Source organism: Xanthomonas sp. CFBP 7698 (assembly GCF_003600855.1).
GTDB classification, from domain to species: domain Bacteria; phylum Pseudomonadota; class Gammaproteobacteria; order Xanthomonadales; family Xanthomonadaceae; genus Xanthomonas; species Xanthomonas cannabis.
Map to the genome: position 1 here is coordinate 1 of NZ_PRDN01000011.1, position 40,669 is coordinate 40,669.

The window sequence follows — 40,669 nt, forward strand, 5'->3', positions numbered from 1 at the left end:
AGTTGCATGCATGCCTCCTCGCTCCCAACCGGTAGTGTCGCGCTTTTGTGGCCCGTTGTTCAGAGATTCCCTAGCGCGCTGCCGCAGCGCGCGCAGCTCGATGTGGCAACGGCCGCGGAAGCAGCAGAAGTAGAAGTAAAAGTGGGCTCGATGCGTGACGGTGCCGGCTGTGCTGCGACTTGTTGTTGCACCGCTTGAATCATTTTCAGCAGCTGTTCGCCACTAATTAGCTCAATCGGCTTACCTTCAGCGAATCGCTCCGCATCTTTCGTGTAGGTACCGATACAGGCGATCTTTACCGCGTGGGCTTGGTGATGAGCGAGCAGGCCGAACATTTCGCGCACGACGCTGACGCCAACCTGCTGGCGCTTCCACTGCTTGCATTGCACCAGCGTGCGGCGGCCGTCCTTGCGCAGGATCAGGTCGATGCCGCCGTCGGCGCCGCCCAGGCCGGTTTCTTCGACGCTGTAGCCCTGGCGGCGAAATGCTTCGCCCACCAATAGTTCGAACTGGCGCCAGCCGCCGGCGGCCAGGCTCTCCAGGCTTGTGCGTGTTTCCAGAAAGCGTCGCCGGCTGCGTGTGCGCAGATAGGAGAACAGCGCAGCAAGCCAGCAGACGCCGAGCAGCGTCCACGCCAATGGCGCGAACATTCCAGTCGATTGCTGGGCGAAGCCCTGCGACAGCATTCCGCTCTGGTGAGAGAACCACCAGGCGATGCCATAGCGCACCACCAGATATGCAGCGATTCCCATCACGAAGCCAACCGGCCACGGCAATGCGGCCAACGCTTCGAACCCGCTCTGCTTCTTTCTGCGTCCCATGCAAGAACCCCCGTTCCAGGTTCGAACATAACCGCTGGAACAAGGTTTGTCAGCAAACCAACCGGCGTTGCTATCTATCTCCCATTAACTGCGCTGCATTAAGTGCTCCGTTGCGGTAGAGCTCGCCGTTGTGCCAATGCTTGAGTTTGCTTGTGTCGCTATCAGCGCATCTTTGTAGGCCGCAGACGGGGAGCGCTTTAAATACTGAGCAATAAGATGGCAGTTCTATAGCCCACCATCATTCCCCAGGCTCACGACAGCGCTCAGCAACTTTCCGGTCCGCCACAAACTCAGCAACCGCACTCGCAAAACAAGCAGGGGCTGCAAACGCGAGCAGATGCGCGCCACGCTCAACGGTGCTGAGGGTCATCGGGCCTGCCGTTTTCAGCAGTGCGGCATGCGCCTGCGCGCCGGCGTACGGGGTGTTGGGGTCTAGCGTGCCGTGGATGATCAGCGTGCGTGGCAGGGTGGAGGGCCTGCGGCCGAACCAGGCATCGCGCGGGTAGGTGGGTAGGTTGGCGTCCACCAGCAGGCCGGGGATGGGGCTGACGAACAGGGCGTCCTTGGCTTCGGCCGCGACCGTTTCGCGGGTGAGGGTTGGCCGCGCATTGTTTTCGGACGCGGCAATCAGCATGACCAGCGGCAATGCGGGCTGGTTGTCGCCGCCTTGGCCCATGGCTGCAAGTGATGTCTGCAGGTCGGCGATAGTGGCAGTGAGCAACGTGGCGTCGTCACGGGCCAGGCCGTCGATGATCGCGGGGATCCGGTCGCGCAGCGTGGGGAAGTTGAGCAGCATGCCGAGAAAGCGCTTGGGGTCTTTGCCGGGGATTTGCGTGCGCCATGCGGCGCTGTCGCTGCGATCGAGCACGCTGCGATAGGTGGCGATGTGTGCGTCATCCAGCAGCGCGCGCCCAACGGCATCGACCACGGCAGTGCGGTGGCTCAAGTCCCATTGCGCGGCAGTCTCCGGTGGCACCAGGCCATCCAGCACCAGCCCATCCAACGGGATGGGCGCCACTTGCAGGGTGCGCAGTGCCAACTGCGTGCCATAGGACACGCCGTACAGCAGCACCTTGCCCTTGCGTCGTTGCTGGCGGATCAGCAGTGCAAGATCCTGCGCCGCTTCGGTGATGGTGAAGGCCTTGGTTCTTTGCGCATCTGCATACAGCGCGCCGATGCACGGGCCCCATTCGGCGCCGGCCAGGCCCACGCCGTCTGCGCTTTGCGGCGCTTCCTGCGCGGGGCACAGGCGGGCCGAGCGCCCAGTGCCGCGATGGTCCGGAATGATCAGGTCATAGCCGGGAAAGGCGCGCCGGTAAGTGCTGATCATCGGGTACAGCGATGCGCCGGCTTCGCCCGGCCCGCCCGCAATCAGCCAGACTTCGCCGCGTCGCTTGCTCTGGTCTGCTGCCGGAAAACGGCGGACGAACAGGTCGATGGTGCCGGCATCCGGCGCTTCATGCCGCAGCGGCACCTGGGCGAGCAGGCAGTCGCTACCGGCCAACGATGTCTGGGCCGCAGCGTCGGCACACGCGGTGAATGACGGCGGTGGCGCCTGCGCTGCGGTGGCAAACGGTGCAAGCAGCGCAGCAAGGCAGGCAAGGGCGGCATAGATCGCAGGACGACGCATCGAGTTCCATCTCTCGGCAAAGAGCCGCAGCATTGCCCAACGCGGCGTCGAGCGTATCGCCCGAAAGTCACTCTTGCCCGCTCAACCGCTTGCGTCCGCTATGCCACACGAACGGAGCAGGCAAACGCGGGCAGGGTACGATGCCACCCCTGTTCGTATGAGCGCGCCTTGTTGTGGCCATGCTTCCGGCACGCCCGATGCTCGATGGCATCCCCGCCAGCCAGTTCCAGTTGCCGCCCGGCCCCTGGTCCACGGTGTTGGAAGCGCTGTGCGCGTGCTTTGCGGGTGTGGATGCCGCCACCTGGCAGGACCGCTTCGCGCGCGGGCGTGTGCTGGATGCCGAAGGCAGCGCGCTCGATGCCTCTGCACCGTATCGCCTGGGCGCGGAGATTTTCTACTTCCGCGAGGTGGTGGATGAGCCGGTCATTCCGTTTGCCGAGACCGTGGTGCATGCGGATGCGCACGTGGTGGCGGCGTGCAAGCCGCACTTCTTGCCCGTGGTACCAGCTGGCGCGTACGTGCACGAGACGTTGCTGACGCGGTTGGTGCGGCGCTTGGATAACCCTGCGTTGGTGCCGTTGCACCGCATTGATCGCGATACTGCAGGGTTGGTGTTGTTCTCAGCCAACCCGGACACGCGCGGCATCTACCAGGCGCTGTTCCGCGAGCGGCGTATGCGCAAGCACTACCTGGCGGTGGCACCGCCGCTGCCGGGGCTGACGTTTCCGTATGTGCATCGCAGCCGGCTGGAGCCGGGCGAGCCGTTCTTCCGCATGCGCGAGGGCGTGGGCGAACCGAACAGCGAGACGGTGATCGATGTGGTCGCGCGCGGCGAGCACACGTGGACGTATCGGCTGGAGCCGATCACCGGGCGCAAGCACCAGTTGCGTGTGCATATGGCCGCGCTGGGCGCACCGATCCTGCACGACCGCTTTTATCCCGAACTGGAAGACCAGCGGCCCGATGATCCTGAGCGGCCGCTGCAGCTGTTCGCACACACGTTGGCGTTTGATGATCCGATAACCGGTGAGCCGAGATATTTCACTGCAACCGTCGGACCAATGCAGTCAACTTGAAACGATGGCACCACGACGGCTCGCATCGTTGAAAACCGTACGCATTATCTGATTTTCAGATATCCGAAATAATGCGCTAGCGTGAGCTCACGGACATCCCGTCCGCACACGTTGAGCGCGAGTGCCATGACGACATTGAAAAATCGCAAGACTGCCAGCCCGCCAGGTGTCGTGCTGGCGAACAACCGGCTGACGCAGCAAGAACACTTCAGCTTCGGCGTCACCATCGAGCAGATCGACCGGTTCCACACGCTGCTGCGCACGATCACTGCGCAAAGCGACATGGTGGCGGTGTGCAGTGGCCAGGCGCTGGATAACGGCAGCGTTTCGATTCTGGGCGAGAGCATCTTCAATGCCGCGCGTGCGCTGCGCGGCATCGTCGACGAGATCGATGCACAACCTCTGTGCGGCGAACACCAGCGCCTGCGGTAGACAAGCCGGCGATGGGCTGACCCCCGCTGCGCGCGCGGTCGCGTGTGGTTGCCACGCAGCCACCTTCTTGCACACACGGAAGACGGGCCGAAGCCCGATCCAGCGCCAGGCGCCGTGTTGACAGCAGAGAATGATCGTTCTAACTTACTGAGAACGATCATTCTCTACGCGCATGAAGCCCTCACTACCCGAACCTGAGCCCCACGCCGCGCTGCTCGATGCTACCGAGCGCCTGATCTACGCCGGCGGTATTCATGCCACCGGCATGGAGGCGATCGTCAAGGCGTCCGGGGTGGCGCGCAAGACGCTCTATCGCCTGTATCCGACCAAGGACGCGTTGGTGGAAGCGGCCTTGTTGCGCCGGGACGAGCGCTGGATGGCCTGGTTCGTGGCCGCCACCTCGCACAGCGATGATCCGGTGGCGCGCCTGCTGGCGTGCTTCGACGCGTTGCAGAGCTGGTTTGCCGATAACCGCTTCCATGGCTGCGCGTTTCTCAATGCGGCCGGTGAAATCGGCGACCCGGACCATGTCATCCGCAGGGCGGCACGCTTGCACAAGCAACGCTTGCACACGTATCTGCACGGCCTGGTGGTGGCCACCGGCCGGCCAGACCCGGATGCGCTGGCGCAGCAACTATTGGTGTTGATCGACGGCGCGATTGCCGTCGCGCTGGTCTTTGGCGGTACGGCGTCTGCAACCACCGCCCAACAGGCTGCCCGCAGGTTGCTTGGGTAGCGTCCTTTCCTTTCCTGTTCTGTCTTCTGTGAGGAGTGTTGCCATGTCATCGTCTGCATCGTCCCGCCCACCGCTGCCGCCCTTCACCCACGACACCGCGTTGCTGAAAGTGCGCCTGGCCGAAGACGGCTGGAACAGCCGCGACGCGGCCAAGGTGGCCCAGGCCTATAGCGTGGACACGCGTTGGCGCAACCGCGCCGAGTTCGTCGCCGGTCGCGATCAGGCGCAGGCCTTCCTCGAGCGCAAATGGGCCAGGGAACTGGAGTACCGGCTCATCAAGGAGCTGTGGGCGTTCAACGAAAATCGCATCGCGGTGCGCTACGCCTACGAATGGCGCGACGACTCCGGCAACTGGTTTCGCTCTTATGGCAACGAGAACTGGGAATACGATGCCGACGGCCTGATGCGCGCGCGCCACTCGTCCATCAACGACCTGCCCATCCAGGAATCCGAGCGCAAGTTCCACTGGCCGCTCGGGCGCAGGCCCGATGCGCATCCGAGCCTGTCCGATTTGGGTCTCTAGGCACGCCAGCGACCGGCGGCGGCATGAGCGCGCGGACGATTCCACCGCGCGCGCTCATGGACTCAACGCACCTTGTACAACACCGCCGCACCCGGCCTGGGCTCGAACATCGGCACGGTCTGCTGTTTGAGCGCGGTGCCCTTGGCATCCCACACCAGCGTTTCGACGGGGTAGTCGTCCTTGCGGGTCATCGTGCCGATCTGTTGGACGATCACGGTCTTGGCGGCCGGCACTTCCGGGTTCCAGGCGAACACGCCCAGGCGGCCGTAGAACACGGCCGGGGCGGCCGCGTCCAGGCGGCGGTCCGGGCACATGACCAGGCCGCGTTCCAGCATCACCCGCAACGCGCCGACGGGCACGGCCTTGACGGTGGGGCTGGTGCGCTCGGTGCTGTGGCCGGGGCAGACATTGGCCGAGCGGGTGATCATGTCTTCAGCGACCTGTCGGTCGGATTGGGCCAGCGCCGGCAGCGCGGCGGTGGACAGGGCAAGTACGGTGAGCGCGGATTTCCAGGGCATCTGACAACTCCTCATGAGGTGACACTCCAATACTGCAGCCCGTTGACGTGCAGGCTGCTGCCAGTGACGCGCCCGGAGCCTAGCAACCCCCTCGTTAAACACGGCGAAGGCCGGCGCCGCCTGGCCGCGGGTGCATGCACACCGCAACCAGACCGCCGCCGCCAGGGCATTAACGCCGCAGCGTCCAGCCGCTGCGTAACGCAACGGTTGCTGACGCTGAGAGCGCGTGTCAGGAGACTCCCGATTGAGCCGCAGTGATGACACGGATAGCGTGCGCGCAATCACACCGCTGGATTGCCCCATGGAACGCGCCGACCTCATTGCATCACTGCTCACCGGCATGCGGCGTGCCGAAGACTTCCGTGCGCAGGCGTCCATCTACAGCACCGCGCATAGCCAGCAGATGGAGGTCGACCACGGCAAGGCCGCCGACGCCGAGCTGGTGCTGTCGCTGTTCGCCTTTACGCCGGAGCACATCAAGCTACTGGGCAGCGCCGGCATCGAGGCCCTGGGCGAGATCGTCTGCCACGCCTGGGCCTTGAACGGCGGCAACAATGCCGCGCTGATCGGTTGGTTCCGCAAGCCCATGAACGCACTGGACGGGCAGACGCCGGCCGCCCTGGTGCGCAGCGGCCGCCTGCAGGTGCTGCTGCTGGTGCTCAGGCAGCAGCTGGAGTGGGAGCTGCCCAAGCGTTCGGCGTGATGTCACCGGCTTCGACAACGCGTCGCCGCCCGAGTGCTGCGACTTCGATACCCATAATCAGGATGATCCCAGTTGTCTAGAAAATCGTTGGCGGTCTATGCGGCGATGTTGATGATCGCCTCAAGCGGCCTTGCCAAAGCACAGGATGTGCAGCCATCAACTCAGGTCAATTCCCATGCGCGTGCTCCCGTCGCACTGCGTACGCCTGTCCCTCGCTACCCCATACGTCTTCTTCTGACAGGAGTGGGTGGCGAAGCGAAGGTGCGATTCTGGGTGGAACAGGATGGGACCGTGACTAATCCGTCCCTTCATGAGAGCAGTGGGAGCGCTGAGCTGGACAAGGTAGCGACCGATGGCGTGCTTGTGTGGCGATATGCACCTGCATTGAACAACGAGGGCCTGCCTGTCAGAAGCCAAATGCAGGCAACGATCGGTTTCGATCCGACCAACGACCTCAGCCCGGAGCAGGTCGAGGCAAGCTTGAAGCGCTTGAAGTCGAAATAGCTTGATGCAGCAGAGGCTGGCATCGAACACTTGGGGCGTGCGCGCACCAGGGCAGTTCCGCCGGCCAGGCGATCTGCGGCATGCAACACCGCAGTGACCGCCAGACCTGTCACTCCGGCCGCACGTGGCGGGTACGGCCGGCACGCCAGTCAGCGTGCGGGTACGTGCAGCGACGCGCTTACCGCTTCGGCCGCGCCACCGCGTACATCTCCCAGGCGATCTTCTTCATCAGGGCGTTGCTGTCGTCGCCCTCCTTGTACAGGTCGAAGTGGGTGCGGCCTTCCAGGTAGCGGAAGTCGCTCTTGGCGCCCAGGCCGTCCAGCACCGCCTGGAACTTGCGCGCCGCGCCATCCAGGTAGAACGTGTCGGCGGTGCCGACGATCAGGTGGATCTTGCCATCCAGATCCGGTTTGAGCGTGGGCCACTGCGCCGCCACCCGTGCGGCGATGTCGTAATGGTCGCGCCAGTAGGCCACTACGGCCGGGTCGACGGCGCCGGTGTCGCGGTCGAACATCGGCAGCGGCCGGCCGTCTGGCCCGCGCGGGGAGAACACCCAGTCGAACGAGGTGAACTGGCCGCCGTGCTGGCCCAGCACCGCTTCGAGCTTGGCGAAGGTTTCCAGATCGGCCACCACCTTGCCCTGGTCGCGGATCAGCGGGAACTGGCTGCCGTCTGCGCGGCGGTAGACGTTGGCATTGGGCGCGTACAGATCCGGCCCGGTGAAGTCATGGAAATCGCTGGAATCGGGCGAGGTGGACCAGGTACCGCCGAACAGCTTGGGGTAGCGCGTCTGCAGCCACAGCGTTGCCCAGCCACCGGACGAATGCCCGTTCAAGAACCGGCCCTTGGCCTTGCCGTCCATCTTGTACTGGCGTTCCAGCGCGGGGATCAGCTCTTCGGTCAGTGCGGTGCCCCAGGGTCCGTTGTTGACCGAGTCGGCGAATTCGTGGGTGCCGGTGGGCGTGGACTGGTCCAGGAACACCCAGATCATCGGCGGCATCTGCTTGGCGGCCATCGCCGCCCAGGTAGACGCGATGCTGCCGGCAAAGCGGTTGTAGTTGCCGCCGAAGCCATGGGTGACATACACGGTGGGATAGCGCGTTGCCGCCTTGGCGTCGTAGCCGGGCGGGGTGAGCACGCGCGCGCGCAGGGAAACCGGCCGGCCCCAGAACGCGCTCAGCGCGGGGCTGACTAGCGACGCATCGGCGCTATGCAGCCTGGCCTCGGGCACGGCATCGCGCACGGCCTGCGGCGCACGCGGCGAGACCTGCCACGGGTCGTCCGAGGCCGGCACCTGCGTGCTCAGCGTCAGCGCGGGCAGCGCGGCATTCTTGCCGCCCAGGGTGACCGGCGTGACGGCGCTCAGCAGGTCGCCGCCATCGCGGCCCATGTAGCCGTAGCTGTGGTTCGGATCCAGCACGGCCTGAAACAGATACTCGCCAGCCGGCAATGCCGAGAACCCACTGGGGAAGGCGATGTTGTCCAGATCGATCTGCACGCTAGCGCCTGGTTTGAGGCCACTGACCTCCTGCGCTGCCACCGCCGTGGCGCTGGGCCGGAACGGGTTGGTATCCACCGCCTCCACCTTGCCGGCCTTGCCGTCCTTGCTGGACTGCTTGGCCTGGGCTTGGGCATCCTTGGCCAGCGTGGCGAACACCAGCAGCCGGCCGGAGGTGGGCTGGTCGGTGGCACCGCCCAGGGTGACACGCAGCAAGCGATGGGCCGGCGCCGGCGCGGCGGCCTGCACGGTGCAGGCGCACAGCAGGCCAACGGCCAGGCCCACACGCGGAGCAAGACGATGTAGGGACATGCAGATCCTTTGAAACCCAGGTGGATGGAGTGGGCGCAGATGGCCCTGCGCAGACTGTAGCCAGTTCCGGTTGGTCGGGTGCGAAGTGCGACATATGGTCTCCGTAGCTGAGCTGCCTGTCCAGGAATCACCTCCTCAACCGGACCCGGCTCCAGCGGCATCGCGAGCAGCGAAAGCGCCAGCATGAAGCTGGGCCAGCCTCAAGTAAAAAAAGCCAGCGTTGGTTTCAAGCCGGTAAGTGCCTGACAGACAGCCAATCTAATGTTGGCGCTAGATTCCGCTTGTTCCCGGAGAGGCGCGCTTGCTACGGCAGATCGTGTTTGATCCCGTGACAGACGCATTGAAAGCGATCGCAACGTTGCGTTGAAGATGGCCGTCATCGGTTCTTACGTCGGTTTTCCCGGCCATGGGGTGCTTGGTTGGATTACTGGCTTTTGATGCAGACAGCGTCGATGTGCGTCACTTTGCCGCTGGAATCCAAGGAAAAAGTCATCACGATGGAGCGCGCATCGGGGTCCATGATCGCCTGACCCTTGTTGTCCCTGACGACCAGCTTGCCTGCAGTGTCTTCAATGATCCTTGAGGTTGGAGAATTGCCGAACATCTTCAGCACCGTTGCTCTTGCTGTAGACAGCTGTATGTATTTGCTGACGATGCTGCTCACGTCGATCTGCTGGAGTCGAAGGGGTTGTTGGGACGCATAAATTTCGTCGAGCATGGGTCTGGCTTCTGCTTTCGGGATGCCATCCTGCTTCGAAGCGGTGCGTGCCGTCTCTGCATTGATGCAGGACGAAGGTGAGAGCATCGCGATACCTATGAATGCGAAGGTTGCAGCCCAACGGTTTAGCATGATGTATGGCATGGCGATCTCCTGATGCAGCTGGTCATATGGATCAGATGTCTGCGAGCTATTCCAGGCAACCGTTCTATCTTGATGGATGTCTGATGTGAGCGATGGAGCACGGTGCTTGCTTCCGAACTCCAAACTGCATCACGCAACGAAGTCGTTGAGACGATTTGCCGGGTTTGCGAGGTGTTGGTCTTCAACGATGCACACACCAGCGGCGTGGCCAGCTGGGTGGCGTAGGTGTGGTGCTCCCACACACACGCACATGGTGTCATCGTACGCAATCGATCATCTGCCGCTTGGCGTTATGCACAGGTGCCGTTGCGACTTCCATTCAAGACGCAAGCGTTAGCCGCGCAAGAGCCGCTGCCGGCACCTTGCATCGCAGACCAAGGAGTGATCGAAATGAAACGTAAAACCAGTTATCGCGGTGCGCTTGCGGCATGTGGCCTTTCGCTCGTCGCCGCCGCGCTGTGCATGGACGCTGCCATTGCAGCACCGGTCACCGGAGCGGACAAGGTCACGCTGACCCATGTCTTTGCCACGCTGCAGACGGGCCAGCAGGATCAGAAGCCGGAAGATATTGCGGCCTGTCGCAAACAGGTGTCGGCACCAGATTCCAAGTATCTGGGGGTGACGGTCACCACCAAGTACTCCATCGACGTGCAGTCCAAGATCATGTCTGCTTCTTCCTCGCTGCCCTCTCCGGTTGCCACGCAGCCGCTGGTGCTCACGGTGCCGCTGTCGCCGTTGGGCTTGTCTGGCGAGTATGCCTTCGGGGCATTTCGACCGAGCGCGCTGCCCAACACGTATGTGCTGTTCTCGGTAGGGCTGGATTTCAAGGGACCGCAGTCGTCCGTGCTGGTGCTCAACAGCGACAAAGCCTACAACTGCCTGGTCACCAGCAATCCGGCGCCGTTCAAGGGGTCACTGGGTACAAAGCTCGGCAAAGACCAGGGGACGTGATGGCTGCAACCGCCGGCTAATTGACGAACGGGCTGAAGACATCTTCGGCTCGTTCGGTTGCTGCTTTCAAAACAGTGCGTTAGGAATCGGCGCCGAAATGCCGGTTTATCACCGCACGCGACAGCTCAATTCCACGGGTTGATGACCTCCAATGCCATCGCCGCGAACGGTGCCGTGTCGCGAGTGGCAACGGCCAATCCATGCGCGGCCGCCGTCGCAGCGATGTAGGCGTCGGCGCGCCCAAGCGTGAGCCCTGCAGTTTTGGCTTTCGATGCAAGCGCCGCAAATACGTGCGATGCGTCCAGGTCAAACGCCAACAGGCGCCCGTTGAACAGTGGCAACACATCGCGTTCCAGCCGTGCATGCAACGTGGATCGTTTTCTGCCCTCGGGCATCACGGCAATACCGAAGCGCAATTCGGCCACCGTCACGACCGACAGGAACAGCGTCTCAATGGCCTGCGCATCGATCCAGGCGAGGACGGACGGATTGGGCTTGGGCCGCCAAAGCTCTGAGACGACGTTAGTGTCGAGCAGGATCACTTCAGATGGATCGGCTTGATCGCGGCCTTGTCGCGCAATTTGTCGAAGGCGTCGGCTTCCCTGGCAGTCAGGCCGGCATCGCGACCGATCTCTACCAGCAGGGAACCGAGCTTGACCCGGTCGGCGGGTTTGGCCGCCAATTCAAGGATCGCGCGGATTTCTGCTTCAGTACTGCGGCCGTGGAGTGCAGCCCGCGCGCGGATCGCGCGATGCACGTCGTCTGGGATATTGCGGACGGTGAAAGAAGGCATATGGTCCTCCCGGTGACATCAGGTTGCTTGCACTTTAGAGAAGTGCAAGCACTCAGGCAACGTCAGCACGCCCGGTATCGAATGCAGTCATTCCCGCATTAGCAGGTAAGTGGAATCCGGGGCCAACCCAGCCCCACCCCTTACCGATACGGCCCCGGCCCACGCCACACCGGTTCGCCCTGCTTGTAGACCTCCATCATGTTGATGACCTCGCGGGCGTCGCCGATGGTCTTCAGCTCCGGCGAGTCCGGTGGCAGCAGGCGGCATTTGCTGGAGCCGCGTTTGAGGGCGACCTCCAGCGGGCAGACCATGCGCTGCTGGGTGCCGGGCAGGATGATGGCGATTTCCTGCATGCCCTGTTCCTTCCACACCCGCAGCTGGGTTTCGCTGCGCACGTCGTAATAGACCTGGAAGCCGCCGATATCCAGGCTGGGCTGGGCGTTGTTGCGGTCGCGGCGGCGGCCTTCGCTGATGGTGGGCGTGTAGGCGGTGCCGTCTTCGGCGGAGTCGGCGGGTTCGTCGAGCATGCCCGGTGGGCGCCCGGTCCAGGTCTCGGGGCGACGCTGCGGCGGCGACGACGGCTCGGCCGGCGGTTGCGGCGGGGTGGGGCGCTGCACGGGGCGGGTCTGGCGCTGTTCGGTCAGGCCACCACGGCGGGTGTCGCCCGCCGGCGGCACCGGGTTCCTGGCGTTCTGGACCAGGGTGGACTGCACCGGCGAGGCGGCCGGCGGCGGCTGCACCGGGGCCGGGGTCTGCGAGGGCGGCGTGGGAGTGGGCGAGGGCGTGGGTTGCTGCGGCTGGCTGGTGTCGCCGACAAAGTCCACCTTGGTGCGGCCACCGCTGGGCGAGCCCTGCGGCGGGGTGACGGTGGGGGTGGAGGCCGACAGCAGGATCAGCAGCATCAGCACGTGCAGCAGTGCGCTGATCAGCGCGGCGATCCACGGCTCGATACGTTCGATCAGCGGCTCGGTGCGCGGCAGCCAGTCGCTGGCGTCGAGGTGGACGTGCAGCAGTTGCAGCGCGTCGTCGCGCACGCGGTACACCAGCACGTACGGGGTTTGCCTGACCACCCACTCGCGAGTGCCAGGCACCCGGCCGGCACGGCCACGGCCGGGCTGCTCGGCCAGCGTGCGGGTGGCTTCCAGCACCTGCCGGCCCATCGCGGCGGCCGCGGCCGGGTTGAGCGCGTGGTAGTGATCCTGGGCGTGGGCAAGCTGCTTGACGGCCGGGACGGTCCAGTCACGCCGTAACATCAACGCCCCACCTGGCGAACAGTGCGCCGACCTGCGCCGGTGCGGCAAACGCGCCCTGCTCTGCGGCGGCAATGCCGTCCTGCACCGCAGCCTGGAAGCTGGCATCGCCCACGATGCGGACCACGTCGTCCCAGCCGGCCGTGTCGGGCAGCGTGTCGATCAGCGTGTGGGCGTCTTGCTTGATGGCGGACATGGCACTGCGGTGGGGAACACTGCGCGCAAGTCTACCTGTGCCGCTCCGGTTCGCGTGTGGCAACCGCCGACGCGCGTTTGCGGCGTTCACCGGCCGGGGCGGGAACGCACCCGCTGCGGTGGTCTACGTGCGTACAGCCCGGCGAGACGGCGGCTTGCCGGCGACCGGCCGCCACGCCGCCGCCTGCAGAAAGTGACACTTGGCACCTTGTTCGCGCCGATGGCTGGTTTCATTCTGCGTCGGTCGCTTCAACCCACCCGCAAAGGAACCGCCATGCCCGCCGCTGCCATCGCACCGCTGACGCCGTATCTCTCGATGGCCGCCATTGGCTACCTCTACTACCGGCGCATCCGGCGCAGCTTTGGCCGCCAGCAGTGGAAGCCGGCGAGCACGGCAGTGCGCAGCGTGGTGCTGATCGTCGCGGCCGCGGCGCTGGCGTATGCGGTCTACGGCTTGCCGCAGGTGCGGGCCGGCATTGCCGTGGGCACGTTGGTGGGCATGGGGCTGGGTGCGCTGTCGCTGCGCTATACGCATGCCGAGTGGGTGGACGGGCGCGGCTGGTATACGCCCAATCCCTGGATCGGCGCTGCCTTGATGCTGGTGTTGCTGGGCCGGCTGGCCTGGCGTTGGGCCTCGGGCGCCTTCAGCCAGGGCGCGACGGTGGCCGGTTCGCAGGCCAGCGCGCTGACCCTGGGCATCGCCGCGGCGCTGGTGCTGTATTCGCTGGTCCACGTGGGCGGGGTGTGGTGGCGCCTGCGCCAGTTGCGTCTGCAGGCCGGAACTACCGCGCCGCTGTGAGGTGGTGTTGCTGACCGCGGACGCCGTGCGCACTACACCTGCGAGCGGAACGGGAATACCAGCTTCTCGCCCAGCTTCTGCCGCAGTGGGCGTGCGCGCCACCGCTCCAGCGTGTAGCGCTCGGCGCGTTGTAGGTCGGCCTCGAACACCTCGGTCATACGCGCGGCCAGGGTGCGGTCGTAGACGTTCAGACTGGCCTCGTCGTTGAGGCGGAACGAGCGGATATCGAAGTTGGTGGAGCCCACCGACACCAGCAGGCCGTCGATGATCAGCAGCTTGGTGTGCAGCATGGTGGGCGTGTATTCGTGGATGGCGATGCCGGCCTGCAGCAGCGGCTCCCAACTGGCCTTGGAGGCCAGCCGCACCGAGATCGCATCGATATGCTTGCCGGGCAACAGCACGCGGATGTTGACGCCGCGGCTGCGCGCTTCCAGCAGCGAGCGGGTGATCAACGCATCCGGCACGAAATACGCTGCAGCCAGATCGATGGACGTGCGCGCCGCGGCAATGGCGATCAGGTACATCAGGTGCATGCTCTCGCTGCCGCCGGCGGGCGAGGCCACGAACAGCTGCGCATCGCTGTCGCCGGCCGGTGCCAGCTCAGGGTAATACTCGGCGCCGTTGAGCACGCGGCCGGTGCTCTTGATCCAGTTGTCGTTGAAGGCCGCCTGCACCTGCGCCACCACCGGCCCTTCGATCCGGTAGTGCGAGTCGCGCCAGTGGTCCGGGTCCTGCGCATCGCCCATCCACTGGTCGGCGACGCCCACGCCACCGGTGAAGCCGAGACGGCCATCGATCACCAGCAATTTGCGATGCGTGCGGTTGTTGACGCGATGCAGGTTGTACCAGGTCAGCGGACGGTAGCGATGCACTTCCACGCCGGCCTCGGTCATCTCCTCCACCAGCGACGGGTCCATCTTCAAGCTGCCGCCCCAGTCGATGGTGACGCGCACCTTGACCCCGGCGCGCGCGCGCGCGGACAGCGCCTCGCTGAACTCGCGACCGATCTCGCCCGACCAGTAGATATAGGTCTCGAAGGTGATGGTGTGCTGCGCGGCGCGGATGGCGGCCAGCATCGCCGGAAAGATCTCGCGCCCGTTTTGCAGCACATCGATCTTGTTGCCGGGCAGGATCGCCGGCCCCAGCAACACCGACATCTCGCGCTTGAACTGCGGGTCGGACACGTCATAGCAATGGCCGGGAATGTGCTGGAGCTTTTTCTCAGGCGTGGCGAAGTTGAGCGCCAGCAGCCCCATCACCAACGTGATGACGACCGTGGCCACGATGATCCATGTCATGCATCCAACTCCGGTTCCCCTGCCATTGCGGCCACAAGCGGCCGGCATTCTGGCAAGGCGGACGGCATGGGGGGTGTGAAGGGCGCGGCATGGATGAGGAAGACCAAGCGCATCGCGCCGGCGTAAAACGCGGCGCGTTGGGACCGCCGTGTCGCACTCAATCGTAGGGGCAAGGCACGCACCTGCACGACATGCGACCTCGACAAGGCTGCCGCGTCGCGCTGCATGTGGTCGGTTCTGCAGCGCTGCGTGTGGCGATCTTGCGGTGCTATGGTCCGCAGCATGGTCAACGCCGTTGCCACCATCCGCTTCAAGGCTACGTTGCTGGCACCGGCAGCGCCTGCTGGCGCGTCCTGGCTGTTTCTGGTGCTGCCTATGGCGGCCAGCGACAGGCTGCCCACGCGCAGCATGGTGACGGTGGCGGGCACCCTGGCCGGGCAGCGCTTGCAGGCGACCCTGCAGCCGGACGGGCAGGGTGGGCATTGGCTCAGGGTTGATCGCGCGCTGCAGCAGGCGACGGGCGTTGCGGCCGGGCAGACGGTGGCACTGGAGATCGCGCCGGTGGACGTGGAACCCGAGCCGGTCGTGCCGGACGATCTTCACGCCGCACTGGCCGCGCATCCGGCCGCACGTGCGACCTGGGACGACATCACCGCAGTGGCGCGGCGCGACTGGATCTTCTGGATCGTCTCGGGCAAGAAGGCCGACACGCGGGTCAGGCGCGTCGCCACCGCCTGCGACATGCTCGCGGCCGGCAAGCGGCGTGCGTGCTGCTTCGATCGCTCCGGGATGTACAGCAAATCGCTTGCGGCACCGACCCCGAAAGCGGACTGAAGCGAGCGGCCCCGGCGTGCACTTTGCCGCTGTATATGCGCCGAAATGCTTACATGCGTCACACAAGCGCGCACCTATACTCCGGGGCTGTCCCACCCAAGAGAATCCACCGCATGAGCGCACCCCCATCGTCTCCGATCGCCGCCGGTTCTGGCGCAGCACCCGGTAGCCTTCGCCGCTCGGTGTCCAATACGCTCAAGGGATCGGCCGGCAATCTGGTCGAGTGGTACGACGTCTACGTCTACTCGGTGTTTGCCACGTATTTCGAATCGCAGTTCTTTTCCAAGGAAGACAAGAACGCCACCATGTTCGTGTGGGCGATCTTTGCGATGACGTTCTTGATGCGCCCGATCGGCGCGTGGTACTTCGGCCGTTTCGCCGACCGTTACGGCCGCCGTTTGGCGCTGACAATTTCGGTGTCGTTGATGGCGGTGTGCTCGTTCGTCATCGCAATCACGCCGACCGTGTCCACGATCGGCATTGCCGCGCCGATCATTTTGCTGCTGGCGCGCCTGCTGCAGGGCTTTGCTACCGGTGGCGAGTACGGCACCAGCGCAACCTATATGTCCGAAGCGGCCATTCCGGGCCGGCGCGGGTTCCTGTCCTCGTTCCATTACGTCACCCTGGTCGGTGGGCATGTGCTGGCGCAGGCGACCTTGCTGGTGATGCTGCATTTCTTCGATGCGTCGCAGGTGTCGGCGTGGGGCTGGCGCGTGGCATTCGGCCTGGGCGGTATCGGTGCGCTGGTGGTGTTTTGGCTACGCCGGACCATGGACGAGTCGTTGAGCTCCGAATCCATCGCCGATTCGCGTACCGGCAAGGCCAGGGCCTCCGGTTCGATGCGCGAGCTGTTCGTCAATCAGTGGCGTCCGCTGCTGTTGTGCTTCCTGATCACCGCCGGCGGCACGATCGCGTTCTACACCTATTCGGTGACCGGCCCGAAGATGATCCAGACCGCGTTCGCCGGTGGCGACGTGATGGCCGGCACCATCATCAACCTGGTGGCGCTGACGGTGTTGATGCTGATGCAGCCGGTGGGCGGCTGGTTGTCGGACATCGTGGGGCGCAAGACCTTGCTGGTGTTCTTCGGCATCGGCGGCGTGCTCTATACCTGGTTCCTGGTGATGGAACTGCCCAAGCAGACCGATTGGCTGACCGCGTTTGCGATCCTTACCGTGGGCTTTGTGATCCTGACCGGCTACACCTCGATCAACGCGGTGGTGAAGGCGGAATTGTTCCCCACCCATGTGCGTGCGCTTGGCGTTGGCCTGGGCTATGCACTGGCCAATTCCGCGTTCGGCGGTACCGCGCCGTTGCTGTACCAGGCCTCGTTGAAGACCAACCATGTGAGCGAATTCGTGATCTACGCAACAGCGGTGATCGCGGTGTCGCTGGTGGTCTACATGTTCTTCCTGACCAACAAGGGCAGCAACTGGCTGGACGACGAAGCGGCGATGCATCAGCGCAAGCGGTGATGCGCGCGGGCTGACTGGGCTGCTTCTGCCTTCTCCCTTCGGGACATTGTCCTCCTTCATGGGGGAGAAGGTGCCCGAAGGGCGGATGAGGTACGGGCGAAGCCTCGCGTCATCCATTGCTGAGTGGCTTTGCCTCGTACCCTCACCCCAACCCCCGCTCCGCGCCCCGGCCCGCGCTGGCGGCGCGGGCGCTCCAAGGCACGCGCGCCAGTGGCGCGCAAGCAGTGCCTTATCGCCCCGAGGGGAGAGGGGCTAAAGCAGACGGCTCGTGCTTGATGTCTTCGCGTCGCTGTACTGTCTCTGCAAACAGGCTGTAACGCAGCCCGATCAACCCCAATAGCGCTTCATCGCGATACGTGCCTGCTGGCACCTTGTCCACACGCGTCAGCGATATATCCAGACGATCACGCAAAGAGTTGGGCCCCGGAAACGGCCGCTTGTGCGCCACCTGCTGCCGATAATGCGCCGCAACCTCGGCCAGAATCGCGTCCACTGCATCAATGCTTGGCTGCGGCAACCCATGCCGCGCGCTGCGTAGTTGCAGGATGTTCAAGCCCACGCGCACTTCGTTGAGCATATCCACCGAGGCCAGGTCGCTGCCTTCCGGGGTCAGTGCCAGCCGCGGTGCGAGCAGGCCGAGCAGGTCCAGCATGCGGGCGGCAAAGTGCTGCCGGTCCTGCGTGCCATGGCCCTCTGCCGCAGCGGCCAGCGTGCGCCAGCCCTGGCGCACCAGCCGGCGTGCGCTCCATTCGGCGCCGACCGAGCGGAACAGCCGCGTCAGCACCACGGCAAAACCAATACCGAGCACCATGGCCACCGCGGCGTTGACGAAGCTCTGGATATTGGCGTTGTAGGTGTTCTGCAGGCTGAGCAGGGCGGTGAGGTTCACCACCAGCGGCAGCGCGATCAGCATGCTGGCAGGGCGGTGCAGCAGCGCGCCCAAGGGCAGGAACACCACCGCCAGCAGCAGCACCAGCATCGGGAAATCGTGGATGGCCGGAAAGATGCCGAACAGGTAGATACCGGCCACTACGCTGGCCACCACCGCCCAGGTCAGGAACGACAGCATGCTGGGCGCGGGGTCGTCCTGCGCGGCGAAGAACGCGGCCGTCACCGCGGCCATCATGGCGCCGTTGCCGCCGCCCTCCCAGCCGATGCCGATCCACAGCACGCAATACGCCATCAACGCGAAGCCGGCACTGGCGGCGGAAAACGCGACCATGCCGAAATCGATGTGGCGCGTGGTGCCGCCGCGTGCAGGCACATCGGCGGTGTCGCTGGGTAATCCGCGCAGGCGTTGCAGCAGCGAGGTGCGCGTGTGCGGAGGTGTGCCGGGTTCGGGCGGTGCGCCTGCGACCGGTCCGGCCGAGGCAGCCGTCGCAGCGTCGTTGCGTGAACCTGCCAGGCGATGCAACGCGGCGCGTACGCGCCAAGCCGATCCGGTTGCGCTCCGCACCGTGGCGGCCCGCTCGGGTGAGGCGGCCGTCGCGGCCGGTATCGCGATCGCCGGTCTTGCCGCATTCGGCATTGCCCGCAGCGCTGCGGGCGCCGTGCCTTGTACCAGGGCCTGCTCCAGCGCGCGGCAGTCCTGCCAGAGGTCGAGCAGTTCTTCCAGGCGCAGCAACAGGCTGGCCAGCAGCAGATGCGCGATGTGCTGATCCACCGGGGGGCGCAGCGCGGCGATGCGGGCGCGCAAGGCATCGACGTCGACAGCATCAGCCGTGGCACCGTCGCCGGGATCCACCCAGGCCACAATATCGTGCAGCAGCGCAGCCAGCTCAGGCTGGGCGGTGGTGTCGTCGTGCAGCGCATCCAGCCGGTCGGTGATCGAGGACAGCACCGGCAGCAGCATCAGCATGCGCGCGCGTAGCTGCTCCAGCGCGGGGGCGGCACCGGCATGGCGCGGGTCGTCGTAGCGCACGAAGGCGATCAAGGCCTCGAACTGCACCAGGTCGGCCGCCAGGCGGTTGCGCGGTGCGTGCGCGGGGCCGCGCTGCAGCACCTGCCGGCACCACTGCGCCGCATCCTGCATCCAGTTGCCGATGCGTGCGGTGAGCATCGGCCGCACCGATGCAGGGAACACCAGCGCGGCAAACAGCACCGCCATCACCGTGCCCAGGACGATCTCTTCGCTGCGCGCCACCACGGTGTCGAAGATGCCTTCCGGTGCGGTGACCGCCGGGAAACCGATGAAGGCGGTGGTGTAGCCGGCCAGCAAAAACGCATAACCGCGCGGGCCGCGATTGAGTAGCGCCAGGAACAGGCAGGCCGAGAGCCACAACGCCATCGCCGCGCTCAGCAGCAGGGGCGTTTCCACCAGATTCGGCAGCATCACCAAGGTTGCCGCGCCGGCCAGCAGCGTGCCGAGCACGCGGTACACGCCCTTGGCGCGGGTGGGCCCGAGCAGCGGTTGCGAGACGATGTAGACAGTGGCCATCGCCCAGTACGGCCGCGACAGATTGCCGGCCAGCCCCACGTACAGCGCCGCGATCGAGGCGGCGAAGGTCTTGGCCGAAAACAGCCAGGCCTGGCGATCGCGCAGCAGGGGGATCATCGCGCAGCCGTGGTGTCGCTGCGCCCGGCAGCGGCATCCCAGCCGCCGCCCAGTGCCAGAAACAGCTGCAGTTGGTCCTGCGACACCTGCGCCTGCGCATTGGCCAGCGTCATGTCGGCGGTGGCCAGGGTGCGCTCGGCATCCAGGCTGGACAGATACGGCGTGCGCCCGCCCTGATACAGCCGCCGGTTCTGCGCCGAGGCGAGCTCGGCCTGTTGCTGCGCCTGTTCCAGCAGGTGCAGGCGGTCCAGATCCTGCGCATAGCGCGAGAGCGTGGTCTGCACTTCGCGCAGGGCCTGCAATACGGTGTTGTCGAATTGCGCCAGCGCCGCGTCGGCACCGGCTTCGGTGGCGCGCACCCGTGCACGCGCACCGCTGGACGGCAGCGTCCATGAGATCAGCGGGCCGAACGACCACGCCTGCGTGGCCGGCTCGCCGATGTCGGCCAGCAGGCCGGTGGCGCCGATCGAACCGCCCAGGCGGATGTCCGGATACAACGCGGCAGTGGCCACGCCGATGCGTGCGGTGGCGGCGGCGAGCCGGCGCTCGGCCTGGCGCACATCCGGGCGACGCGCCAGCAACGCGCGGCCATCGCCGATCGGGATGGGCCGTTGCAGGGCGGGCGCGTGGTCGCAGCTGTCCACGCCGGCCGGCACCTCGCTCGGTGTCTTGCCCAGCAGTGCGGCCAATTGGTAGCCGGCGGCCTGGCGGCGCGCGCGCAATGGCGGCAGCGAAGCTTCCAGCATCGCCACCTGGGCGGTGGCGCGCGCCAGGTCCGGCGGCGTGCCGCGGCCGGCAGCGATCAGGCGCTGGGTGATCTGGCGGCTGCGCTGCTGCAACTGCAGCGAATGCTCGGCCACGTGCAGCTCGTGGTTGGCGTGGCAGATCTCCACGTAACTGCCGGCCACCTGCGCGGCCACGTTGACGCGCGCCAGATCGATCGCCGCCTGGGCCACCTGCGTATCGGCGTGCGCCGCTTCGGCGCCGCGCTGCAGCTTGCCGAACAGATCGAACTGATACGACACCCCGACCTTGCCATCGGCCAGGTTGAACACCGGCAGCTTTTCCTGCTGCAGGAACGCCTCGGCCGAGACCTGCGCGCGGCTGACGCCGGCGTCCACCTCGTAATCGAAACCACCGGCATCCAGCGCCTGTTCGTACACCGCGGCGGCGCGGCGCAGGTTGGCGCCGGCCACCTTCAGCTCGACGTTGTCGCGCAGGGCCTGTTCGACCAGGGCATCGAGCATCGGGTCCTGGTACAGCGCCCACCAGCGCGCCGGCAGCGCGGCGCCGGGCTGCACCTGGTCGTTGCCGGTGTCGACAAAGGCGGCATTGGCCGCCGGCCGCTGGTAGGCCGCATTGTCCGGCAGCGCGTAGTTGGGGCCGACCGTGCTGCAGGCACTCACTGCAGTCAGCGCGGCCGCCAGACCGAGATGGCGAAACACGGCGCGTTTCATGGCGCCGCCTTGGCCTGCACGCGGGCAGGCGCGGCGGCCGGGGTTGCATTGGCTGTGGCTGTGTCGGGCAGGATGCTCACCGTGGCGGTGCGCCCGGCGATCAACTGTACGTGCGCAGGCACGCGGTCCAGCACGATGCGCACCGGGATGCGTTGCGCCAGCCGCACCCAGTCGAACGCAGGGGTGACGTTGGGCAATGCACCGGCGCTGCCGCTGCGGTAGCGGTCTTCGATGCCGGCGGCGATGCTCTGCACATGCCCATGCAGCGTGACCGGCTCGCCCATCAGGTGCACGTCCACGCGCTGGCCGGGGTGCACGCCCTGCAGGCGGGTTTCTTCGAAATAGCCATCCACGCGGAACGAGCCGGTGTCCAGCACCGCCACCACCGGGCGCCCGGCAGTGACGTAGTCGCCCACGCGCACGGTGCGGTCGCTGACGTGGCCATCGGCCGGGCTGCGCACCTGGGTGCGGTCCAGGTTGAGCTGGGCCAGGTCCACCGCCGATTGCGCGGTGGCGACTGCCGCCTGGGCCTTTTGCACATTGGAACGGCGCACCTCGGCGTCTTCGGCGGCGACCAGGTCCTGCAGGCTGCGGTCGCGCGCGATCTCGCGGCGCAACTGGCTCAGCGTGGCCTGGCGCTCGGCCAGCGCGGCGCGCGCCTGCTCCAGCGCGATCGCATAGCGCGCGCGGTCCACCACGAACAGCAGCTGCCCGCGCGTGACCGGTTGGTTGTCGGCCACGGCGACCGACTCCACCAGCCCGGACACATCCGGCGCCACCTGCACCACGTCGGCACCTACGTGGGCATCGCGCGTCCACGGCGCGTCCATGTAATAGCGCCACAGATGCTGCAGCACCAACGCAGCCACCACCACCATTGCCAGGGTCAGCAGCGCCGGCCCGGCGGTCTTGATCAGCTTTTTCACGATTGCATCCACCGCATGAGAGAAAACAGGCCGCCCAGCAGCGCGATGTACAGCGCCAGGTTGAACAGCGCCGGGTGCCAGATGTGGCGGTACGCGCCCGCGCGGGTCAGCAGCGCGCCGATCGCGCTGTTGAGCAGATACGCCAGCGTCATCAACGCCAGCAGGGTGGGAACGAACACACCGTAGAGACTGAACTCGCCGTACATCGGGCCTACCTGGAAAGGGAACAACGTTGCCCGGCAGCATCTGGCGTGCCGGCCAACTGCAAGCGCATACCGCCGTGCGCTAGTCGGACTGCCCCAGCCGCGCATGCGCCTGGGCGATCTGCTCCCACAGCGTCAGCACGGTCTGCACCTGCGCCTCGCTGAGCGCACCGAAGACCTCGGCGCGCAACGCGTCCAGGCGCACCTCGATCTGCCCGGCCAGCGCCTGGCCCGCAGCGGTGAGCCAGAGCTGGTTGGCACGGCGGTCGCTGCTGTCGGCTTCGCGCCGGACCAGGTCCTGGGCGGCCAGCTTGTCCAGGAGCCGCACCAGCGAGGGGCCTTCCATGCCCAGCTGCTGGGCCAGCGCCACCTGACGGATGCCGCCGCCGGAGCGGCCGATCATCAGCAACGGGCCGGTGCATGCACTGGACAGCCCGAAGCTCTCGAAGGCCTGGTCGGCCAGCCGTTGCCATTGGCGGGCGGCGACCAACAGGCCGGAACTGAGCTGGGCGCGCGGGGAGGCAGTGCTGATCGCCATAATAGTTAGGATGCTATCAATTCAACAATGAATCAATAGTCACTGAACCCGCGGCAGCGGCCGCAACCGGTGCTGGGGCCGTCGGCCCGTCCTCGGGTACCATGCTCGCCCCCTTTGGGTGCACCTGCGCATGAGCCAGTCCGACCAGCCCGATTCCTCCGTCACCCAGGCCCAGGCCGAAGAGGCCGTGCGCACCCTGCTGCGCTGGGCCGGCGAAGACCCCTCCCGAGAAGGTTTGCTGGACACCCCGCGCCGGGTGGCCGAAGCCTATGGCGACTGGTTCAGCGGCTACCGCGAAGAACCGCGTGCCTACCTGGAACGCACCTTCGAGGAAGTGGCCGGCTACGACGAGCTGATCGTGCTGCGCGACATCTCCTATGAAAGCCATTGCGAGCACCACATGGCGCCGATCATCGGCAAGGTGCACGTGGGCTACCTGCCGCGCGGCAAGGTGGTCGGCATCAGCAAGCTGGCCCGCGTGGTGGAAAGCTACGCGCGCCGCTTCCAGGTGCAGGAAAAGATGACCGCCCAGATCGCCCAGTGCATCCAGGACGTGCTGCAACCGCGCGGCGTGGGCGTGGTGGTGGAAGGCGCGCACGAGTGCATGACCACCCGCGGCATCCACAAGCGCGGCGTCAGCATGGTCACTTCCAAGATGCTGGGCAGCTTCCGCGAAGACGCGCGCACCCGCGCCGAATTCCTGCAGTTCATCGAAGTGGGCGGCAAGCGTTGAGGCAGCCGTTGCAGCGCGCATGAAGCACCAGGCACGTATCGCCGGGTATCGGCAACTGCGCGAGCAGCCGGTATGGAAACTGCTCGCCGCCGACCATGCCCCCGAACTGATCGGCCTGCTGCAGACCGTGCTGATGGACGGCGAACGGCGCCTGCCCTCGGCCGTGCTGCACGAGCGGTTGCAGCGCCAGCTCGATGCCTTGCGCGCCGACGAACTGTCGCGCGAATTGCCGCGTACCGCGCAGGCCTATCTGGCGCATTGGCTGGCACAGGGCTGGCTGGAACGCCGCCTGCCCGAAGGTGCAGCAGAAGAAGAATACGAGTTGTCGCGCGCGGCCACCCAGGCCATCCGCTTCATCGTCGGTCTGCGCGAAAGCAGCAGCAGCGCTACCGAAAGCCGCCTGTCGCTGGTGATCCAGCAACTGGTGCAGCTGGCCGGCCAGACCGAAGCCGATCCGGAGCTGCGCCTGGCTGCCCTGCGCGACGAACGTGCGCGCATCGATGCCGAAATCGAACGCGTGGCGTCGGGCCGCGTGGCGGCACTGGATGGCAAGCGCGCGCTGGAACGCGCCCGCGACCTGATCCATCTCTCCGACGAGCTGGCCGAAGATTTCCATCGCGTGCGCGATGATTTCGAGCAGCTCAACCGTCAGTTCCGCGAGCGCATCATCGACGACGAAGGCGCGCGCGGCGATGTGCTCGAACAATTGTTCAACGGCGTGGATGTGATCGCCGACAGCGAGGCCGGGCGCACCTTCGAGGCGTTCTGGAGCCTGCTCAACGACACCCAGCAGAGTAGCCAGCTCGATCAGGCGCTGGATGCGCTGCTCGCACGCGGCTTCGCGCGCAAGTTAGACCGCCGCGAACGCGCCTTCCTGCGCGGGCTCACCGGCACGCTGCTGGAGCGCGGCGGCGAGGTGCATACGGTGATGCAGCACTTCGCGCGCAGCCTGCGCGGTTTCGTGCAAAGCCGTGGCTATCTGGAACAGCGCCGGCTCAATCAATTGCTCAAGCAGGCGCAGGGCGAAGCCCTGCAATTGCGCGACAGCCTGCATGCCACCACCGCTACCGGGTATACGCAGGCGCTCAGCAGCAGCCGCCTGCGTTCGTTGTCGCAATGGCGGCTGCACGACCCGCGGCTTACCCAGGTGGATGGGCGTGTGCAAGCCGCCGATGCCGCCGAGATCTCGCTGGACAGCGTGGGCGACCTGGTCGCGCAATCGGAGATCGACGTGCGCAGCCTGCGCCGCGATCTGCATGAGTTGCTCGGCCAGCGCCCGCGGCTGACCATCGGCGATGCGTTGCAACAGCGCCCGGCCGTGCAAGGGCTGGGCAGCGTCATCGGTTACCTGTCGCTGGGCACACGCCACGGCCTGGTGATCGAGGGGCAAATGGAAACGGTGCAATGGGAAGGCAGCGACGGCGCCACGCGTCGCGCGCGCATTCCCTTGGTGTGGTTCACCCGGGAGAAACGCAATGAACTGGTCTGAGGACACGCGCCTGGACGCCGACGAGGACACCGGTGTCCCGGCCAATGACGGCCGCCCGCCGCTGACGGATGCCTCGAGCGCGCAACCGCGCGGCGAGCTGTTTCTGGGCGACACCGGCAGGTTGCCGTTCGACGCGCGCCGCGCGCTGTGCCAGTTGCTGGCCGGGCCCAGCATCGATGCGCAACGCCATGGCGCGTTGTGGCCGGCGCTGTTGCGCAACGAGGCGGCGATCCGTCAGCTGTTGTGCGAGCTGTTTCTGGAGCTGGTGCTCGACCGCGAGGGCGGGGTGGCCTTCACCCGTCAGGCCGACACCGCCGAGCTGGAATCGCCCACCTTGCTGCGCAGCGCGCCGCTGACCTTTATCGAATCGGTGTTGCTGCTGTTCCTGCGCCAGCAACTGGCCGAAGCCGATACCCGCGGCGCGCGTGCGGTGGTGGACGAGGCGCAGCTGGTGGAGGCGTTGTCGGTGTACGAGAAGAACGTGTCCACTGACCGCGCAGGGTTTGCGCGACGGGTGATGACGGCCATCGGCAAGATGCGCGACAACCAGTTGCTGTCGCGCCTGCGCGGCAGCGAGGAGCGTTACGAAGTCTCGCCGGTGTTGAAGCTGTTGTTCTCGGCCGAGGATGTGCAGACCCTGGTGGTGGCGTATCGGGAGTTGCGAGAGGGGGAGGTTGCGTTGGAGTGATGGCGTCTGCACCCCGGATCGCCATCCCTTCTCCCACCGGGAGAAGGTGCCCGAAGGGCGGATGAGGGGACGGCCGATCGCGATGCCTGGATGTGACGTCTGGAGTGTGTGTGTAGCCGTGCGTCATGCATTGCGCGATGAAAGTCAGCTCTCACGCCCCGTCAAGCGCAAGTGACTTTCCTCATGGCCGGCACTGAGCCATCAGCTTCCCGCGCATCGTCAGCACCCGCTCTCGTCACTCATCCGTGTCCATCCAGATCACCGCCCCGCGTAGGAGCGGCCCAGGCCGCGAAGGGACGTACCCGATCACCGTCAGCCACCGCACTACATGCTTGTCCAGCAACACCCCGCTTCAAACAGTCGTGATGTGATTCGTCTTCAGCGTGACCCGTCATCCGTTTTGGTGAGTGAGCCATGAATTCCCAGTCCAACCTGTCACCGGCGCAGCCGGGCGCTTCCTTGTTCGCCGATTCGCTTGCCGAACAGCGGGCGCAGCAGTTCCGCATGCGGCGCTTGCAGGTGCACAACTGGGGCACGTTCAACGGCTTGACCGAAGTGCCGATCGCGGAAAAGGGCTTTCTGTTCGTCGGCCGTTCCGGCTCCGGCAAATCGACCCTGCTGGATGCGATGTCGGCCTTGCTGACGCCACCGAGCATCGTCGACTTCAACGCCGCCGCACGCGAGGCCGAACGCAGCGGGCGCGATCGCAGCCTGGTGTCGTATGTACGCGGCGCCTGGGCCGATCAGCAGGACAGCGCGTCGGGCGAAATCGCCACGCAATACCTGCGCAAGGGCGCCACCTGGACCGCGCTGGTGCTGGAATACTGCAACGCGCATGGCGAGGCGGTGAGCCTGATCCGCTTGTTCTGGATCGCCGGCAGCGGCAATGCGGCTGCCGACGTCCGCCGCCATTACATGGTGGCGCCGCGCAGCTTCGATGTGGCCACCGAGCTGGACGGCTTCGATCTGGACCTGCGCAGGCTCAAGGCGCGGCTGGGTGAGGAGGTCGCCCACTTCGACGGATTCGCCGGCTATGCCGAACGTTTCCGGCATGCGCTGGGCATCAACAACGAGATGGCGTTGCGGCTGTTGCACAAGACCCAGTCGGCCAAGAATCTGGGCGATCTCAATGCCTTCCTGCGCGGCTTCATGCTGGACGAGCCGCGCACCTTCGAAGCCGCCGATCGGTTGGTGGAGGATTTTGCCGAACTCGATGGCGCGCACCATGCGGTGGTGACCGCACGCCGCCAGGTGGAAACGCTGACCCCTGCGCGCGAGCACCATGCGGCGTTGATGGCATTGCGCCACAGCGTGGGCGAGTTGCGCGAGCTGCAGTTGGGCGTGGACAGCTACCGCGAGCAGCAGCGGCTGGCCTTGCTGGATGAGCGGTTGCAGGAACTGGACAGTCAGGACCGTGGACTGGCCGGCGAAGAGGGACAGCGCCGCGAATCGCTGGATAACCACGAGCAGAAACTGGCCGGGCTGGAGCGCGAGCAGCGCGCCGCCGGCGGTGAGCAGATCGAAGAACTGGAACGCGAGCGTGCGCGCGTGGAACGCGAGCGCGACGAGCGCCTGCGCCGCCGTGCGCAGATCGAGCAGGCCTGCCGCCAGCTCGGCACCGCCCTGGCGGCAGGTGCCAGCGGCTTTGCCGCCCAGATCGCGCATGCGCAGACCGTGCTGGATAACGGCAAGCACGACGCCAGCGCGCTGGATGACGCCATTGCCGAGCGCATGGGCGCACGCCGCGACGATGAACGCCGCTTTGCCGAGATCCGCGCCGAGCTGGATGCACTGAAGAAGGCGCCGTCGAGCATGCCTGCACCGATGCAGGCCCTGCGCGCGCGGCTATGCGAAGACACCGGCATTGCCGAGGCCGCGCTGCCGTTCGTTGGCGAGCTGGTGCAGGTGCGCGAAGACCAGGTCGCCTGGCGCGGTGCGATCGAGCGCGTGCTGCACGGCTTTGCGCAGTCGCTGCTGGTAGACGAGCGGCATTACGCGCAGGTCAGCGAATGGGTCAACCGCACCCATATCGGCACGCGCCTGGTCTACTTCCGTGTGCGTCGTAACGACGAGTTGCACTCGCGGCGGGTCGATCCCGATGCACTGCCCGGCAAGCTGCAATTGCGCGAGCACGCCTTCACCGAATGGCTGCGCAACGAGCTGACCCGTCGCTTCGACTATGCCTGCGTGGACAACGCAACCGCGTTGCGCAACGCCGACCGCGCCATCACCCGCGAAGGGCAGGTCAAGCATCCCGGCGATCGCTACGAAAAGGACGACCGCCACGCGGTCAACGACCGCAAGCGGTGGCTGCTCGGTCACGACAACCGCGACAAGCTCAAGGTGTTCGAGCGCGAAGCGCAGGCGCTGGCCCAGCGCATCGCCAGCTGCGATGCAGATGTCGCAGCGCTGCGCAAGCAACGCGAGCAGGATCAGGAACGACAGCTGGCCGCGCACACCCTGGTGGAGCGCGACTGGGACGAGATCGACGTCGGTCCCAAACTGCAACGCCTGAGCGATATCGACGAGCAGCTGGTGCAGCTGCGCGAAGGCAACAGCGGCTTGCGCGCGCTCGGCCAGGCCATCGACACCGCACGCACCTTGCGCGACCAGGCCAAGCGCACCTACGACGATGTGCGGCTGGAACGTGCGCAACTGGCGCGCGAGCGCGTGCGTCTCGAACAGCAGCACGCTGCGTGTGCGGGCCGCGCCGGCACCGCCACGCTCACACCTACGCAGTTGCAGGGCTTGCGGGAACGGCTTGCCGCCTTGACGCCGTTGTCGCTGGACAACCTGGAAGCGCATTTCCGCGTGGTCGAGCGTGGCCTGGCCGAGCAGCTGGCCGACAGCCAGGGCCGCGACAGCCGGCTCAGCGCGCAATTGCTGGAATGCTTCCGCAAGTATTGCCAGCAGTGGCCCGAAGACAGCGGCGACTTCACCGTGAGTCTGGCCAGCGCCGACGATTTTCTTGCGCGCCTGGACCGGCTGGAAAGCGATGGCCTGCCGCGGCACGAGCATCGCTTCTTCGACCTGTTGCAGACCCAGAGCAAGAACAACCTGCTGGCCTTGCAGCGCCACACTGCCGAAGCCCACAAGGGCATCAAGCAGCGCATGGACGAGGTCAACGCCAGCCTGGAGCAGGTGCCGTTCAATCGCGACACCATCTTGACCATCGAAGTCAGCGACCGCCGCCTGGCCGAGGTGCAGGAATTCCAGCAGCAGTTGCGTGCGGTGCTGTCGCATCAACAGACCGAAGACCGCGCCCTGGCCGAGGCGCAGTTTTCCACCTTGCGCGCACTGGTCGCGCGCCTGGGCGCGCAGGAACCGGAGGCACGCCGCTGGCGCGAACAGGTGCTGGATGTGCGCCTGCATGTGGAATTCATCGGTGTGGAACTGGATGCGCAAACGCGCGCGCAGGTGGAGATCTACCGCAGCGGCGCCGGCAAATCCGGTGGCCAGCGCCAGAAGCTCGCCACCACCTGCCTTGCAGCGGCGCTGCGTTACCAGCTCGGCGGCGAAGACGGCGAACTGCCGCGCTACTGCGCGGTGGTGCTGGACGAAGCCTTCGACAAGGCCGACAACGAGTTCACCGCGCTGGCGATGAACATCTTCGAGAACTTCGGCTTCCAGATGGTGGTGGCCACGCCGTTGAAGTCGGTAATGACCTTGGAGCCCTTCATCGGCGGCGCGTGCTTTGTCGAGATCAGCGGCCGTCATAACTCCGGCGTGTTGTTGATCGAATACGACGAGCAGGCGCAGCGCTTGAAGCTGCCGGAGCGCTCGCGTGGCGATGAGCCGGCAGTTGCCGACACCACTGATGCTGCGCCTTCGATCGAGGCTGCGGGCGAGTCTGCAGGAGTGCAGGGCACTGCAAGCGCAGATGGCATGGCAATTGACGGTGCCCCAATGCACACGGCATCGCCTGCGGCGGCGGGGACCCCGCCCGCAACGCAGAAAACGCAGACGGGTAAGCGCAAGCCGGCAGTCGCGACGACGAACACGCAGAGCAAGCATGCCAGGACTGCCTCTTCCACGCGCGCTGCGGCGCAGCCTCGAGCAAAGCACACGAAGAAATCGCCTTCGCGCAATTCGGCTGAGGCTGGCAAGCCGGCAGCTGGCAAACGTACAGCGCGCGTGTCGGCGATGTCGTCAGGAGCTGCATCCACGTCCACTGTGGGCAAGACCACTCGGTCTTCAAAAACGCCGGCCAAGGCGACGGTGGCCACAAGCGCATCCAACGCCACGTCCAGGAAGGTCGCCGCCGCATCGGCGGCAGTGAAAACCGTCACCGCCAAGCCACGTGCAACAGCCGCATCGACCGGGCAGCCAGCGCGTGGCGCCGGCAAGAAGACCTCGACGCGCGCGGTGGCTAAACCGTCACCGGCCAAAACGCGCGGCGCCAAGCCAGGCACGGCGCAGACGCGCGGCAAGCGCTGACAACAGTGCACGGCGACACCATCTGCAGGGTGGTGTCACCGCGTCGAGCATGTCGCATCGCCAGCAAGTTGCACTTACTGCTGCAGCAGATCCCAGCCCATCTTGCCGATCAGCACGATCACCAGCACCAGGAATAATTTGCGGATCAACGGCGTGCCACCGCGTAACGCCATCCGCGTGCCGGCCACCGCGCCGGCCACGTTCGCTACCGCCATCGGGATACCAATCGCCAGCATCACCTGCCCGCTAGGCAAAAAGAACGACAGCGCTGCCAGATTGGTGGCCAGGTTCACCACCTTGGCCGCCGCCGAAGCACGCAGGAAATCCAGCCCGAAAAAGCGGATGAACAGGAAGATCAGAAAGCTGCCCGTGCCCGGGCCGAAGAACCCGTCGTAGAACCCGATTGCCGCGCCCATCGCCAACGCGGTGGCCAGTTCGCGCCGGCCGATCCGGCGTGGCCGATGCAGCGCACCGAAGTCCTTCTTGATCAGGGTGTAGATCAACATCGCGACCAGCAGCACCAGAATCAGCGGCCGCACCGCCTGCTTGGGCATCAGGCTGACGGCGGTCGCGCCCAGAAACGAAAACGTAAACGCCGCCACCGTTGCATACAGCACCGGCCGCCACGGAAAGCGCACAGTGCGCGCATACCGCCACGCCGACGCCGCGGTGCCGAACATTGCGCTGAACTTGTTGGTGCCCAGAATCAGCGACGGCGCCTGCTGCGGCAGCGTCGCAAACAGGCCCGGCAACTGGATCAACCCACCGCCACCCACCGCCGCATCCACCAGCCCGGCAACGAATGCGATGCACAGCAGCCAGGGCAATTCGGTGGGAATCAATTCCAGCAAGGCCACGCTCCACACAACGGGGGCGACAGCATAGCGAGTGCACCGAGCTCGCGCGCCGCAGTAAAAGCTACGCGGAATCGCGGCAGGTGTAGCCGCGTCGGGAGTTGCAGTATCAGCATCAGCAGTAGCAAGCCGATGCCTGCCCCGTGTCACCCACGCACACGCCAATGGAGACCGTGCCACATCAGATCACGGCATCCAAAGCCCCGCTCCCGCAGGAGAGGGGGTTGGGGTGAGGGTACGGGGCCAAGCCTCGTTGTTCGATCAGAGGCTGCTAAACAACGCCCCAATCCCCAATCCCATCCCGCACAATCCCCGCATGCCAACCTCCACACCCACCGACCCCTGTCCCTGCGGCCGCCCCGCCAACTACGCGCAGTGCTGCGGCCCGTACCACGCAGGCGCCGCCGCGCCCGACGCCGAGACCCTGATGCGCGCCCGCTACAGTGCCTATGTGCGCCGCGATACCGCTTACCTGCTGGCCAGCTGGCATCCGTCCACGCGCCCGCCGGAGCTGTCGCTGGACGAAGGCGGGCGCACCACCTGGCTCGGCCTGACCGTACAGCGCGCCCTCGCGACCGGCCCCGACACCGCCGAAGTGATCTTTCTGGCGCGCTATCGCATCGGTGGCGGCAGCGCGGTGCGCATGACCGAACACAGCCGTTTCGTGCGCGAAGCCGGCCACTGGTACTACCTCGACGCGCGCTGAGCAGGACCCGGGCCAGTCGCTACCGCAGCCCACGCAACCCCAACCACGTCTGCACACCCGCGCAGCCAACCGACCCGTCCGCACCCCAGCGCGCTGCCCAGAAGCCCGGTTCAGCCCGACGAACGGCATCCAGACCCGCCGTTTGTCGACGCCACGTTCGCAGCCGATCCCGGAAGCTTGCCGCGCTGGCGAACTCCGCCGCGGGGTGGGACTCGGATCATGGCAACCTTCAATCTCTGGCAATGGGTGCTCCTGGCGGCGGTCGTGTTCGCGGTTGTGTTGCCCGCCTGCGTGGCCACTGCACTGATTCGCTTCGGCCCGCGCCACGATGCCCCGCGCCGGGCCCGCACGCGCCGGGTGGCCGATGGCGCCGCATCGGCGTCGGCCCTGTCGCTGCTGACCGGGGTCACCGGGGACGGCAGCTAGGCCCGTCGGGCCGACGGCAATACCGGTGGCTTCGACTGCTGCGGGCTCCACCTCGCTACGCATACCCTCGCGACCACCTGCACGCCCGCAACCAGTCAGGTTGGCTATGCTCGGCGGCTCGACCAGCCGCGCAGGAGCCCTCCATCGCATGACGTCTGCCCATCCGCTGGCCACCGTGCCATGACGCTGCCCCGGCGCGCACTGCCGTTATTGATGGGACTGCTGCCGCTGGCTGCCTATGCCGACCCGGCATTCGACCGTTGCCTGGCCAGCCTGCAGACCCAGGCCGCGGCCAAGGGCGTGGACGCCGCCAGCTTCCAGCGCTTCACCACTGGCCTGGTGCCCGATCCCAGCGTGCTGCCGCTGCTGGACGCGCAACCGGAGTTCACCACACCGATCTGGGATTACCTGGCCAGCCTGGTGGACAGCCAGCGTGTCACCGACGGCCAGGCCATGCTGGTCACCCACCACGAGCTGCTGACCCGCCTGTCCGAACAGACCGGCGTGGACCCGGCCACCATCGTCGCGGTGTGGGGCGTGGAAAGCGACTACGGCCGCGTCACCGGCAAGCGCCCGCTGCTGGTGTCGCTGGCCACGCTGGCGTGCGAAGGCCGCCGCCAACCGTTCTTCCGTGGCGAATTCCTCGCCTTGCTCGGCCTGCTGCAGCAAGGCGATCTGTCCGCCGATGGACTCACCGGCTCCTGGGCCGGCGCGTTCGGGCAGACCCAGTTCATGCCCTCGACCTACGCCCGCATCGCGGTGGATGGAGACGGCGACGGCCGCCGCGATCTGGTCGCCAGCATTCCCGATGCACTGGCCTCCACCGCCAACTACCTGGTCAAGGCCGGCTGGGAGCGCGCCCGCCCGTGGGGCATGGAAGTCACGCTGCCGCGCGGCTTCGACGCCAGCAAGGCCGGCCGCACCCGCCGCCAACCGCTGCAAGCCTGGCAAAACGCCGGCCTGCTCGGCACCGATGGCAAACCGCTCGCCCCGGCCGGCCTGCCGGCAGACACTCCCGCCGCCGTGCTGCTGCCGGCCGGCGCCACCGGCCCGGCGTTCCTGGTGTTTCGCAACTACGATGCGATCTACGCCTACAACGCCGCGGAAAGTTACGCGCTGTCGATCGCCCTGCTGGCCGACCGCCTGCGCGGCGGCCCCGGCCTGGTCGCCGCCTGGCCCACCGACGACCCCGGCCTGGGCCGCCCGGAACGGCGCGAACTGCAGCAGTTGCTGCTCGCCCGCGGTCACCAGATCGGCGAAGCCGACGGCATGGTCGGCAGCGCCACCCGCCGCGCCATCCAGGTCGAACAGACCCGCCTGGGCCTGCAACCGGCCGACGGCCGCCCCGGCCAGCGCATCCTCACCGCACTGCGTGCCGCCCCGGCGCTCACCGGCGCCGCTGCAATGCGCGCCACCGCGTTCAAGCTGCCGGCCGCGTACCCGGCCTTCACCCAATCCCCCATCGTCCACAAGGCATCCCCCATGTCCGACACCACCGGCCTGACCACAGGCGATTTCCATGGTTTCCCGTCGTTGCTGATCGACACCCCGTTCTCCACCGCCGCCATCAGCCTGTTCGGCGGCCAGCTGCTGTCGTTCGTGCCCAAGGGCGGGCAGGACGTGATGTGGCTGTCGCCCACCGCCCAGCAGCCGCCCACCCCGATCCGCGGCGGCGCGCCGGTGTGCTGGCCGTATTTCGGCCGCCAGGACCAGACCGGCGATGTGCCCGCCCATGGCTTCGTGCGCACGGTGGCGTGGCAACTCACCGAGAGCCACCGCGAGGACGACGGCACCGTGGTGCTCACGCTCACCCCGCCGCGCTTCGACGACCTGGCGCTGCGCCTGCGCATGACACTGCGCATTGGCCGCACCGTGGAGCAACGCCTGATCACCGAAAACACCAGCGCCGCCGCGGTGCGTTTCACCCAGGCGCTGCACAATTATTTCCGCGTCGGCGATGCGCTCAAGGTCAGCGTGCAGGGCCTGGACGGGCTGGATTACCTCGATAAATACGAAAACTACGCCACCGCCCACCGCCAGCAAGGCGACTGGAGCCTGCGCGACCCGCGCGACCCCGGCCGCAGCGACCGCATCTACACCAACGCCGGCGGCCGCTACACCCTCACCGACCCGGTACTCGGCCGCCGCATCGTCATCGCCACCGAAGGCAGCCGCTCGCTGGTGGCCTGGAACCCGGGCGAAGAGGCCGCCAAAAAGATGGCCGACGTGGGCGAGGGCTGGCGCGATTACGTCTGCCTGGAAGCGGCCAACGCCGGCCCGGACGTGATCGAACTCGCCCCCGGCGCCAGCCACACCCTGACCCAGACCATCAGCGTCGAATAACCAACCACCGGCCGCCTGGCGGCACGCTCCCTTCTCCCGCCTGCGGGAGAAGACAGGTGTCTGGAAGCAGCCAACGCCGGCCCGGACGTCATCGAACTCGCCCCCCGCCGCCAGCCCCAGCCAGCCCCAGCCAGCCCCAGCCTCTCAGCCTCAGCCTCAGCCTCAGCCTCAGCCTCAGCCCCTCAGCCCCTCAGCCCCTCAGCCCGGGACCCAGCCCCTCAGCGTCCAAGAACCACCACCGGTCGCCCGGCGGCACACTCCCTTCTCCCGCTAGCGGGAGAAGGTGCCCGAAGGGCGGATGAGGGGAGGACACCCCAGCCAACCATCAACGCCAGGCTGTACCGGATCACGCAGCCCCCGCTATCCCCGGCACCACGCTCCATCCGCAGCTACACTCCTCACCTCGCCACCCTGGGCCGCGCGATGTCTCTCCCCGCCGATTCCGCTGCCGCTCCGGGGCGCCGCCGCGCCGCATTGATCTTCATCTTCATCACCGTCCTGATCGACGTGCTGTCCTTCGGCGTGATCATCCCGGTGCTGCCCGATCTGGTGCGGCATTTCACCGGCGGCGACTACGTGGTGGCCGCCGGCTGGATCGGCTGGTTCGGCTTCCTGTTCGCCGCCATCCAGTTCGTCTGCTCGCCGCTGCAAGGCGCCTTGTCCGACCGCTTCGGCCGCCGCTCGGTGATCCTGCTCTCCTGCCTGGGGCTGGGGCTGGATTTCATCCTGATGGCCATCGCCCACAGCTTGCCGATGCTGCTGCTGGCCCGGGTGATCTCCGGCATGTGCTCGGCCAGCTTTTCCACCGCCAACGCCTACATCGCCGACGTCACACCTGCCGACAAACGCGCCGGCGCCTTCGGCATGCTCGGCGCCGCGTTCGGCATTGGTTTTGTCGCCGGCCCCTTGATCGGTGGCTGGCTGGGCAGCATCGGGTTGCGCTGGCCATTCTGGTTCGCCGCCGGGCTGGCCTTGTTGAATGTGCTGTATGGCTGGTTCGTGCTGCCCGAATCGCTGCCCGCCGAACGTCGCACTGCACGCCTGGAGTGGTCGCACGCCAATCCGCTCGGCGCGCTCAAGCTGCTGCGCCGCTATCCGCAGGTGTTCGGCCTGGCCTCGGTGGTGTTCCTGGCCAACCTGGCGCATTACGTCTATCCCAGCATCTTCGTGCTGTTCGCCGGCTACCAATATCACTGGGGCCCGCGCGAAGTGAGCTGGGTGCTGGCCGGGGTTGGCGTGTGCAGCATCATCGTCAATGCGTTGCTGGTCGGCCGCCTGGTGCGCTGGCTCGGCGAACGCCGCGCCTTGCTGCTGGGGCTGGGCTGCGGGGTGATCGGCTTCGTCATCTACGGGCTGGCCGACAGCGGCGCGATGTTCCTGATCGGCGTACCGATCAGCGCGTTGTGGGCAGTTGCCGCACCCGCCGCGCAAGCCTTGATCACCCGCGAGGTCGGCGCCGACGCGCAGGGGCGTGTGCAGGGCGCCTTGACTGGCCTGGTCAGCCTGGCCGGCATTGCGGGCCCGCTGTTGTTCGCCAATGTGTTTGCCTGGTTCATCGGCGCTGGCGCACCGTTGCATCTGCCCGGCGCGCCCTGGTTGCTGGCCGGCCTGTTGCTCGCTGCAGGGTGGTGGATGGCATGGAAGCGTGCAGGGCGGGGCAGTGGAATTGCCGCTGCTGCGCAAGGGTGATGCCAACGGATTCATTTAGCGCTCGTGTCCGCTTTATCTGATTTGCGCGCGCGCTGCTAGGCTGGTGCACTCCGTGCCGCGGCACTGCCTCGATTGCTTATGTGTCCTGACACCCAGGCTGTTCCGTCATCGGCCGCACGCGTGCTGCGTCACGCCACCCAGGACACGCATCGCCGGGTCGAAGCGGTGCCGCTGATGCAGGCGCTGGGGCAGGGGCAGGTCGACCGCGCCGCGTACGTGCAGATCCTGCGCCGCCACCATGCTTTGCTGGCTGGTTTCGAAGAGCAGTTGAGCGGCTGGCTGGGCACGCTGGTCGGCAGTGGCTGGCACTATCGCCGCCGCGTGCCGGCCTTGCGCGCGGACTTGCGCACGCTGAACCAACCGCCGGATCCCCCGCTCGCGCTGCCTGACGTGCGCACCGACGCCGCGCGCTGGGGCATGTTGTACGTCATCGAGGGCGCCCAGCTGGGCGGCCGGGTGATTGCCCGCGGCCTGCGCAGGCACCAGCCCGCGCTGGCCAGTGCGCTGCAGTATTTCGAACTGGCCGACGAAGACCCGGCCGCCTGGCGCCGGTTTCAGGCCGTGCTCGATCAACGCCTGGATTCGCCGCAGACCCACGCGGCCGCCATCGACGGCGCGCATGCCATGTTTGCCCATTTCCATACCTGCCTCGCAGCGGAGCCGCGCCCGTGAATCAGCACACCGAACCCCTGGATATGGACGAGTGCGCGCGCGAGCCGATCCACATTCCCGGCATGATCCAGCCCTACGGCGTGCTGCTGGTGATCGAACCTGCCGACGGTCGGATCGTGCAGGCCAGTACCACCGCCGCCGAGTTGCTCGGCGTGCCGATGGACGCCTTGCTGGGCATGCCCTACACCCAGGTGCTGGAGCTGCCCGACACCTTGCCGGCTGCGGTGGACGATCAACCGCAGCACCTGTTGCATGCCGATGTGCGCTTCCCGCAGCGCAGCGCGCCGCCCGACCACCCCTGGGTGGCCGCCTGGCATCTGTATCCGGAGCAGTGGCTGATCGAAATCGAGCCGCGTGACGCGCGCCTGATGGACGTCACCCTGCGCGAGGCCTTGCCGCTGTTGCGCAGCATCGAGCGCGATCCGGGCATCGCCGAGGCGGCCGTGCGCGCAGCCAAGGGCCTGCGCAACATGATCGGCTTTGACCGGGTGATGATTTATCGCTTCGACGAAGAGTGGAACGGCGATGTCATCGCCGAGGCCCGCCAGCCCGAACTGGAGGCCTATCTCGGCCTGCATTACCCCGCCAGCGACATCCCCGCGCAGGCGCGCGCGCTGTACCTGCGCAACCGCGTGCGCCAGATCGCCGACGTCGGCTACCAGCCATCGCCGATCCAGCCCACCCTGCATCCACGCCTGGGCACACCGGTGGACCTGAGCGATGTCAGCCTGCGCAGCGTTTCGCCGGTGCACCTGGAATATCTGGCCAACATGGGCGTCAGCGCCACGCTGGTGTCCTCCATCGTGGTCAACGACGCACTGTGGGGGCTGATTTCCTGCCATCACTACAGCCCGCACTTCACCAGCCACACCATGCGCGATGCCACCGATGCGGTGACCCGCGCGTTGGCCGGCCGCATCGGCGCGCTGCAGGCGGTGGCGCGTGCCCGGCTGGAATCGGTGTTGCTGACCATCCGCGAAAAGCTGATCACCGACTTCAACGACGCCGAGCACCTCACCGTGGACATGCTCGCCGACATGGCGCCGGACCTGATGGACGTGGTGGATGCCGACGGCGTGGCGGTCTTCCACGGTGAAGACATCAGCCGTCACGGAAGTACCCCGGACGTGGCGGCGCTGCGGCGCATCCGCGACCATCTCGAATCCGAGCACCACGACGCCCTGCGCGAGGACGCCGTCGGCGCCCTGCATGTGGATGCCATCGGCGAGGTCTTTCCGGAGCTGGCCGACCTGGCTCCGCTGGCCGCCGGCTTCATCTTCGTGCCGCTGATGCCGCAATCGCGCAGCGCCCTGCTGTGGACCCGGCGCGAGCAGGTGCAACAGGTCAAGTGGGCAGGCAACCCGCAGCTGGCCAAGCTGCAGGACATCCCCAACTCGCGCTTGTCGCCGCGCAAGAGCTTCGATCTCTGGCAGCAGACCGTGCGCGGCCGCGCGCGGCGTTGGTCGCCGCTGCATCTGGAGTCTGCGCGTAGCCTGCGCGTGTTGATCGAGCTGATGGAACGCAAGCGCTTCCAGCAGGATTTCACCCTGCTCGAAGCCTCGCTGTCGCGTCTGCGCGACGGCGTGGCCATCATCGAACGGGGCGCCAGCGCTGCCGCGCACCGGCTGATCTTCGTCAACCCGGCATTCGCCGAGCTCAGCCAGGCCGAGGTGGCCGACCTGATCGGCCGCGACATGCTCGCCCTGGTCGCCGACGATGCCGCCCGCTCCAAAGTCGAGTTGCTCGAAGACGCCCTGCGCCTGGGACGCGCCGCCTACGTCACCTTGCCGCTACGCGCCCTGGACGGCTCGCCGGTGTATCGCCAGTTCCACCTCGAACCGCTGCCCAGCCCCAGCGGCGTGACGGCGCACTGGCTGCTGCAGCTGCGCGACCCCGAATAAGCGCCGCCACCGGGCGCGGCCACGCTGACGCTGCGGCCCGGTATCGCAGTGCCGCGCGGGCAGCGCGGGCACCTCGGGTCCGACGCGGTTCTCCGCACCGGCGGCGGCTGGCTCCATCCTTGTCGTCGCACCGCGCTTGGCTAGCCGCGGAAGCGAGGCACCAAGAGCGCCTGACACTACGACATGCAGCGCGTGATACGCACGGCAGTCTCCGTGGGCGGCCGCAGCGCGTGACCGTACAAGGCGCGACATGGGCATCCGCACATCCAGCCAAGGCTCGCCGCCCCATCAAGGCGCAGATACAAACCGCGTCGGTTACCGCTAACGTCGCGGTCGCAGCACCAGCAAGGTGACCGTGCCGGCCACCAGTCCCCAGAACGAAGCACCGATCCCGCCCAGGGTCAGCCCGGACGCGGTCACCAGAAACGTGATCAACGCCGCCTCGCGCTCGCTGTCTTCGCGCAGCGCCGCCGCCAGGCTGTTGCCGATCGTGCCCAACAGCGCGATCCCGGCGATGGCCATCACCAGCTCGCGCGGAAAGGCCGCAAACACGGCGGCCACGGTCGCCCCGAACAACCCGATCACCACATAGAACACGCCTGCACTCACCGCTGCGGTGTAACGACGGGCCGGGTCCTCATGCGCCTCGCGGCCCATGCAGATCGCGGCAGTGATCGCCGCAAGATTCAACGCATATCCACCAAACGGCGCCAGCACGCTGTTGACCACGCCGATCCAGCCGATCGTCGGCGAGATAGGCACCGTGTAGCCAGACGCCCGGATCACCGCCACCCCGGGTACGTTCTGCGAGGCCATGGTGACCACCCACAGCGGGATCGCCAGCCCGAACAGCGCCGCCCAGGACAACGACGGCACCACCAGTACCGGCCTTGCCAGTTCCAGCCGCACCGCTTCGAGGTGCAGCAACCCACCGCCGGCGGCAATGCCGACGCCGACCAACAAGGTGGCAATCACGGCATAGCGCGCAAACCAGCGCCGTCCCACCAGATAGGTCGCCAGCATCGCCAGCGCCAGCACCCGCTGGTGCTGCATGGCCACGAATAGATCCAGGCCAAAGCGCAGCAGCACCCCGGCCAGCATGCCCGACGCCAACGCGATGGGAATGCGCTTGATCGCACGCTCGAACATCCCCGAGAACCCGGCCACCACTCCCAGGACCGCTGCCACCACGAAGGCACCGATCGCCTCGCGCAACGGCACACCCGCCGCGCTGCCGATCAGCATCGCCGCGCCGGGCGTGGACCACGCCGTTACCACCGGCACCCGATACCGCAGCGACAAGCCGATGCAGATCACGCCCATGCCGATCCCGAGCGCCCACATCCACGATGCGATCTGCGCCTGGTCGGCCCCTAGATGCCGCGCCGCCTCGAACACGATCACCGCAGAGCTGGCAAACCCCACCAACACGGTGACAAATCCCGCGGCAAGCGCAGGCAGCGACAGATCGCGGAACAGGCTGCGGGCTGGCGGCATGGCGGGGCTCCTGACTAAGGCGAGCATTCTCACTGAGAGCATCAACAAGCGGAATCGGCCTGCGTCATTCCATGCGGAAAGAATCAGGCCGCAGGGCAGTCGCCAGACCGCCGCAAAGCGCCTCGATGTCATGCCTGTGTCAAAAAGTGCTTGCACTTCTGCGCAGGCTCGATAAGATGCGCGTCCTCGCTCACGACGGCGGCGCTTCTCCAAGCACCGCACCAACGAACGAGGCGAGTCGGAAACATCACAAGGTGTTGACGAAACGAAAAAGCCGGCTATGATGGGCGGCTCGCTACACGGAAAGACGCTGCGGCGGATTGAA

The 40,669-nt window shown here is 66.6% G+C and carries 37 protein-coding genes; 20 read left to right on the top strand and 17 right to left on the bottom strand.

Annotated features, from left to right (window positions below; translation table 11 throughout):
* Positions 1-59: 59 nt before the first annotated feature.
* The gene (locus XnspCFBP7698_RS20715; RefSeq protein ID WP_104581819.1) at positions 60-821 is read right to left on the bottom strand and encodes a restriction endonuclease; all 762 of its coding nucleotides are present in this window, start codon (positions 819-821) and stop codon (positions 60-62) included.
* A gap of 238 nt (positions 822-1,059) precedes the next feature.
* The gene (locus XnspCFBP7698_RS20720) at positions 1,060-2,451 is read right to left on the bottom strand and encodes an alpha/beta hydrolase (protein ID WP_104581820.1); all 1,392 of its coding nucleotides are present in this window, start codon (positions 2,449-2,451) and stop codon (positions 1,060-1,062) included.
* Positions 2,452-2,630: 179 nt separating this feature from the next.
* Here XnspCFBP7698_RS20720 and XnspCFBP7698_RS20725 point away from each other — a divergent pair, with 179 nt between their 5' ends.
* The 4 genes from XnspCFBP7698_RS20725 to XnspCFBP7698_RS20740 all read left to right on the top strand — a co-directional run bounded on the left by XnspCFBP7698_RS20725 (position 2,631) and on the right by XnspCFBP7698_RS20740 (position 5,218).
* Complete coding sequence (locus XnspCFBP7698_RS20725; protein ID WP_104581821.1) at positions 2,631-3,527, top strand: RluA family pseudouridine synthase; 897 nt, start codon at positions 2,631-2,633, stop codon at positions 3,525-3,527.
* Between the two features lie 126 nt (positions 3,528-3,653).
* On the top strand, positions 3,654-3,959 hold the full coding sequence (locus XnspCFBP7698_RS20730; protein ID WP_199680259.1) for a hypothetical protein: 306 nt from the start codon (positions 3,654-3,656) through the stop codon (positions 3,957-3,959).
* 172 nt (positions 3,960-4,131) lie between these two features.
* Complete coding sequence (locus XnspCFBP7698_RS20735; RefSeq protein ID WP_104581822.1) at positions 4,132-4,695, top strand: TetR/AcrR family transcriptional regulator; 564 nt, start codon at positions 4,132-4,134, stop codon at positions 4,693-4,695.
* 43 nt (positions 4,696-4,738) lie between these two features.
* The gene (locus XnspCFBP7698_RS20740) at positions 4,739-5,218 is read left to right on the top strand and encodes a nuclear transport factor 2 family protein (RefSeq protein WP_104581823.1); all 480 of its coding nucleotides are present in this window, start codon (positions 4,739-4,741) and stop codon (positions 5,216-5,218) included.
* Between the two features lie 62 nt (positions 5,219-5,280).
* Here XnspCFBP7698_RS20740 and XnspCFBP7698_RS20745 read toward each other — a convergent pair whose 3' ends face one another.
* The gene (locus XnspCFBP7698_RS20745; protein ID WP_199680261.1) at positions 5,281-5,736 is read right to left on the bottom strand and encodes a hypothetical protein; all 456 of its coding nucleotides are present in this window, start codon (positions 5,734-5,736) and stop codon (positions 5,281-5,283) included.
* A gap of 301 nt (positions 5,737-6,037) precedes the next feature.
* Here XnspCFBP7698_RS20745 and XnspCFBP7698_RS20750 point away from each other — a divergent pair, with 301 nt between their 5' ends.
* Together XnspCFBP7698_RS20750 and XnspCFBP7698_RS20755 are read left to right on the top strand one after the other, a co-directional pair.
* Positions 6,038-6,439 (top strand): antitoxin Xre/MbcA/ParS toxin-binding domain-containing protein, encoded by a 402-nt coding sequence (locus XnspCFBP7698_RS20750; protein WP_199680263.1) that lies wholly within the window; start codon positions 6,038-6,040, stop codon positions 6,437-6,439.
* A 72-nt stretch (positions 6,440-6,511) separates the two neighbouring features.
* Entirely contained in the window at positions 6,512-6,943 is a 432-nt protein-coding gene (locus tag XnspCFBP7698_RS20755; protein WP_146093301.1) for an energy transducer TonB, read from the top strand.
* 178 nt (positions 6,944-7,121) lie between these two features.
* Here the strand turns inward: XnspCFBP7698_RS20755 and XnspCFBP7698_RS20760 are convergent, their stop codons facing one another.
* Both XnspCFBP7698_RS20760 and XnspCFBP7698_RS20765 read right to left on the bottom strand, forming a co-directional pair.
* Positions 7,122-8,753 (bottom strand): alpha/beta hydrolase-fold protein, encoded by a 1,632-nt coding sequence (locus tag XnspCFBP7698_RS20760; RefSeq protein WP_123137732.1) that lies wholly within the window; start codon positions 8,751-8,753, stop codon positions 7,122-7,124.
* Between the two features lie 424 nt (positions 8,754-9,177).
* Positions 9,178-9,615 (bottom strand): DUF6393 family protein, encoded by a 438-nt coding sequence (locus tag XnspCFBP7698_RS20765; RefSeq protein ID WP_233549049.1) that lies wholly within the window; start codon positions 9,613-9,615, stop codon positions 9,178-9,180.
* A 390-nt stretch (positions 9,616-10,005) separates the two neighbouring features.
* Here XnspCFBP7698_RS20765 and XnspCFBP7698_RS20770 point away from each other — a divergent pair, with 390 nt between their 5' ends.
* The gene (locus tag XnspCFBP7698_RS20770) at positions 10,006-10,566 is read left to right on the top strand and encodes a hypothetical protein (RefSeq protein ID WP_081422528.1); all 561 of its coding nucleotides are present in this window, start codon (positions 10,006-10,008) and stop codon (positions 10,564-10,566) included.
* A 125-nt stretch (positions 10,567-10,691) separates the two neighbouring features.
* Here XnspCFBP7698_RS20770 and XnspCFBP7698_RS20775 read toward each other — a convergent pair whose 3' ends face one another.
* From XnspCFBP7698_RS20775 to XnspCFBP7698_RS20790, 4 genes are all read right to left on the bottom strand, one after another.
* The gene (locus tag XnspCFBP7698_RS20775) at positions 10,692-11,108 is read right to left on the bottom strand and encodes a type II toxin-antitoxin system VapC family toxin (RefSeq protein ID WP_104581828.1); all 417 of its coding nucleotides are present in this window, start codon (positions 11,106-11,108) and stop codon (positions 10,692-10,694) included.
* Entirely contained in the window at positions 11,105-11,359 is a 255-nt protein-coding gene (locus tag XnspCFBP7698_RS20780; protein ID WP_047695765.1) for an Arc family DNA-binding protein, read from the bottom strand. Before XnspCFBP7698_RS20780 ends, XnspCFBP7698_RS20775 begins: the two co-directional genes overlap by 4 nt.
* Before the next feature lie 140 nt (positions 11,360-11,499).
* Positions 11,500-12,612 (bottom strand): type II toxin-antitoxin system RelE/ParE family toxin, encoded by a 1,113-nt coding sequence (locus XnspCFBP7698_RS20785; protein ID WP_123137733.1) that lies wholly within the window; start codon positions 12,610-12,612, stop codon positions 11,500-11,502.
* On the bottom strand, positions 12,599-12,805 hold the full coding sequence (locus tag XnspCFBP7698_RS20790) for a hypothetical protein (RefSeq protein WP_104581773.1): 207 nt from the start codon (positions 12,803-12,805) through the stop codon (positions 12,599-12,601). Before XnspCFBP7698_RS20790 ends, XnspCFBP7698_RS20785 begins: the two co-directional genes overlap by 14 nt.
* Before the next feature lie 273 nt (positions 12,806-13,078).
* Between XnspCFBP7698_RS20790 and XnspCFBP7698_RS20795 the strand changes: the two genes are divergently transcribed.
* Positions 13,079-13,603 (top strand): membrane protein, encoded by a 525-nt coding sequence (locus tag XnspCFBP7698_RS20795; protein WP_047695577.1) that lies wholly within the window; start codon positions 13,079-13,081, stop codon positions 13,601-13,603.
* A gap of 32 nt (positions 13,604-13,635) precedes the next feature.
* On the opposite strand, the gene XnspCFBP7698_RS20800 is transcribed toward XnspCFBP7698_RS20795, so the two are convergent.
* Positions 13,636-14,901: a phospholipase D-like domain-containing protein gene (locus XnspCFBP7698_RS20800; protein ID WP_179456100.1), complete on the bottom strand. Its 1,266-nt coding sequence runs from the start codon at positions 14,899-14,901 to the stop codon at positions 13,636-13,638.
* A 282-nt stretch (positions 14,902-15,183) separates the two neighbouring features.
* Between XnspCFBP7698_RS20800 and XnspCFBP7698_RS20810 the strand changes: the two genes are divergently transcribed.
* Positions 15,184-15,735 (top strand): YdeI/OmpD-associated family protein, encoded by a 552-nt coding sequence (locus XnspCFBP7698_RS20810; protein ID WP_104581783.1) that lies wholly within the window; start codon positions 15,184-15,186, stop codon positions 15,733-15,735.
* Between the two features lie 113 nt (positions 15,736-15,848).
* The gene (locus tag XnspCFBP7698_RS20815; RefSeq protein WP_039415273.1) at positions 15,849-17,210 is read left to right on the top strand and encodes an MFS transporter; all 1,362 of its coding nucleotides are present in this window, start codon (positions 15,849-15,851) and stop codon (positions 17,208-17,210) included.
* Between the two features lie 229 nt (positions 17,211-17,439).
* On the opposite strand, the gene XnspCFBP7698_RS20825 is transcribed toward XnspCFBP7698_RS20815, so the two are convergent.
* The 5 genes from XnspCFBP7698_RS20825 to XnspCFBP7698_RS20845 form a co-directional block, all read right to left on the bottom strand.
* Positions 17,440-19,764, bottom strand: coding sequence for an FUSC family protein (locus XnspCFBP7698_RS20825; RefSeq protein ID WP_104581774.1), 2,325 nt, complete (start codon positions 19,762-19,764; stop codon positions 17,440-17,442).
* The gene (locus XnspCFBP7698_RS20830; protein WP_104581775.1) at positions 19,761-21,221 is read right to left on the bottom strand and encodes an efflux transporter outer membrane subunit; all 1,461 of its coding nucleotides are present in this window, start codon (positions 21,219-21,221) and stop codon (positions 19,761-19,763) included. Before XnspCFBP7698_RS20830 ends, XnspCFBP7698_RS20825 begins: the two co-directional genes overlap by 4 nt.
* Positions 21,218-22,147, bottom strand: coding sequence for an efflux RND transporter periplasmic adaptor subunit (locus tag XnspCFBP7698_RS20835; protein WP_199680267.1), 930 nt, complete (start codon positions 22,145-22,147; stop codon positions 21,218-21,220). The genes XnspCFBP7698_RS20830 and XnspCFBP7698_RS20835 overlap by 4 nt, the downstream gene beginning before the upstream one ends.
* Complete coding sequence (locus XnspCFBP7698_RS20840) at positions 22,144-22,353, bottom strand: DUF1656 domain-containing protein (protein ID WP_039413774.1); 210 nt, start codon at positions 22,351-22,353, stop codon at positions 22,144-22,146. The genes XnspCFBP7698_RS20835 and XnspCFBP7698_RS20840 overlap by 4 nt, the downstream gene beginning before the upstream one ends.
* Before the next feature lie 79 nt (positions 22,354-22,432).
* Positions 22,433-22,888 (bottom strand): MarR family winged helix-turn-helix transcriptional regulator, encoded by a 456-nt coding sequence (locus XnspCFBP7698_RS20845; protein ID WP_104581777.1) that lies wholly within the window; start codon positions 22,886-22,888, stop codon positions 22,433-22,435.
* 130 nt (positions 22,889-23,018) lie between these two features.
* On the opposite strand from XnspCFBP7698_RS20845, the gene folE reads away from it, so the two are divergent.
* The 4 genes from folE to XnspCFBP7698_RS20865 all read left to right on the top strand — a co-directional run bounded on the left by folE (position 23,019) and on the right by XnspCFBP7698_RS20865 (position 30,235).
* The gene (gene folE / locus XnspCFBP7698_RS20850; protein ID WP_047692703.1) at positions 23,019-23,621 is read left to right on the top strand and encodes a GTP cyclohydrolase I FolE; all 603 of its coding nucleotides are present in this window, start codon (positions 23,019-23,021) and stop codon (positions 23,619-23,621) included.
* A 19-nt stretch (positions 23,622-23,640) separates the two neighbouring features.
* Positions 23,641-25,110, top strand: a complete 1,470-nt coding sequence (locus XnspCFBP7698_RS20855; protein ID WP_123137734.1) for a DUF3375 domain-containing protein — start codon at positions 23,641-23,643, stop codon at positions 25,108-25,110.
* Positions 25,097-25,798, top strand: a complete 702-nt coding sequence (locus XnspCFBP7698_RS20860) for a DUF4194 domain-containing protein (RefSeq protein ID WP_123137735.1) — start codon at positions 25,097-25,099, stop codon at positions 25,796-25,798. The genes XnspCFBP7698_RS20855 and XnspCFBP7698_RS20860 overlap by 14 nt, the downstream gene beginning before the upstream one ends.
* Before the next feature lie 414 nt (positions 25,799-26,212).
* Positions 26,213-30,235, top strand: coding sequence for an SbcC/MukB-like Walker B domain-containing protein (locus XnspCFBP7698_RS20865; RefSeq protein WP_123137736.1), 4,023 nt, complete (start codon positions 26,213-26,215; stop codon positions 30,233-30,235).
* Between the two features lie 74 nt (positions 30,236-30,309).
* On the opposite strand, the gene XnspCFBP7698_RS20870 is transcribed toward XnspCFBP7698_RS20865, so the two are convergent.
* Positions 30,310-31,092: a TSUP family transporter gene (locus XnspCFBP7698_RS20870; RefSeq protein ID WP_199680269.1), complete on the bottom strand. Its 783-nt coding sequence runs from the start codon at positions 31,090-31,092 to the stop codon at positions 30,310-30,312.
* Positions 31,093-31,405: 313 nt separating this feature from the next.
* Here XnspCFBP7698_RS20870 and XnspCFBP7698_RS20875 point away from each other — a divergent pair, with 313 nt between their 5' ends.
* From XnspCFBP7698_RS20875 to bphP, 6 genes are all read left to right on the top strand, one after another.
* Positions 31,406-31,795, top strand: coding sequence for a YchJ family protein (locus tag XnspCFBP7698_RS20875; protein ID WP_039415530.1), 390 nt, complete (start codon positions 31,406-31,408; stop codon positions 31,793-31,795).
* Between the two features lie 219 nt (positions 31,796-32,014).
* The gene (locus XnspCFBP7698_RS20880; protein WP_047692691.1) at positions 32,015-32,221 is read left to right on the top strand and encodes a hypothetical protein; all 207 of its coding nucleotides are present in this window, start codon (positions 32,015-32,017) and stop codon (positions 32,219-32,221) included.
* 180 nt (positions 32,222-32,401) lie between these two features.
* Complete coding sequence (locus XnspCFBP7698_RS20885) at positions 32,402-34,564, top strand: lytic murein transglycosylase (protein WP_104581781.1); 2,163 nt, start codon at positions 32,402-32,404, stop codon at positions 34,562-34,564.
* Positions 34,565-34,987: 423 nt separating this feature from the next.
* Positions 34,988-36,253 carry a TCR/Tet family MFS transporter gene (locus tag XnspCFBP7698_RS20890; protein ID WP_104581847.1) on the top strand — a complete coding sequence of 422 codons (1,266 nt, stop codon included), beginning with the start codon at positions 34,988-34,990 and terminating at the stop codon, positions 36,251-36,253.
* Between the two features lie 99 nt (positions 36,254-36,352).
* Positions 36,353-36,946: a biliverdin-producing heme oxygenase gene (locus XnspCFBP7698_RS20895; protein WP_104581848.1), complete on the top strand. Its 594-nt coding sequence runs from the start codon at positions 36,353-36,355 to the stop codon at positions 36,944-36,946.
* Positions 36,943-38,847, top strand: coding sequence for a bacteriophytochrome BphP (bphP, locus tag XnspCFBP7698_RS20900; protein WP_047696398.1), 1,905 nt, complete (start codon positions 36,943-36,945; stop codon positions 38,845-38,847). The genes XnspCFBP7698_RS20895 and bphP overlap by 4 nt, the downstream gene beginning before the upstream one ends.
* 321 nt (positions 38,848-39,168) lie before the next feature.
* Here bphP and XnspCFBP7698_RS20905 read toward each other — a convergent pair whose 3' ends face one another.
* Positions 39,169-40,344, bottom strand: a complete 1,176-nt coding sequence (locus XnspCFBP7698_RS20905) for a benzoate/H(+) symporter BenE family transporter (RefSeq protein ID WP_104581849.1) — start codon at positions 40,342-40,344, stop codon at positions 39,169-39,171.
* Positions 40,345-40,669 lie beyond the last annotated feature (325 nt).

Bases quoted from the DNA above. Each gene is read 5' to 3' on its own strand.
- XnspCFBP7698_RS20715 (WP_104581819.1), bottom strand. From the start codon at position 821: ATGGGACGCAGAAAGAAGCAGAGCGGGTTCGAAGCGTTGGCCGCATTG.
- XnspCFBP7698_RS20720 (WP_104581820.1), bottom strand. From the start codon at position 2,451: ATGCGTCGTCCTGCGATCTATGCCGCCCTTGCCTGCCTTGCTGCGCTG.
- XnspCFBP7698_RS20725 (WP_104581821.1), top strand. From the start codon at position 2,631: ATGCTTCCGGCACGCCCGATGCTCGATGGCATCCCCGCCAGCCAGTTC.
- XnspCFBP7698_RS20730 (WP_199680259.1), top strand. From the start codon at position 3,654: ATGACGACATTGAAAAATCGCAAGACTGCCAGCCCGCCAGGTGTCGTG.
- XnspCFBP7698_RS20735 (WP_104581822.1), top strand. From the start codon at position 4,132: ATGAAGCCCTCACTACCCGAACCTGAGCCCCACGCCGCGCTGCTCGAT.
- XnspCFBP7698_RS20740 (WP_104581823.1), top strand. From the start codon at position 4,739: ATGTCATCGTCTGCATCGTCCCGCCCACCGCTGCCGCCCTTCACCCAC.
- XnspCFBP7698_RS20745 (WP_199680261.1), bottom strand. From the start codon at position 5,736: ATGCCCTGGAAATCCGCGCTCACCGTACTTGCCCTGTCCACCGCCGCG.
- XnspCFBP7698_RS20750 (WP_199680263.1), top strand. From the start codon at position 6,038: ATGGAACGCGCCGACCTCATTGCATCACTGCTCACCGGCATGCGGCGT.
- XnspCFBP7698_RS20760 (WP_123137732.1), bottom strand. From the start codon at position 8,753: ATGTCCCTACATCGTCTTGCTCCGCGTGTGGGCCTGGCCGTTGGCCTG.
- XnspCFBP7698_RS20765 (WP_233549049.1), bottom strand. From the start codon at position 9,615: ATGCCATACATCATGCTAAACCGTTGGGCTGCAACCTTCGCATTCATA.
- XnspCFBP7698_RS20770 (WP_081422528.1), top strand. From the start codon at position 10,006: ATGAAACGTAAAACCAGTTATCGCGGTGCGCTTGCGGCATGTGGCCTT.
- XnspCFBP7698_RS20780 (WP_047695765.1), bottom strand. From the start codon at position 11,359: ATGCCTTCTTTCACCGTCCGCAATATCCCAGACGACGTGCATCGCGCG.
- XnspCFBP7698_RS20785 (WP_123137733.1), bottom strand. From the start codon at position 12,612: ATGTTACGGCGTGACTGGACCGTCCCGGCCGTCAAGCAGCTTGCCCAC.
- XnspCFBP7698_RS20790 (WP_104581773.1), bottom strand. From the start codon at position 12,805: ATGTCCGCCATCAAGCAAGACGCCCACACGCTGATCGACACGCTGCCC.
- XnspCFBP7698_RS20795 (WP_047695577.1), top strand. From the start codon at position 13,079: ATGCCCGCCGCTGCCATCGCACCGCTGACGCCGTATCTCTCGATGGCC.
- XnspCFBP7698_RS20800 (WP_179456100.1), bottom strand. From the start codon at position 14,901: ATGACATGGATCATCGTGGCCACGGTCGTCATCACGTTGGTGATGGGG.
- XnspCFBP7698_RS20810 (WP_104581783.1), top strand. From the start codon at position 15,184: ATGGTCAACGCCGTTGCCACCATCCGCTTCAAGGCTACGTTGCTGGCA.
- XnspCFBP7698_RS20815 (WP_039415273.1), top strand. From the start codon at position 15,849: ATGAGCGCACCCCCATCGTCTCCGATCGCCGCCGGTTCTGGCGCAGCA.
- XnspCFBP7698_RS20825 (WP_104581774.1), bottom strand. From the start codon at position 19,764: ATGATCCCCCTGCTGCGCGATCGCCAGGCCTGGCTGTTTTCGGCCAAG.
- XnspCFBP7698_RS20830 (WP_104581775.1), bottom strand. From the start codon at position 21,221: ATGAAACGCGCCGTGTTTCGCCATCTCGGTCTGGCGGCCGCGCTGACT.
- XnspCFBP7698_RS20840 (WP_039413774.1), bottom strand. From the start codon at position 22,353: ATGTACGGCGAGTTCAGTCTCTACGGTGTGTTCGTTCCCACCCTGCTG.
- XnspCFBP7698_RS20845 (WP_104581777.1), bottom strand. From the start codon at position 22,888: ATGGCGATCAGCACTGCCTCCCCGCGCGCCCAGCTCAGTTCCGGCCTG.
- folE (WP_047692703.1), top strand. From the start codon at position 23,019: ATGAGCCAGTCCGACCAGCCCGATTCCTCCGTCACCCAGGCCCAGGCC.
- XnspCFBP7698_RS20855 (WP_123137734.1), top strand. From the start codon at position 23,641: ATGAAGCACCAGGCACGTATCGCCGGGTATCGGCAACTGCGCGAGCAG.
- XnspCFBP7698_RS20860 (WP_123137735.1), top strand. From the start codon at position 25,097: ATGAACTGGTCTGAGGACACGCGCCTGGACGCCGACGAGGACACCGGT.
- XnspCFBP7698_RS20865 (WP_123137736.1), top strand. From the start codon at position 26,213: ATGAATTCCCAGTCCAACCTGTCACCGGCGCAGCCGGGCGCTTCCTTG.
- XnspCFBP7698_RS20875 (WP_039415530.1), top strand. From the start codon at position 31,406: ATGCCAACCTCCACACCCACCGACCCCTGTCCCTGCGGCCGCCCCGCC.
- XnspCFBP7698_RS20880 (WP_047692691.1), top strand. From the start codon at position 32,015: ATGGCAACCTTCAATCTCTGGCAATGGGTGCTCCTGGCGGCGGTCGTG.
- XnspCFBP7698_RS20885 (WP_104581781.1), top strand. From the start codon at position 32,402: ATGACGCTGCCCCGGCGCGCACTGCCGTTATTGATGGGACTGCTGCCG.
- XnspCFBP7698_RS20890 (WP_104581847.1), top strand. From the start codon at position 34,988: ATGTCTCTCCCCGCCGATTCCGCTGCCGCTCCGGGGCGCCGCCGCGCC.
- XnspCFBP7698_RS20895 (WP_104581848.1), top strand. From the start codon at position 36,353: ATGTGTCCTGACACCCAGGCTGTTCCGTCATCGGCCGCACGCGTGCTG.
- XnspCFBP7698_RS20905 (WP_104581849.1), bottom strand. From the start codon at position 40,344: ATGCCGCCAGCCCGCAGCCTGTTCCGCGATCTGTCGCTGCCTGCGCTT.